This is a genomic window from Planococcus maitriensis (assembly GCF_003289925.1).
Classification (GTDB): Bacteria; Bacillota; Bacilli; order Bacillales_A; family Planococcaceae; genus Planococcus; species Planococcus maitriensis.
The window spans coordinates 111998-169668 of the sequence record NZ_QLZQ01000003.1 but is presented as its reverse complement, the minus strand read 5'-3'; the positions used below and the strand labels follow the sequence as shown (position 1 = coordinate 169668).

Genomic DNA, 57671 nt, shown 5'->3' with positions numbered 1-57671 from the left:
GGCATTCTCTTCAAGATGATCTGGTTCCATTCCCCTCGCTGGCTGTCGACTGCCATCTATATCCTGATGGGCTGGATCATCATCTTCGCAGTGGGCCCGCTCGCCTCCAGCCTGCCTGCTGCCGGCTTATGGCTGCTCGTTGCCGGCGGCCTTCTGTACACGGTCGGCGGTGTCATTTATTGGCTCAAGCCGGACTTCCTGTCTTCGCGCTACCTCGGATTCCATGAAATTTTCCATATTTTCATCTTGCTCGGAAGCACTTGCCATTTCCTTGCTGTTTACTTATATGTGCTATAACTAAAAAAAGAGCCGCTCTCAACGAGAACGGCTCTTTTTTAATGATCGAGTGCGTCGAGCGCCTGCATCAGGTTAGCGTAGACTTTGATATTCTTGAAGTCGATGCCAAGCGTGACCGCGGTCTGCGCAATTTCAGGGCGTATTCCGGATAGAACAGACTCCACGCCGATGATTCTCAGCGAATCCATCAGTTGGAACAATTGATGGGCCACCATCGTATCGACGATCGGCACCGCTGATAGATCGATATAGAGCGTCGTCAATTGCTGCTTGGCACTCTCTTCAAGAGCCGTCTCCAAAATCACTTTGGCGCGGTATGTATCGATCCCCCCGACCAATGGCAGGATGCCCACGCCTTTACGGATCGGAATGACCGGGCTGCTCAATTCGTCGATCACTTCCTGCTGGCTCGCCAGCAATCGTTGATGTGCCTCGTGGTGATGGCGCGCGAAGCTTTCGATGATGAAGTCGAACATATCATTCAACATTTCGCTCCAGCGCAAGGCATCCCGACTGTCCGCTTTTTCGACTTCCTCAAAAAATTTGCGTACATAATTCCAGTAAATCCTGCGCAATTGCCCAAGATACTCCATCACTTCATATAGCGGGACGGATTGCTGGGCACGTTCTTTAGCAATCGTCGAAGACCAATCTTCAACATAGGCAAGCGATTCTTCTTTATCGTGGATAAAAATCGCAGTGACTGCCTCGATAAAGCCAAGCGATTCCTTTCTCAGCTTCTCTACCGTGTCTTCGGAAGCCGTTGCGGAATATACGGTATTCGAATGGCTGCTGCGTGTTTCGAGCCATTCTTCAACCATGGATTCCTTGTTTTTTAGAATGAAATTATGTAGCTCTCTGCTAATTTCTCCCATAATGTATGCCGCTCCTTTTTCTAACTTGTCCCTATCATCTTATAAGATAAGACAATCGAAAAGCAAATTTACCTTCTCCGGATGCAAGCGCCAGGGTTAAAGTGATAAGATGAAACCAAGGAAAGGAGACTGAATAATGGCATCATTCGAATCTGAAAAACAGGACTATGCAGAACGCCTCTACAAGGCATATGAAAACCGGCAAGCTTTCGGGAAAGAGCAAATTCCCGAATCGCTCAATCCCCGCCTGGCCTATGAGATACAGCAGGCGGTGACAGCAAAAAAAGCACAGAACGGGGAACCGCTGGCAGGCTATAAGATCAGTTTGACGAGCCCTGAAACGCAGCAATTGTTCAGCTCCGAAAAACCGCTATACGGGGCATTGACCGCTCCTGCCATTTCCGGCAATACCATTGAACTGTCTTCCATGCTCTCGCCATTGATCGAAATCGAATTGATATTCCTCATCCAGGAAGACATCGATGCCGCCGATTCAACAGCGGCGATTCTTGAAAAGACATTGGTGGCACCGGGCATCGAAGTTCCAGACTCGCGGTTCACAGAATGGTTCCCGAACATCAGCCTCGGGCAGGTCATCGCAGACAGCGCCGTAGCTGGCCGCATCGTTGTCGGGAAACCTGCACAGGGCCGCTCTTACGATCAGCTGGATCAAGTCCGCGGCGAATTGTTCCTCGATGGTGAACCGATTGCTTCGGGAAGCTCATCTGAAGTCCTGGGACACCCTGTGAATGCCATCAAATGGCTGGCTGCCGAACTCGAAGAGCACGGCTCAAAGCTAAAGCGTGGATTAACCGTATCGTCCGGTACATTCATCTTGCCGAAGCCACTCCAAAAAGGGCGTTACGAAGCGAGATATGAAGGAATCGGCACTGTCGAACTGACCGTCCATTAAGAAAATCCCCGCCTGCAAAAGCAGACGGGGATTTTATGTTCCTGCAAAATGGAGACTCTTACAGCAAAAAACCATTCTTTTTCGCATCGAACATCAGCTCTTCGCGGAATTTCGGGTGGGCGATATTGATGAGGCGCTTCGCCCGCTCCGCAAGGGATACGCCGTGTAAGCGCGCCATGCCGTATTCCGTGACGATGTTGTCGACATCGTTTTTGCCTGTCGTCACGACCGATTGCGGCGCCAAGTTCAGTTTGATGCGCGATAAGCTCCCGCCTTTTGCAGTGGACGGCATGCAGATATAGCCTTTTCCGTTTTCTGCAAAGCGAACGCCCCGCGCGAAATCGACTTGGCCGCCGCTTGACGAATAATATTTTCCGCCTACTGTTTCAGAAGCGCATTGGCCGTACAAATCGACTTCTGTCGTCGCATTGATCGAGACGATATTCTTTTCTTTGGCAATTTCCCGCGGATCGTTGACGACACTCACCGGAAGCATCTCCACCGCTGGATTGCCATCGATAAAATCATATAAATTCTTCGAACCGTAGGCAAAAGTCGCGACAATCTTTCCAGGGTTCGTATATTTCCGGGTACCGTCGATTGCGCCTGAGTTGACCAGGTCCGCTACGCCGTCCGGCAGCATTTCCGTGTGGATCCCCAAGTGCCGATGGTCTTTCAGCATGCTGATGACCGCATTCGGCACCGAACCGATGCCGATCTGAAGCGTATCGCCATCTTCAATATCGCCGATGATCGACGAGGCGATCTGCATGTCAATCTCGCTGATTTCACTGACCTTCTCTTCTGCAAGCGGTGCGTGGTGCTCCACATACCCTGCAATTTGGCTGATGTGGATCTGGTTGCGGCCGAAAGTGCGCGGCATATGTTCATTCACTTCCAGAATAAACGGCACTTTGCCGACAAATTCAGCGACATAATCGGCTTGCGTGCCGAAGGTGAAATAACCGTGTTCGTCCATCGGCGAAGCGACTGTCATGATCATCGACATCTTCGTCGCTTTTTGCAATAGGCGCGGCATCTCGTGGAAATTATTCGGCACCAGGTCCATTTTCGCTTGCTGGTACACTTTGCGGGTCGCGCCGCTCAGAAAATAAGAAACATGCTTCAGCTGTTCCAACTCGCCTTTGATATAGCTGCGTTCACGCAAAGCAAGCATCTGATGGATTTTCACACCCTGCAATTGATCCGCCCGTTCTTCCAATATATCCAATAATTTGATCGGTTCACCATTGGCGATCGGCACGATGATATCCGCGCCGGCTTCAATCAAATTCACTACTTCTTCAGAATTCAATCTCTTCGTCATACTCTTCACTCCCGCTCCCTTTATTACTGGTAAATATTTTATCACACATCAGGGCGCGCCCCATATTTGCAAACTTTCCGCGAAATTCACTCTTTTCTGGCAACAATGAAAAGCCTAAGCGCCCGTCTAGTCCCGACAAGCGCTGGAGGGCATGTCCGCAATGGCGCTCTTCGCCATTGCCGGCATGACCGAAGCGACTCAAGGGGCTGGGCGCTGAAGTCTGGACAACAATGAAAAGCGCAAGCGCCCGCTTAGCCCTGACAGGCATAAGACAGACCGGCGAAGCGTACTTGGCCGCGCAGCCTGGGTTGACTTATGACCCGAAGGGCTGGGCGCTGGAGTCTGGGAAAACAAAAAAGACGCAGATTATTTTCCGCGTCTTTCTTTGTTTGTTTTCATTGTGAAAAATAAGCCGCCAACGCCAAACGCTATCATCAGCGCCCACAGAACGAGCAACACGTATGAACCGATTCCCGAGTCGCTGTTCATGACAGAGTATAGCTGCAGAAGAAAAAATCCGAGACTGAAAAAACCAAGCAAGCCGAAATACAGCAATCTGGATTTATAACTGAATTTATTCATCGTTACGGCCCCTTTTCTTTTCGGTTTGCTTTTTCTCCAAATGAATTTTCGTCCATACGAGGGAAGTCAGCAGGATGAGCTCGAAAATATTCGTCACGGCAGCGCTGTCAACCGGAATCGTCACGCTGCTGCCAATGCCCATAATCACTGCACCGATAAACATCCATGCCCAGCTCGCCTTCTTCCAGACAATGGCGCCTGCCGCCAGCAGCGCCGCCGATACCAGCACGATCATCCACGGCGGGCCTGAAGCTTCTTCAGCCGACGTGTATTTCAGAACGCCATATTCCCTGACAGGCTCAAGCTCCGTGCCCCAGGTCACTTGCCAAATCTCAATAATGACGAGAAGGACGAAGAAAGCCCACGCGGCATATAAAGCCCACGATTTATTAGCCCATTTCACGCCCGCCTGCCGCACAGCACCGAGTGAATACAATGCCAAGGCCGGCGTAAAGAAGGCATGTATCCAGAAACGCAGCGCGTTAAGGTTCTCCAATAGCGCACCTTCGCCGATAAATTTCCCAAGCGCGATGATCCCGTTATCGTAAACGAGCCCGAGCACTACGAAATAGGCAAATGCCATCAAGGTCCATTCTTTTTGGCTGGCTGCCGCCCATACGAGCAGCCCGATATAAGCTGCCGTGAGCAGCAGGAACAAAATCAAGTCCATTCAATCACCTTCCGGAATTTACCTGTTAGTTAATAAATTCACCTTCCGTCCGGGTTTTAAACGTTTTACGGAGAAACAGCTTATTTAATGTGGAAGCTCGTTTTGCTGATGCCTTCTTTCATCTTTTCCACTTCCAAAATCGCCGGAATCGCCGCTTTCAATTCCTGCACGTGGGAAATGACGCCGATCATCCGTCCCGACCGCTGCAAATCGACCAACGTCTCGATCGCCTTGTTCAGCGATTCTTCATCCAATGACCCGAACCCTTCATCGATGAACATCGTTTCGATCGATACATTGCCTTCAAAGCTCTGGATGACATCGGCCATGCCGAGCGCGAGGCACAAGGAAGCGTTGAACTTCTCCCCGCCGGACATCGTTTTGACGTCGCGTGTCTGGCCCGTATAGGCGTCATACACATCAAGGCCAAGGCCGCTTTGCTTGCCGCGCGCTTCCTGACGGTCGCTTCTCATCAACTGGAATTGCCCATTCGACAAATGTTTCAGACGTTCATTGGCCGCTTCTAAGATCTGCTCCAAATACTCGATCTGCAAATACCTTTCGAAGGACAGCTTTACATCATTCTGGCCGCGGATCGTATCGTAAAGGTCGACGATGCGCGCTAATTCCGCTTCTGCCTCCGCTTCTTTTGCAGAGGCTTCGGAAACTTCGTCAAAGAATGCCTGGGCTTTTTTCCGGTATTCCTTGGCTGTGTTCAATTCAGAAAGCGCCTGTTCATAATCGGCTTTCAATTCGGCAAGCGCTTGTTCCGCATCCGACACGTCAACACGGTCACGGCCATCAAGTGCACTTTCCAGTTCCGCCGTTTGCCGCTCTGTCGTGTGGCGGTCTTGCTTGTACCGCTCAATTTGCATTTTCAATTCTTCGTAGCGGGATGCTTCCAGTTTGGCCTCATGATAAGCTTCTTTCGAGGCGAAAGCGGATTTCACGAGCGCTTCCTCGAAACGGCTTTCGGCATGGCCGAGCTTTTCTTGCACTTCTTCCACGGACTGCTTGCTATGACGAAGCGACACCGCCGCCTCCGACAGTTGGCGCTCGGTTTTTTGCATGGCGTCCTGCGCTCGTTGCCAAGCCTCTTCTAAGCGGTCTTTCGTTTCCTGCGCTTTTGCGGTCTCTGTTCGAAGCGATCCAAGATCACGGAGCGCTTGCGGAATCGATGTCAGCTTGCTTTCCAATACTGCTTGTGCCGATTCATAGGCGGAACGTTTTTCTTGTGCACTGTGCTGGGCTTCCGCCTGTTGGTTCTTTAAGTTTGATAACTGGTCTTCCATCTCTGCGAATGCCAACTTGCGCTTTCGCAGCTGCTCCTTATCGGATTGCAATTGTTCGAGCTCTCCAGTTAACGAATGCTGCTCAGCCTGTATCGTCTCCAATTGCGCTCCAGCTTGTTCCGCAACTATCGACATTACGTCCAGTTCCCGGCGTTTCACTGCGGCCTGTTCACGGACCGCCGCTTCTTCCGCTTCCGTTTTACGGTATTTTTGCTCGCTTTGTGCCAATACTTGCTTGGCCTGTTCCATCGCTTGCTGGTTTACTGCTGAAGCACTGCCTGGCTGTTTTGCTGGATGGTCGAGGCTCCCGCAAACGGGACATGCTTCCCCGTCGTGCAGATTCGATGCGAGTAGCGCGGCCTGGTTGGCAAACCAATCATGCTCCATCGATTGATAGGCTTTTTGCGCTTGATCAAACTCCGCCTTGTCTTCCGCTGATTGTTCGGCCAAACCTTCAAGCTTTTGCTCCAAGCGCAGATATTCCGCCAAGGTGCGTTGTTGTTCCGCCAACCGGTTCTGGCGGTCCCGCTTATCGTCGAAATGCTCCAGTCTTTCTTCCAGCTGTTGAATCAATGATTTTGTTTGTGCCAGCTGTTGCTCGGCGCTTGATGTTTGTTCATCCGTCCTTTGTAATGACGTTCTGGCGTGAATAGCTGCTTTCTCCAATTGCTGGACAGCTGTACGCTGTTGTTCCAGTTCCTTTACGCCTGCTTCCATATCTTGCAAACGGATCAGCGCTTGCTGTGCGGCTTGACGCTGTCCATGGCGGCTTTCTTCTTCGTCCTTCACTTGCTGCGCCTGCCGCTTCATTTCCTGGGCTTTCTGTTCAGCCGTCTCGCTACGAAGCAATTCTTCGCGTTTTTGGCGTTCATTAGCCACAAGTTCCAGCACCTGCTCTTCCAAGCCGGTGATCATTCCCGCTTGATCGGCTGCTGTGACTTGCTGCTCCCATTCTTTGACGGAAGGAAGTTGTTGTTCAAGTTCCTGCAAACGGCGTTGTTTCGCTTCCAATTCATCGAAGCGCTCGTTCCAGCCTTTCGCTTCATGGAACTCAGCCATTTTTTTATTGTGGAAATCATAGGATCTTTGATAGCGCTCCTGCAGGCCGATGCTTTCCGATTCGTAATGGCGGATTTCCCCTTCAAGCCCTTTAAGTAATTGGTTGCGCTGGAAATCACCTTGCGCGAACACTTCAAAAAGAGCTGATTCACGCTGCGGCAAAGAACCCGCAATCGCCTGCACTTGTTCTTTATAAAGCATCTGCTGTGCTTTGAAGCGGTCCTGCGCCTCGTCTTTTTTCTGTTTGAGCCGCTCAGCAACCAAGCGGTACGGTTCGGTGCGGAAAATCTTCCGCAAAATCGTTTCCTTATTATCGGTTTCGGACGTCAACAGCTTGCGGAATTCCCCTTGCGGCAGCATGACGATCTGGTTGAACTGGGAGAAAGTAAGCCCCAAGATTTCTTCGATGCGGCGATTGAGTTCCGAGACGATTTGCCGCTCGACGCACGGCTTTTCCCCCTTATCGGTCAGCTCGAAAAATTCATAGCGTTCACCGGTCGCGCTTTTATTGCCTTTTTTCACATGGCTCATCTGACGCAGGATGCGGTACGTCTTGCCGTGCACTTCAAAGGTCAATTCAGCCGAAGTGTGGACCGTGTCCTTGGCGAAATCGCTGCGCAGGTTTTTCGGTTCGCTGCGGTCCGATCCGCTTGCCGAACCGTAAAGCGCAAAACAAATGCCGTCGAAAATGCTCGTCTTGCCGGAACCGGTGCTGCCCGAGATGACGAACAGGCGGTTGCCTTCCAAGTCTTCAAAATCGATTTCTTCGCTATCGCGGTACGGGCCGAATGCCGTCAATTTCAATTTGACCGGTTTCATGATTTCACCTCTTCCCGTTCAGAATCCGCCTGCAGGAATTCCTGCAGCACTTCGCCGAACAATTCGGCCGTCTCTGCAGACGGCACATCGCCTTTTACTTCTTCATAAAAAGCGTGGAACAATTGCACCGGGTCCATTTTCCGGCGTGAGCCGAGAGTTGATTCCCCGGCTTCTTTGGCGAAAGTCTTGCGCTGCACATGCATCGCATTCGGATAGACCGAACGCACTTTTTCCATCGGGGACAAAACAGGCGTCTCATCGAGCAAAGTGACGAAAACATAATCCTCGCTTCTCTCATGGCCCATGATTTCTGCGATGGTCCCTTCGACCGAACGCATATCGCGCTCCGCTTCGAACAAACGCTTTTCTACCGAGACTGAACCGTCCGCTGCCAAGTCGACGATATGGAAGCCTTTTCGATGATGCTCTTCCGATATCGAATATTTCAAAGGCGATCCCGAATAACGGATCGTCTCATCCAATACATAATGCGCTTTATGCAAATGGCCGAGCGCTGTGTAATGGAACGGCTGGAAATGCTGCGCGCTGACGTGTTCCGCGCCGCCGATCGCAAGCGGCCGTTCGGAATCGCTCGTATTGTCTTCCTGTTCCCCCCGCGGCGTCACGAATGCATGGCCGACGAATACATGGCGTGCCTCCGGATCCATTTCCGCTGAAATACGGCCGGTGATTGCCCTCATTGCATCGTCATGTGTCTTGACTTCGGGATTTCCGAAAACGTGGCGCACCATCGACGGGTCCGTGTACGGCACCAGATGGAAATGCACTTCGCCCGCTTCGTCCTTTAAAACGACCGGTTCGAATTCAGTACGGATGGGCCCTGCGATATGGAGTCCGTTGCTTTTCAACGCACGGCTGCCGAAATCCAAGCGGCCGGGGCTGTCGTGATTGCCTGCCACGGCAATGACCGGCACTTTCATGTCCAGGACAATTTTCGCGAGCGTATCGTCCAGTAAACGCACCGCTTCTGTCGGCGGCACCGCGCGGTCATATAAATCTCCCGCGATGACTAGCGCATCGGGCTTCTCCTGTTCGATCGCTTTGATCAATTGTTCCAGCACAATCCGCTGGTCTTCTGTCATATGAACGCCCTGCACCAATTTTCCGAGGTGCCAGTCGGCGGTATGGAAAAACTTCATCAAAATAACCCCTTTCCAGCATAAAAAGAATATACGTTCGTTCCATTATACACGATTCGTTTCACTTGTTTCATTCCCCTGTCCGGTATATAATGAGAACAAACGTTCTTATCTGAGGAGGGTTATGATGAAAGCTCAATTATTAAAGGCGTTCAAATACCAGCAATTGGTCGATATGATGTATATCTCAAACGACGGCACCATCAGCAAGCGCCGTGTGAAGATCCTGAAAGTCAGCGGTGATTCGTTCCAGGCTTATTGCTTTTTGCGCCGCGAGAAGCGCCATTTCAAAATCAGCCACGTGCTTTCATGCATGCCTGTCCGCACGAGAGAACGCCAAATTGTCTGAATCCTCCCCCGGCCCCTCTTTCTTTATGCTACACTAAGAGGAAATGGAAAATGGAGGATGAGAATTATGAGACTAACCGTTTACCTTGCAGGCGAAATTCACAGCTCCTGGCGCGAAGAAATCAAAAAGAAAGCATTGGCGCTCAATTTGCCGGTCGATTTCGTGGGGCCGATGGAAGACCATGACCGCTCCGATAATATCGGCGAAGAGATTCTCGGCGAACAGCCGAATGCCATCTTCAAGGACGCCGCGGCATCTAGTTTCAATAATTTGCGCACGAGTGTGTTGATGGAAAAATCGGACCTCGTCATTGCCTTGTTCGGCGAGCAGTACAAGCAGTGGAATACAGCGATGGACGCAAGCTCCGCTTTGGCAAGCCATAAACCACTCATCGTCATTCGCCCTGAAAAATTGCATCACCCGTTAAAAGAACTTTCCCAAAAAGCGAACGCCACCGTCGAAACCTGTGACCAGGCGATCAAAGCTTTGTCCTATATCTTCGAATAACAGAAAGTGCAGCGGCTCAGGCCGTTGCACTTTTTTTGTTGGTGAATTTGAATGGTGGAAAATCAAAGTCGCTTGGCGGTCGCGCTTAGCTGGACTTGATAGCGAAAGTTTTCTTGTAACAAGGTTGCTGAATATTGAATGGAGCTCCATGTTGGTATTCGCCGCCTTGCTTTGGGTTGGCCTCCCGCAATAAGCCAGGAAGAACGCCTGTCTCATTGCGGCGGCTCATCCGTGTCGCTCGGCGGCTTAAAGATTCCGTTATGTGAAGAATGTATAATCAGATCTGCTTCTCTAACCAATTGCCGGCTAACGGGGGGAATCGCTTCCCGAGATGGTGCGTCTGACAAGCCGCTAATTGGGTAAGTTAAATTTATGGGTTTGTTTTGTGGATGAAGACACGTGACCCTCCATTCTTCTACCTGTTTGAAGTTAGCTATATAATAAGATGAATTTCTACATTTCATTTTAAAGGAGCTGAAGAAATGATTTTCCCCTCTAAAGCTAGAGACGGAGTGGAAGGGGGCTGACTCCTGAGGGACCGCGCGGGCTGGCGAGACAAATGTGCCGTGCACTTAGCGGCACATTGGCTCAACACCCGCCCCTCGGAAAGCAGCCCCCTGTAACGCAGTCGAAAAGCGGCAGCTTTTCTACTCACTTTCCTATACTATACTCTTCACGTAGTCCGAGCTATATGGGATGTTCGATTGGAGCGCAATCCCCCATATAAAAATTACTGCTTCCCCTCTCTCGTACTTCACACACTTGATTCCACAAAAAACCCGCCGGAGAAAATTCCCGGCGGGTTTTGTGATGCTGCTTCTATTCCATTATTGATACCATGCCCCGACTACCGGATAATCGTATGGCTCGTTGTTCAAGGCTTTGATGATCGCGATGATCGGCACGATGATACCGATGGCGCCGAACAACAGCAAGAGCGGGAATCCGATCAGGACGACCGTCAACATGCTCGATACAAAGAGCAATGCGCCCATGACCAATTGGAACAACAAAGCTTGAATCGACAGTTTCTTCAATTCATGGTCGTCCGTGACGAACATGGCGACGAAAAAGACGATCACCGGCACAAGGAACGGAGCGAAAAACGCACTGGCGTGGACGAGAATCTTTAGCCCAGTTTTCTCCATTAAAATGACCTCCAGTCAAATTACTTTCTTATCCTTATATACGGCCGATGATCAAAAAAGTTTCATTTTTTATTCGGAAGCACGTAAAATCACTTTGCCGAATTGCTTGCCTTCCGCCAAATAATCAAATGCTTCTTGCGCCTCATCCAACGAGAAGACCCGGTCGACGGCAGGATGGGTACCGTGCTGTTCGATGTGCTGGATCATCTCGCGCAATTCCTCGCGGCTGCCCATCGTCGAACCGAACAATTGATATTGCCCATAGAAGAAGCTGCGCAAATTGAAATCGACATTATCCTCAGTGGTCGCACCGAAAATGACGATGCGTCCGCCTTTTTTCAACACTTCGAGAGAACGGTTGAATGTGGCGCCGCCTACGCTGTCGATGACGAGGTCGATCGTCTGCCCTTCGAGTTCCTTGACCCAATCACTGTCGGTCGGGATCGCGATATCCGCACCGATTTCTTTCGCCCGGGCAAGTTTCTCTTCGCTTCTTGACGTGACGATGACCTTCGCGCCAGCGTTTTTGGCGAATTGGATCAAAAATGTCGCAACGCCGCTTCCTGCGCCCGGGATGAACAAAGTATCGCCTTTTTTCAATTGCCCTTTCGTGAACAACGCGCGGTAGCCGGTCAAAGCAGGCAATGCAAGCCCTCCCGCTTCTTCCCATGATAGATGTGCCGGTTTTTTCTCGAGCTGCTCTGCAGAAATCGCAATTTTCTCCGCGAATGTCCCGTGGTCCGGCATCCCGAGAATATCGAAGGCTTCCGGCGGTGCATCGCTGTTTTCATCCCAGCGAAGCGCCGGATTGATGATCACTTCATCGCCCACCTTAAAAGCAGTCACGCCTTCTCCGAGCGATTCGACCACACCCGCCCCGTCTGATCCGACGATCAAGGCTTCCGGATTGTCACCGTAGCGCTTCAACAGTCCAAGGTCGCGGCGGTTGATGCCCGCATCGCGGATTTTCACAACCACTTCTCCTTGTTGCGCAATTGGTTCTGGCATATCTTTTAATTTATACTGGCCTGCTTCCATCACAAATGCTTTCAAACTGCGTCACCCTCCTGAAAATGTTGGCTGAATTGTTCTAGCTGCTGTTTGCTGATGATGTCCTGTGAAAACAGCGGGATATACAATAATTGCTGTTTCGGGAATGTTTCTTTGATCATGTCCATGTACTTCGTTTCGTGCTTTTTGCGTTCCTGGAAAAACGCGCCTTCCACCGTTTCGGGAAGCACTTTATTGATGATCAGGGTTTTGACGTGGAGATGGTATTTATCCAATAGCTCCAATGCTTTTTTTGTCTCCAAAATCGGCAGGCGCTCCGGGTTCAAGACAAAAACAAAACCGGTTTGCTTGGCATCGAGTAAAATATCACGCGCTTTCGAGAAACGTTCCTGGCGTTCGCGCAAGACGTCGTAGATCGGGTCTTCGCGCGGTTCGCCGTCATTCAATAAAGCCGTATAGTTCTCATTGGTCTTGCGCCGCTTATCAAGTAAGCCTTCGATCCATACACCCATCAATTCCGGCAATGACAACAGCCGTATCGTGTGCCCGGTAGGCGCCGTATCAAATACGAGCTTGTCGAAATGCTGCCGCTCCTCGAGGATGATGTGGATCAGCTTGTCAAAAAGCGCCGCTTCGTCAGCACCCGGTGATGCTTTTGCGGTGTCGAGCTGGCGGTTCACTTCTTCCATCATGCTCGTGTGGACCGTCCCGCGGATATTGTTTTTGACGCCTTTGATGTAATTTTCCGTCTCGATTTCGGGATCGATTTCAAGCGCGTATAAATTATCCGCAATTTCTTTTGTGCGGCCGCCGATCTGTTCATTGAAGATGTCCCCGACGTTATGCGCGGGGTCTGTAGAGACCAGCAAAGTCCTGTACCCCGCTTTTGCGGATTGCCAGGCGATGGCTGCAGCGGATGTCGATTTGCCGACCCCGCCTTTGCCTCCCACAAAGATAATGTTTTTCGATAATACGTCCATGACATTCCCTCGTTTCGTTAAAAGTCAGCAGCAGCGGATTCCGGACAGCGGGGATTTTTCCATTCCCATGCGCAAATGCCAGTCGTGGAATTCCTCGATCATGTACGGATACAGCTCGAGCGTGTAGTAATAGACCGGATTCGGGATACCGAGCATTTCCGAATACAGCATCAGCAGGAACAGGTCGTCTTCACTGCGGAGCTCCCGGGCGATTTCCGTTCGGTGCGGATGTTCCAAGACAGCCTCATACCAGTCGATTAATTTTTTCAGTTTGTCGCTGATCGGCATAACGGCACCTCTTCCTGAAAAAAGTACAAGGGATCACATGAATATGATCCCTTGGCATTTCTTCCTATAGTAATGAACAGCCTTCTGGCAGCAGTTCTATTTTCCGTTCCATTCGTTACCGCTATTATTTCAAATCTTCATCCGAAAAGCCAGGATTTGATTTGCTCATGAGCGCCTGCGCAGCGGTCAGGATAATCCATAGCGTAAAGACGAAAATGATGGCCCCGAAGACGAACAGCAATGTATTCGATCCTTCATTGTACCAAGCCCATTGCAGGAACACTTGCTGGAACATTGCCCATAGCGTCATGAACATCAAGAACACCATCGGGATAATGGTAATCATGTAATTTCTGCCGAGCTTGCGCAGCCAGATCGAAATCAACAGCAAGCTGATCCCGGCAAGCAGCTGGTTGGACGTCCCGAACAGCGGCCATAGCAAGTAACCGCCGGAACCGAAGCCGTTCGGCCCTTCCGGCAAGATGACAAGCGCCATGCTCGAAAGTACCGCAATCGAAGTCGCTACGTGCTTTTTCTCAAGCTGCGGCACTTTGTATTCGACACCGAGTTCAGAGATGATGTAACGCATGAGGCGGACCGATGTATCGAGTGTCGTGGCAGCGAACGAAACGACGATGATCGAAACGATCGTCGAAGCGACCGAGCCCGGAATCATCAACCCTGAAGCAAGGATTGTCGCGCCTTCGATGAAGTTTCCAAGGCCTGCGCCACTTGCTTCAGCAAAGCTGCTGTAAGATGCGCTGAATGCTGCACGGTCAGGGAATAGCGTGATGACAGCGATGATCGAGATCAATGCGAGTACGCCTTCACCGACAGCGCCCAAATAGCCGACAAAGCGGGCATCTGTTTCTTTATCCAGCTGCTTCGATGAAGTACCCGAAGAAACGAGGCCGTGGAAACCGGAAATCGCCCCGCAAGCGATGGTGATGAAGAGCAGCGGGAACCAGGAAACATCCGCTCCCGGGTTGGTTGCCGGAGCCGTGATTTCAGGATTCGTGAACAATAGCCCCAAATACAAAATCGCAAGGCCGACGATCAATTGGTGAGAGTTGATGAAATCACGCGGCTGGAGCAGTTTCCAAACCGGCAGCGTGGATGCGATATAGACATAAACCATCAAGACGACTATCCAGATGAAGAACGCGCTGGAAATCGCGCCAAGCCCGAATAAGCCGGCGCCTTCTTCCCCGCCCATATAGCGGACAAGGTCGATTTGCAAAAAGTCTACTTGGCTGGAAATGACTGCTGTCCCATACATGATTGCAAGCGCTATCAAAGAAGGGATAAGCATTTTCATATTTCGCTTGTAAGCAGCGTAGCCGATCCAAATCGCGAGCGGAATTTGGATGAATACCGGAATGACGCTGGCCGGATACGAGATGAACAAGTTCGCGATGACCCAAGCGAATACCGCATTGACCATGAGAACCAAGATTAAGATGATAAACAAGAACAACACTTTCCCGCGTTGGCCGATCAAGCGGTGGGCGAGCGTCCCGACGGATTGCCCTTTGTTGCGGACCGAAAGCGCGAGTGTGCCGAAGTCATGGACACCTGCTGCAAAAACTGTACCTAAAACGACCCACAGGACCGCCGGCAGCCAGCCCCAATAGACGGCGATAGCCGGGCCGAGAATCGGCGCCGCCCCTGCAACGGAGGTAAAATGGTGTCCCCATAGGACAAACTTATTGGTCGGGACAAAGTCGACACCGTCCTTGTAACGGTGGGCCGGTGTCACGTAATTCGGGTCGAGCTTGAAGATTTTTTCTGCTACGAATTTGGAATAAAAACGGTATCCGAGAACGAATATAAATAATCCCATAGCAGCTAAAGCGATTGCATTCACATTCCCCAACTCCCTTATCTTTTTTGAAATTTCTGCATATCTTGTTTAATCATAGAGGAGTAATTTAATATTGTAAATGTTCTGTTTTTTATTTTTCCATTTTTTTGTTTTCTTCATATAATTTCAGTTTCGTGTAAACGGTCTCAAGTACCGGGACCGGAATACCGGCTTGCTTCGCCTTTTCAATGAGATGCCCTTGCAGATGGTCGGCTTCGATGCCCTGGCCTTTTTCCATATCACGCTGCATCGATGATTTCATGCTATCGTCCATGCTGTTCACTTTATCGAGCTGGGTAGCGGCGATCCCTTTTTTGATTGGCGCGCCGATCGCCGTCATTACCGCTTCAAGTTCGTCGAGCAAGGATCGGATGGCGGATTGGCCGGACGGCAGCTTGCGAATCGGGCCGATTGGCGATTCCATGAGGGAAGTGATGCCCGACATTGCCGTGATGAACATGTATTTATGCCACATGTCCTGGTCGATGTCCTCGCTCAAGATGAATTCCGCTTTCGTTCCATCGAAATGCGATTTCAATTTGTCGATGCGGGCTGTCCGCTCACCGCCCCGCTCCCCGTAAACCAACTGATGGATCGGGCTCGTTTGGACGATCGACCCATCTTCGCCAATGGTCGTTTCGATAAAGCAGAGGCCGCCGATCACCGCGTCTTCCCCGAAAGCGGAGACGAGCTGGGCAACATGCGCTATGCCGTTCAACAGCGGCAAGATTATCGTCTCTTCGCCGACGAACGGGCGGATGTCTTCAATGGCTTGTTCAAGCTGATAGGCTTTTGTCGATAGAAGAATGATATCGAACGGCTCGGCGTTCATCGTTTTCGTCAAAAGAGCCGGCTGGAGATGAAGATCCCCGTGCCGGCTATTGACGCGCAAGCCTTCTTCTTCAATTTTTTTCTTGCGTCCTTCCCTGACCAGAAATGTGACGTCTTCTCCTTTTTCAAGCAAACGCGCACCGAAATAACCCCCGATACCGCCTGCCCCTACCATCAGCATTCTCATCTTTACACATCCTTTTCAAGTTTGTTTATACACCCAGCGCTCTCCTTCCATCGCCCGTTCGCATCTCCCTTCGGAGCGCAGATATTCAAGATGGGCCAATGTTTCGCCGACCGCAAAGCGCATTTCATGGACTGTCAGCGGGCGGTCGAATAGGCGCTCGCGCACTTCGAAGATCGTCAACGGCTGTTTGAGCATCTGCCATGTCGCATCCAAGCGTTCTTCGTGATGGGCAAGCAATTCATCGATTCGTTTGTTTGCGCCTTGAAATGGCTGCCCATGGGATGGGATCACCCATTCCACATCCAATTTGCGGATTTTCTTCAAAGAACGCATATACGTCAGAAGCGGATTCGGGTCGCCATGGAACCAATAGGAAATATTCGGCGTGATGCGCGGCAAGATATGGTCTGCCGCTAACAGGGCATTGTGCTCGCGTTGATAAAAACACACCATGCCATCCGAATGCCCCGGCACGAACAGCACTTCATATTCCAACCGGCCGATGCGGATTTTTTCCCTTTCGCCGAAATAGTGGTCCACTTCCGGGAGCGGGGAAACGAGCGGCTGAAAGGCTCTCGTATTGTCCGCCATTTCCTGTGCCGCTTCCTGTGGGATGCCCGCTGCCTGATAATAACCTGGCAAAGCATCCAAAAATGTATCATCCCAGGACTTCATTCCTGCGTCTGCGTCTATTTTGCTCATCGACAGCCGCGCGCCGGTCTTTTGCTGTAAGCCCCCTGCATAGCCAAAATGATCCGGGTGATAATGGGTCAGAAGGATTTGCTCCACGGTTTTATCACCGATTTCCTGCCCCCACAACTCTCTCGATACGTCATTGTTCAATCCGGTATCGATAATCGTCCAGCCTTCTTCCCCTTCTGCCATGAAGCAATTGACGTGGTTCAGCCTGAACGGCAAAGGATGCCTTATAAGTTTCAATCCAAGTTCGTCCAGCACTCCTTGGGATTTAGCTTGTTGGACATCATTCATGGTTTCAGCACCAGCTTTCCGATGGTTTTGCGGCTTTGCAGCAATTCGTGCACATCAGCCGCTTGTTCGAGCGGATACGTACCGCCGATCGTCAATTTCAATTGCCCGCTATCCATATATCCGAGCAATTCCTGAAAACTTTTTTGGAATAATTCCGGTTTGCGCATGATCTGCGGCAGGAAAAAGCCGATGACCGATTGATTGCGCTTCATCAATTGGCCCGGCGCAAATGTCGCTTGTTCGCCGCTCGCTGCACCGAAAATGACCAATCGCCCAAACGGTGCCAAGGTCTTCAGCGTATCGTTGAAGACGCTGCCCCCGACCATTTCAAGGGCCAGGTCGACGCCTTTTCCCTCGGTGATTTCTTTGATGCGCCCTACCCAGCCATCTTCGCTATAGTTCACCAAATGAGTGGCGCCCATCTTCTCGGCATGGAACAGCTTTTCTTCCGTGCTCGCCGTAGCGATGATTTTCCCGGCACCGAACAGTTTCGCAAGCTGCACGGCGATCGTCCCGACGCCTCCTGCGGCAGCGTGGATCAATACCGTTTCCCCAGGCTCCAGACGGCCCATCGTCTTTAAAATATGGTAAGCACTCAAGCCTTGAAGCGGCAATGCCACTGCTTCTTCAAAACTGACGCCTTCCGGCACCGGCGTGAGCACCTGTTCCGGAATCGCCGCATATTCAGCGTAGCCTGACGATTCGATCAAGGCGACAACGCGGTCGCCGGGTTTGAAGCGTGTAACGCCCGCTCCTGTTTCGGCAACCACTCCCGCCACTTCAGAACCCGGGATATAAGGCAATTCGGTCGGCACGACATATTTCCCTTCCCGTCTTGCCGTATCGGCATAATTGACCCCTGCGGCTTTCACTTCAATCAGCACTTCATGATCTTTCGGTTTCGGCTGCTCCGAATCGATATACTGAAGCACTTCCGGACCGCCGTATTCCACGAATTTCACCACTTTCATCATATTTCCCCCTTAGCTGATATACTGCCCTGCCTGATAAATCGTTTGAGCCAGTTGGCGCTTGGCTGCAGATGTCCCGCCGCGCTGCAGGCGGCTGAGTTCGGCTGTCACCATCGCCGTATAGCGCGCCAGTTCTTCCCCTTCTGTCATGCCTTGGAGTATTTGGCGCGCCGTCATCTCGGTCTCGAGCAAGGCATCATCGATGAACACTTGGGCCATCTCCACTTTATGCTGGGCTTTTTTCTCATCCTCTTCGAGTGCTTGCTGCGCCCGCGCAACGGCCGATTCGGCGGCATACAAGGCAATCGCGATGTCCGCTAGTTTCAAAAGCGCTTCTTGCTGCTCGCCGATTCCAGTTCCGTAGGATTTTGCGGCAAGCCCGAGCGTGCTAAGGAAGACGCGCCGCATTGCCCGTACGGCTTCCGTTTCTCGGGCAAGCGTCCCGATATACGGCACTTCCGGCGCCTGCATTTCCTCAACAGCTTGCGCCGCTGTTGCCTCCAGGTCGAATGCGCCTTTTGCGGCCGCTTTCAATACATTTCCCGGAATGAGCAGCCGGTTCACTTCATTCGTTCCTTCGAAAATGCGGTTGATGCGTGAATCCCTGTACACTTGCTCGATTTTGTATTCCTGGATATAGCCGTAGCCGCCAAACAGCTGCAAGCTCTCATCCGCGACGAAATCCAGGGTTTCAGAGCCGTATACTTTGCAGATGGCGCATTCGGCAGCATATTCCATCATCCGCTTGGCGATCAATCCATGGTCCTGCGATTCATACAATCCGCCAAGCGCTTCTTCAAGATAGCCGGCGGTCCGGTATTGCAACGATTCCAATGCGAATATGCGCGTAGCCATCTTCGCCACTTTCTCTTGTGTCGCCGAAAACTCCGAGATGGCCCGATTAAACTGCTTGCGCTCCTCCGTGTAGTCCAGTGCCAGCGATAAACTGAATTTGGCAGCGCCCATGCAGGCCGACCCTAAATTGAAGCGGCCGAGATTCAAAACGTTCAATGCCACCAGATGGCCTTTTCCCACTTCGCCAAGCACGTTTTCCACCGGCACTTCGCAATCTTCGAAAATGACCGGACGCGTCGACGATCCTTTGATGCCCATTTTTTTCTCTTCGGGCCCGAGCGATAAGCCGGGATGTTTCTTTTCGACGATAAATGCAGTGAACGCTTTGCCGTCCACTTTCGCATAGGTAATGAAGGTATCGGAAAACGCGGCGTTGGTGATGTACAACTTCGAACCATTCAGCAAATAATGCGTCCCTTGTTCATTGAGTACCGCAGTCGTTTGGGCGGCCAAGGCATCCGAACCCGCTCCCGGTTCCGTCAGGCAGTATGCCCCGATAAATTCGCCGCTTGCGAGTTTCGGCAGATAGTATTCTTTCTGTTCCGGTGTTCCGAAATACGTAATCGGCAGCGTTGCGATGCACGTGTGGTTGGAATGCGCCACGCCGTATCCGCCTGCCGGGCCGAGCGATTCCCCGACCAGCCCTTTGCTGATTTTATCGAGCCCGAGCCCGCCATAAGCCTCCGGAATGCTGTGTGCGAGAAGGCCAAGCCCTCCCGCTTTGCGGAAAAGCTGCTGGACAAGTTCGAAATCCTGCCCTTCCAGCCGCTCGTTGTGCGGGCGCACTTCTTTTTCCAGAAACTGCTTCGCTGTTTTCGCAATCATTTTATGTTCGTCGGTAAACTGTTCAGGTGTAAAGATCCGGCCCGCGGCTTTCATCAGGAAATCAGCGCCCCGGTATACATTCGCCTCAGCTTTCATCGTCTCCGTCCCCTTTTTTGTTCAAATATGCACTGCCTTCAATAGCTGCGCATCCCTTACATGGCGTGCATGCCCCCATCGACCATCACGACATCGCCGGTCACATAATCCGAGGCTTTCGCCGCCAGGAATAAAGCTGCACCCTTCAAGTCTTCGTCTGTACCGAAACGGTTTAACGGCGTTCTCGCAAGCAAGCCTTTCTCGCCGTGCTTCATCACGTCTTTCGACATTTTCGTCGGGAAGAACCCGGGCGCGATGGCGTTGACATTGATATTATGGTGCCCCCATTTCGCCGCCAAGTCTTTCGTGAACGTGATGACTGCTCCTTTGCTCGTATTGTAGCCGATCGCATCCATCAGCTGCGGGTCGATTCCCCCGAGCCCGGCGACCGAAGCGATGTTGATGATTTTGCCGCTATTGTGCGAAATCATCACTTCCCCAACAGCCTGGCTCATCAGGAAAGTTCCGGTGACATTGACCGCCATTACTTTGTTCCATGCTTCAAGCGGCATTTCAGATACCGGCGCTCCCCAGGATGCCCCCGAATTATTCACGAGAATATCAATCGTACCGAATGTCTCGACAGTCTTTTCGACGACGTTCTTAACATCTGCCGGATTGGTGACATCGCATGCAAGCGCCAACGTTTTCACACCCTTCGCCTCAAGCTTCCCTGCGACTTCCTGGCACGCTTCCACTTTGCGTGAACACAGCACTACATTGGCTCCGGCTTCCGCGAATCCTTCGGCAATCTGTGCGCCAAGGCCTCGGCCGCCCCCTGTCACAATCGCTGTCTTGCCTGTTAAATCGAATAAATCCATCACTGGCATATCGCTTCCCCCTCCATTATATATACCGACTAGTCGGTATGTTCAGAATACTTAAACATTATGTTACCGTTTTCATCAATAATATGCAATCGCATTCCCGCACCGAAAAGCCGAGCCCCATCATGGTCAATGCTCGGGTCAAAGCAACTCGGCTTATTCCTTTTCAGCAGTGTTCATCAACGAGGCGAAACGCGGAAGATCGACATTGCCGCCTGAAATGACCGCAACGATGGTTTGATCCGGCCCGCCTGCCTTGCCCGACATGACAGCAGCAGCGGCTACTGCGCCGGAAGGTTCCACCAACTGCTTCATGCGCACAGCGATATCGCGCATCGCTTCGATAATTTCCTCTTCCTCCACCAACACCAACCCGTCGAGCAGCTCGCTCACAATCGGGAATGTCAGGTCTCCCGGCTGCGTGGTCCGCAAGCCGTCGGCAATCGTTTCGGTCGGGCCGATTGCTGTAATCTCCCCACGCTCCAAAGACAAGGCCGTGTCATTTGCAAGCGCCGGCTCTGCGCCGATCACCAATACATCGGGCCGCTGTGCCTTCACAGCCGTCAAAATACCCGAAATCAATCCACCGCCCCCGACAGGCACGACAATCACATCCACATCCGTCATTTGCTCGATGATCTCTAAGCCAGCTGTCCCTTGTCCGGCGATGACGTCGCGATGGTCATACGGAGGAATATAGACGCCGCCCTGTTGTTGCGCGAGCGACACGGCATACGGTATCCGCTCCGCTGAAGTGGTGCCGCAATATTCCACCTGCCCGCCATACGCTTTGATCGCTGCGACTTTTGCCGGGCTGGCATCCGTCGGCACGGCGATGACAGAGGCGATGCCAAGCTCGTTGGCCACATAAGCGACCGCTTGGCCGTGATTGCCCGAAGATGCTGCCGTCACGAGTTTCGCCCCATCCGATACAGCGTTGGTCACAGCGTTGGCCGCCCCGCGAATCTTGAACGACCCTGTTTTCTGCAAATGCTCCACCTTAAAGAACACCCGGCGGCCCCATTTTTCCTGGAGCAACCGTGAATGCACGATCGGTGTATTGTGGATGATGTTTTGAATGCGGCTTCTTGCCTGCTCCACCTCTTCAATAGTGGCCACTGGCCTCACTCCTTTTTCCGTTAAGCTTAACATAATAATGAATATTCAGTCATCGGAGGACGTGCACACAAAACATGAAGAGCATTCTCCATTCCCTAAGAAAATGCGTTAAACTTATAACACTGATTTGCATGAAGGAGGAGACGATATGCTTAAACGTTTAGTAATCACCGGCTATAAACCGCATGAGCTCGGCATATTCGACGACAAGCACGAAGGCGTCCGCTTTATTAAGAAAGCGCTCGAAAACCGCCTGCGCACACTGGTCGATGAAGGACTCGAATGGGTGATCCTGAGCGGCCAGCTCGGCGTCGAAACGTGGGCTGCGGAAGCGGTGATCGAGCTGCAAGAGGAATTTCCACAGTTGCATTTTGCCATTCTCACGCCTTTCGAGGACCAGGAAAAAAACTGGAACGAGGCGAAACAGGAAAAATACGAATTCCTGTTATCTCAAGCCGATTTCCACCGCAGCCTAACAAACAAGCCTTATGAGGCACCTTGGCAGTTCGTCGAGAAAAATAAATTCTTCCTCAGAAACTCCGACGGCATCCTGCTGATCTATGACGAGGAGACGGAAGGCTCTCCGAAGTTCATCAAGCAGGAAGCAGAGCGCTACGCCGAGAAGAACGAATACGAAATCCTCATCATCTCCGCTGACGACCTCCGCATCATTGCCGAAGAAGAGCAGCAAAACGAATGGAATGGCTGGTGAACGCCCTGCCCCTTTTGTGCAGGGCTTTTTTTAGCTGTACCCTTTACCCGGAACCCATATTCTCCCATTCAATATGTGACTATAGCATTCCTTTCAATCTACATGAAGCATTTGACTATTTATCTATATTCCTATAACCTTAATAGTTATGTTAAAAAAACATCATAGGAGGATACATGAATAAAGCAACTAAAGTTTTCTATATCGCATTTGCACTCGTCATTTTGACTGTCGGTTTCGGGGTTATCGCACCGGAAGTTTTCGAACAGGCCACTGGCACGATCCGCACTTATATCAATACAGCTTTCGGCTGGTATTATTTGATGATCATGGCGCTTCTGCTGATTTTTGTCGTCGTCATCATCATCAGCCCTTACGGCAAAATCCGCCTCGGCCGGGATTCGGACCGTCCTGAATTTTCCACTTTTACGTGGCTGGCCATGCTGTTCTCGGCCGGCATGGGTATCGGGCTCGTTTTCTACGGCGCTTCTGAACCATTGTCTCATTTCGCCATCCAGCCAGCGACAGCTGAACCCGGAACGGATGAAGCTTTCAAGGAAGCTTTGCAGCGTACTTATTACCATTGGGGCATCCATGTTTGGGCCATGTATGGAATGGTCGCGCTGTCACTGGCATTTTTCCAATTCCGCAAAGGGCAGCCGGCTCTGATTTCCACTACCTTGAAGCCATTATTCGGCGATCGCATGGACGGGCCGCTCGGCACATTGGTCGATGTATTGGCCGTGTTCGCCACCGTCTTCGGCGTTGCCACCTCGCTCGGCTTCGGAGCTGCGCAAATCAATGGCGGGCTTGCCTATCTATTTGGCGCACCGCAGGAATATTGGGTGCAGATGCTCATCATTGGCGTCGTCACTTTATTGTTCATCATCTCGGCTTGGTCAGGACTGAACAAAGGGATCAAGTATTTGTCGAATACCAATATGGTGCTTGCCATTGCTTTACTTGTGTTGGTCCTCGTTCTCGGGCCGACGATTTTGATCCTCAATCTCTTTACGGAAACATTCGGGGCTTATGTCCAGAATTTGATCAGCTTGAGTTTCCAGTCTGCACCGCTTGATGCGGAAAACCGCAGCTGGCTCGATGGCTGGACAATCTTCTACTGGGCATGGTGGATTTCCTGGGCGCCATTCGTCAGCATGTTCATCGCCCGCGTTTCCAAAGGCCGGACGATCCGCGAGTTTTTGATCGGCGTTGTCCTCGCCCCTACCATCTTCGGTTCGTTATGGTTCGGCGCATTCGGGACCACGGCGATCGATATCCAAAAAAGCGGTGTCGACTTGACCGCCTTCCCGACCGAACAAACCTTGTTTGCGACATTCAGCCAACTGCCGCTCGGGATCATCATGTCGATCATCGCGATCTTGCTCGTCAGCACATTCTTCATCACATCCGCAGACTCGGCGACTTTCGTCCTTGGCATGCAATCGACAAAAGGGTCGCTGCTGCCTAGCAACCAGATCAAGATCCTCTGGGGAATCGCCCAATCGCTTGTCGCTGCGATCCTGCTTTCTGTCGGCGGGTTGACGGCAGTGCAAAACACCATCATCATTGCGGCTTTGCCGTTTTCGTTCGTCATGATCCTGATGGTCATCGCTCTGTTCAAAGCTTTGAACACGGAACATCAATCGATGCAGCGCAAAAAATAAATTCCTGGCCGCCGTTGAACTGACGGCGGCATTTTTTAGCTTATCGACGCATCCACAGGGTATAGGGAAGTATGAATATCTTGGAGGTGCTCGCATTGGAAGAAGAAACGAAGAAAATCATTCAGGAGTCACTCGATGCCCTATACGAGAAAAAGGAATTCCTTCCTGACCTGACAAATGGCGAACGGACGCAAGCGTTTAAATCCTTGAGCGCAATCATTTCCACGCCGAACAATATCCATAAGTCGTTCTTGCGCGTCCCGCGCGAAGACGGCACGATCGAACGGATTCCTGCCTACCGTGTCCAGCATAATGACAGCTTAGGGCCCTATAAAGGCGGCATCCGCTTTTATGAAGGGGTCAATGAAGAAGAAGTCGTCAACCTGGCGTTCCTGATGACCTTGAAAAATGCATTGCACCAAGTGCCTTTCGGGGGCGGCAAGGGCGGCATCGTCATCAACCCGCGTGATTACAGCGAAAAGGAATTGAACATCGTCTCACGTAAATATGTCCGCTATTTTGCCGATGTCATCGGCCCGGATAAAGACATCCCGGCACCTGACATGGGGTCTGGCGAACGCGAAATGGACTGGATGATGGCGGAGTATAAAAAGATCCATCATGGCAAGCCCTATCTCGGCAGCTTTACCGGGAAAAGTGTCGTCAATGGCGGTTCGCTCGGCCGTCGGGAAGCGACCGGCAAAGGCGTCTATTTCACTTTCCGCTATTTGATCCATGATTATGCAGTAGCGCACAAAGAGCATCTGGAAAATTCAGGGAATCCATTTGCCAACACCGCTTTGGAGCATGCGGAACGCCCCTTGAAGATGGCGGTGCAAGGCTTTGGGAACGTCGGGTCCGTCGCTGCACTTGAAGCTTATCAATGCCGTGCCTTGAACAACCAAGTGATCGCCGTCAGCGACCGCAACGTTACGCTTTATAACGAAGACGGCCTCGATATTCCAAGCTTGATCGCTTTCACTTCAAGCAATCGCGGGGATTTGCCGAAAGATGCGGCTGAACTTAGTGAGTCGGGCATCAAGGCAGAAATCCGTGGGCGCGACGAATTATTGACTTTGCCTGTCGACGTGCTCTTTTTGGCCGCACTCGAAGACCAAATCCGCAAAGACAATATGGAAAACATCCAAGCCAAGATTATCGTAGAAGGCGCAAACGCCCCGACGACGCGCGATGCCGATGCGTACTTAAGCGATAAAGGGGTTATCATCATCCCAGATATTCTAGCCAATGCCGGTGGCGTCATCGTCTCCTATCTTGAATGGCTGCAAGGCCGCGAAACCCAGTACCATGAAGAATCGGAAGTGTTCCGCCTGCTATTGGAAAAAATGCAGGAAACGATGGACACCATCCTTCCCCAATATTTCGGGGACCCGTATCCACTTCGCGAGAATTGCTTTATCCATGCCGTGCAGCGCCTATCGACCGTGTTGCATAAACAAGGCAAGCTCTACTGAAAAAGACAGCCCGTTTGGATTCCACGCGGGCTGTCTTTTTCCTTTGGCGCCGTTTTCCAGTCGCTTGTTATCTGCTTCTGTGCGGAATGCAAGTCACGGCGGCATGAGCTAGTGTTTCTTGGTTCCTTCATTTTCGGCTATTCGTTTTTCATAGGAATGCCGGTATGCTCCCCGGCGGAACTGAAGGATCGGGTCATCCGAACAGCTGATTCCTGCGGTCATTACGGTCGGGTCGTATAGCGCTTGTTCGGCTTCAGCTTCAGGCGCTTCGATGGTCAATCGACCGAGATAGACACGTTCACGGTCTTTCGGCCAGTCGCGCGTCGGATCATCCGTCGGGTCGCCTGCTTCACCGATAATGGCATACAGTTTAAAAGATGCAGGGCTGCGCGCAATCCGCTCTGCCAATTCCTGTTCGTAGTACCCGAAAGGCAGGTCTTTCATATCCTTCAACGATCGCTTGTCTTCGCCCGCCTCCGGCTCGAATAGATATTTGACCGCTTGCCTTTTTCCTTTCTTTTCAAAGTAGAAAGCATGGATCGAATGATAGATGCCCGTCGCAAAACTTTCGGGCACCGTCATTTTCTTCACGCTTGAAAACATCGCCCGCACCTCAGGAAAGTCCATCAACAGCTCTGCCAGTTCCCCCAATTTCGGGCGGCCTCTTTGGAAAGACCTGGACACTTCAAGCATCTCCATGAAACGCTCCGGCGAATGGGTAAAGAACACCGGTGAAGTCACCGATACGATATTTGTCACTTCTTCAGGCCCGATTTTGAATTGGATCGCCATTCCTTTCACCGGTGACATCGCATCCGCCCAAGTGGGATCCGGCGAGAAATGGGAAAAGCGAACAAGCACTGGCACTTTCGCTTGTCGAAAATGCGCGGCATCGGTCAGTTCCATTGCCTGCCCGCTTCCTTCGAATGTCCCTTTATATCCTGTACCTCTGGCATGGGCACGCCGGTACCCTTCATGCTCACCGAAAATTTCTTCGATTTGGCTGATTGCCCGCCGTTCTTTTTGGTTGCCCTCCATGTCATCCCCTCCTTTTCTTTTCATACCCCTTATGCATATAATTGAACAGAACGGGAATACTTTTAAGTAGAATTGTTTTTTAAAAGGAGGAACACGGAATGGATTTTCAACACCAAGATAATCGAATCGCATTGCTCGACGGCTCGGAAGAAGTCGGTTTTGTCAGTTACGTCGATAACGGTGATGTGCTGACCGTTGACCACACCGAAGTGGCACCGCAGCTCAGCGGTCAAGGCATGGGCAAAGAGCTGGTGGGCAAAATGGTTGAGCACGCAAGAAACGAAGGCAAATCAGTAGACCCCCAATGCCCCTATGCCAAAAAAGTGATCGAACGCACCGAAGAATTTCAGGACGTCCTAGTGAAATAAAGAATTGAAGAATAAAAAAGGCAGCCGCATTGGCTGCCTTTTTTGAGTATTGAGAAACTCTAAATTTTTCAAAACTTTCCGTGAATCGTGAATCGATTGCCCAATGCGAAAGTCCTTATGTTCAACTTTCGCTTTGCTCAAGCCTCACATAAAAGATGTGCTCCCACATCTGCGCGGCAGATGCGTCGCAAATGAATGAACTCAGCGGATGCTTCATTCATTCCCTCCTTTTTTTATTATCGGAAATCGCCGTCCGCTACATTGTAGAGGTAGCTCCAGTTGTCCGCTTTATGCAAATCGTGGAATGTCAGCTTATCGCCGGTGCCAAGGGTCACTTCTTCGCCGATGATGGCGACGACCATGGCCGTTCCTGCGTTATCCAGGTTCAAATAGACATCGCCGATCGACGGGCGGATCGAGCTTCTGTCGCGCAAATCTTCTGCGAGCTGAGCATCATGCCGCTTCTGTTCTTCGGATACTTTCCCTTTGTCGTAATACGCAATGTCGTTGCTGCCTTGCTCTTCTCCTGGGACCATCACGAAGAATTCTCTCGACTTGACCGTATTTTGTCTTGTCGTGATGACATTCTTCCCTTCGACCGACTCGATCTTCTCGAACTCGTTCAAGGAATAATGGTCCATATAATCCGGGTCGGGCTTGGCGATCAGGATGTATCCGCCTTCTTCTGCCGATACGTCTTCGCGCAAGGTGTAGCGCTCCCCGAAGAACAGGAACGAATCCATATGTTTCGGCTTATAGAGCGACACTTCGTCAGCGCGGCTTGCCACTTGCTCCATGTCCTTGACGCGGAACATCAAAACCGATTTCTTAGCGAGCGGCTTGACGGAATAAACTTTGTGCAATTCGTTTTTGTAGTAGACGAATTGGCCTTTTCGTACTTGAAGTAATTTCATTCTTTCCCCTCCGATACTATCAGTGCTATGGACCATTTTAGAGTAAATAATGCAGGAAGTCCATGCAGCCGAACGATTTATCTGCTATTGTGAAAACATCCCAAGATTCTGTAAAAGGAGTGACCGGCATGGACTATGAAAGCCGTGAAGAATTTATCATCAAAAAATACCAGCAAGATGAAGAAACGATGGTCCGCGTCTTTGTGCAATGGTGCGTCAACCATAAAATCGACCCGCTCGCACTGTACACGGCAGCGTATCCGGCACAGGCTGAGAATCAGCTGTTGAAAACCGCGATGGAAGAAACCGAATCGTTCGAATACGACATCGACGGCGACGTCCTGCTCGAAGTGCTCCAGTCATTCGGTAACGATGACTTGGCATTTGAAGTCGCAAGCGCCATGGAGAAATTGCCGCGCGAGGAATAGCTTAGCGGTGTCCTTTGCGCGCCAATTCCTTCGCCTTGTTTTCGATATGGGTCGTGCGCAAGTTTTCCAGGCGGTTCGAGGAGACACGGCTATAGATGCCGTCGAATTTCGATGCCGTTTTTAATTCCTTGCTTTCCACGTCCGCCACGTCTTCCGGTTCCGAAGGCGTCCGCTCTTCCACTTCCTTTGTTTCTTTATCCATCGCGAGTTCACTCCCTTCCGCAAACAAATCCCTTTTTTCAACCGTTCCCTTGAATCGCCGGAGATAAACTTCCAGCCCCCTGTACGAGAAAAAGAACAGCCGGATCTGCATCCGGCTGTTCTTTCTTATGTTTATGTTTATCTTCATCATTTCGTGAAAGTCGCGATGGTTTGCCGCTGATGGTCGAGATACTTCGCCAGTTCCAGCATGCCGTATGTGCCTGCCACGGCTTCTGCATCGGCATTGTAATTTGTGTTGGTGTTGACATCGTAAGTGAACAGCTCACCACCGGCATTTCGGATAAATTCGATGCCCGCCACTTCGATGCCGCTTTCTTGAAGAAAACGTTCGTACTTGGCGATGATCGGATCATCAAAGCCTTCGATGACCTGGAATTTGGGGCGCGTTTCCGATGCGCCGTCTGCCGGGCAAGAAATGTCCTCCAAACGGCAGGCATCGGCTGGGCATAATTCGAAGCCTTCCGATGTATCCACACGCACCGCATAAAGGAATTTGCCGCCGATAAACTCGCAGCGCGTGATATACGGCTCAGGTGATTGAATGTATTGCTGCAATAAAGTGATGCCATCCACGGATTCGTCGAATTCATCTCCGCCCACGTATTCCTCCAGCGCTTCCAATGAATGGAACAACCGGACGCCAAGCCCTTTTCCGGCGCGGTTATGCTTGGTGATAAACGATTCGCCCTTAAAAGCGGACGCCGCTGCAAGAAGCTGTTCCTTCCCGCTCGCCGCAACCGTTTTCGGCGTCTGGATGCCGGCAGCATCAAGTGCCATGTACTGGTTCACCTTGCTCACTTCAAGCCGGAGTGCCCGGCTGCCATTGACGATGCGGCGGTTGTGGCGTTCGAGCCATGCAATTTTCGCTTCGGCCATTTCTGGCGCGAACCGATGCCCTCTCGTATGCGAAGAAGCGCTCATGCGGTTATAGAATATCCCTTGGGGCGGCTCGTCCATCAAATCGACCGTCCCTGCATCAGTAAACCAGTCTACATAAGGCACCCCGAGTTCTTCCAAGCGCCGGAATAAATGGACCGTCCATTCTTCGTTTTCATGAATCACATAAACTTTCTCCGTCATTCGGATTCCTCCTCAGGAATAGAGCTTTGAATATATTGAGCATACAGCATCACGTGAATCCCTACAAGTCCTATAGACTTTAAAGAATAAAGCGCATGAAAAAAGCCGGAGTTCTCCGGCTTCCCTTTCAAGAAGTGAAAGTCGATGGCATCAAGACGGCGACCACTTCACCGTTTGCAACTTTCACATCCCCCGCAAACACTTCCACATTCACTTTGAACTTTTTCGGATGGATCTCCTCGACTTTCCCTACCGCTTTTAAAGTCTTGCCTTGCGGCGTCGGTTTCAGGAAATCGACATGCAATGAACCTGTCACAAAACGCGGCGGCTCTTCCCCGCTGCCAGGCTCATGCCCGTTTTTGCGGTGAAGGGCGAGTGACGCCGAACCCGTACCGTGGCAATCCACAAGCGAGGCCAATAACCCCCCGTAAACAAATCCCGGAATCGCCGTATGTTCTTTCCGCGATTCATAATAAGTCACTGTTTCGTCGCCGTTCCACCCCGTCCGGAGATGAAGCCCGTCTTCGTTCAGGCGCCCGCATCCGTAGCACCAGGCGAAATCTTTTCCATACTCGTCTTGGATTGCATGTTCTACCGTTTCACTCAATCTCGTCCACTCCTTTGGCTAAGTCATCCTATGCTCTATTCCACATCGCATCGAAAGATGCCTGCCAGAACACATAGAAAAAGCATGATCCGATCAACTCGGATCATGCTCTTCCTTACCTTATCCCCCGATTCGTCCGTGGAGGATTTTCGCACGCGGAAAATTTTATTCAATTCTTCTACAAACGTACATGTTGGCGATGTAAAACTCCCGCCTATGCAGTTTAATGGCGCTGGCCGTCTTTGGATTTCTCACATATACCTCTCAGTGATCAATAGACTTTGCAGCCAGGCGTTCAGTTGCACTTACACAAAAAACCTACCTGTTACTGTTGAAACTTCTTAGGCTGAACCATTTTCATCTGGTTCCCGACAAGAGCTATATCGCCAGTAAAGCAAATTTTCCGCCAAGGCTGTGCATATTCTCGCCAGAAGGCGATTCCGGTAAAAACCGCTCGTGTCTTCTGACGGTCATTCCGCCTTGTACTGATTTATACCCGCCTTAATTATCGCTCAAACATCTTTTTCGTAATTTTCTTATTAATTTTAAAACTTTTTTACTTTTCGTGATTTGGACATTATACTTAGCATTAGTTCGACATCCGGAATACAAGGGAGAGAAAATCATTGGTTAAAAGTTTACCGCCACGTTCAGAAATACCTATAGAAGAAACATGGAACTTGGAAAGCTTGATGGCAAGCCCCGAAGCATTCGAAGCCGCTTTGGAAGAGATCGACGAGGAAACAGCAGTCTATGCCGAGAAGTTCCAAGGCCAGATCACCGACGCCCAGTCGGCCCTGGAAGCACTTGAGGACTATCTCACAATTGCTGAAAAGTTGGTCGCTCCAGGCACTTATGCCAGCCTGTCCTACAGCACAGACCAAACCGATACGGAAGCTCAGATGCGCGCCGGAAAATACAGCGCCTTTTCCGCGAAAATCGGCAGCCGGCTCGCTTTTGTGGCGAGTGAGCTATTGGAATTGCCGGAAGACACGCTAAAACAGGCGATGTCAGAGTCCAAGGAATTTGAAGGCTATTTAAAGAAATTGCTGCGCAAAAAACCGCATCAATTGCACCCTGCCGCCGAGAAGGCGTTGGCTTCCTACGCCTCTGTCTTCCAGGCGCCTTACGAACTGTATAATACGACGAAAATGGTCGACATGGATTTCCCCGATTTTGAAGCCGGCGGCAAATCCCACCCGCTCAGCTATGTGTCGTTCGAAGGCGACTGGGAAGCGGAAACCGATACCGGGCTGCGGCGCACTGCCTTCAAGGCATTTTCCGATAAGCTGCGTGATTACCAGCACACGACGGCGAAAACCTACGATATGCAATTGCAGACCGAAAAAACGACTGCCGATTTGCGTGGCTATAAAGATATTTTCGAGTACCTGCTATTCAACCAGGAAGTCGACCGCACGCTTTATGACCGCCAAATCGATTTGATCCAGACGGAGCTCGCGCCGCATATGCGTAAATACGCACGCCTGCTTCAAAAAGCGCACGGCCTGGATAAAATGACCTTTGCCGATTTGAAGATTTCCCTGGATCCGGAATACGATCCCGAAATTACGGTCGAGGAATCGAAACAGTACATCAATGATGCGCTCGGGATTATGGGGACGGATTATCTAAATATGGTGGAGCGGTCCTATGATGAACGCTGGATCGACTTTGCCCAAAACAAAGGCAAGTCGACCGGCGCGTTCTGTGCGAGCCCTTATGGCGACCATCCCTATATCCTGATTTCCTGGACCGGGCGCATGAATGAAGTCTTCGTCCTCGCTCACGAATTGGGCCACGCAGGCCATTTCTACCACGCGAACCGCAAACAGAACCTGTTCAACGCGCGCCCTTCGCTATACTTTATCGAAGCGCCATCGACAATGAATGAAATGCTTGTGGCGAACCATTTGCTGAAGAATTCCGAAGACCCGAAATTCAAGCGCTGGGTCATCTCATCGATTGTCGCGAGAACCTATTACCATAACTTCGTCACCCATTTGCTAGAAGCGGCCTACCAGCGCGAAGTGTATAAAAAGGTCGACGCTGGGGAAAACGTCAATGCGGGTGTGCTTAACGCATTGAAACGCGGCGTGCTCGAACAATTCTGGGGTGACGATGTGGAAGTCACAGAAGGAGCGGAACTGACATGGATGCGCCAGCCGCATTACTATATGGGGCTATACCCGTACACTTACAGTGCCGGCCTGACCATCTCCACGCAAGTATCGAAGCGCATCTTATCGGAAGGCAAGCCCGCTGTCGACGAATGGATCGAGGTATTGAACGCAGGCGGCACGAAAACGCCTGTCGAACTTGCCCAAATGGCCGGCGTCGACATTACGACCGAACAGCCACTGCGCGACACGATCGCCTATATCGGTGAATTGATCGACGAACTCGAACGCTTGACTGAAGAAATCGAACAGCAAAATTGATACAAAACAGGCGGCGTAAAGGATTGCCCTTTACGCCGCCTGTTTTTAGTTTGACCGCACGAAGCGGATCATGATCTGTTCGATAACAATCGCGATGATGGTGCCTGAAATCAAGCCATTGGATAAAATGGCCGCGACAGCTGAAGGTAGCCCGGCCATGCTTTCCGTCGGGATGAACATCAAACCGACTCCTGTCATCAGGCCGAATGCCGCCACTTTATAAGATTGCTTGCGGTTCGGTTCCACTTCCAGCTCATTGAACGCCATTTCCACCATTTTAGAGAAAATCGCGAAGATGACCGCGTATGCGACCGGGGCCGGCAAGGAAGCGAGCACCGCCATCAATTGCGGGAACAAGCTGATTCCCGCGACGATGACGCTGCCCGCGATGAACGGCCGGATTCCCGGGGTTCTGGTCGCGCTGACAAACCCGGCTGCACCGGAAATCGGAACAGGGCCGACAGAAGAAAATAGCCCCGCAAGCAGATGGTTTAAACCGGATGCTACCGATGCCTGCTTCATGCGGTCTTCTGTCTGGATGGAAAAAGCGTTTTTCAACAAGCTTTCCATGACACGGACCGAAGCCATCATATTGGCGATGAGCAGGACGGTCAAAAAAAGCGTTGTGACAAGCATTCCCCCGTCAAAGACGAGCGGGCCAAAGACCAGCATATCGGGGAATGTGATCCACGCCCCCTCAGTTCGGGGAATGCTCGGCGCTTTGCCAATCGCCCAAAACAGCAACCAGCCAAAAGCGATCGACAGCAGCACGGAATAACGGCTGATGAATGCTGAACGGTAGACCATGAAATAGAAAGTGGCCAGGACGACGGCAATTGCTGCCAGCAACACCCGCACATCCAATAAATCCCCTTCCGATGCAATACCGAACAAGCCTTTCATGATCGATTCACTGATCTGCAAAACGAGCAGCAACAAATAGACGAAGGTGACAGTCGGGGTGAAAAACCGTTTCAGCTTATCGACCACTCCCGTCACCGCGAACACGATGAATAAAATACCGCTATAGAACAAGCCGCTTTGCAGCACTTGCAATGATTCCTCGGCAGTTGAATATAAGACGCCGACAAGCCCGGCGTAGACGATGAACACGCCCCACCATAAGCCGGCCGGCCCTTCGTTGATCGGCAAGCGGTGCCCGATGAAGGCCTGGATCAGGCCGGCGATGCCGAGGACGAAGATGGTGCGCTGCAAGAACAGCGCAGTATCGGCGGTGTCCATGCCGAAAATGTTTGCGATGGCTATGGGGGCTGCAATGGAAGAAGCGATGAGGAAAATCGCCCATTGCAAGCCGCCCGCTAAATTTTTTGTCATGATGGCAACTCTTTTCATTTAAAGTATTGTTTCAGTATACACCCTCCGTTAACTAGAAAAAGCCCTGAAGCGTCAGGGCTTTTTCGTGGGCGGGCCGTTTGTGTCCTTCGGCTCTTCCCGTGTATTCGGAGTCGCTTGTCGTTCCGCTTGCGTTTGTTCACTAGAATCTTTCCGCATCTCGCCGCGGTCGTAAATCACCGGATAGCCTTGCTCGTTTAATTTTTTGACTTGCTTCCGTGATGCTTTCATCAAAAGACGGACGATCAGGATCGATAGGATGAAAATGATGACGACCGAGATGATTCCCGGAATATATTCTGATTTATCTTCAGGAAAATAGAGAAAGTCCATAACATTATTACCACCTTTAAACTTCAAGTTTCCCTAGTATTATACATGAAGCCGAGCAGCTGCTACCGCCGGCAAGGTGAACATTTCATGGCAATCTGACAGCATGCGTTACTGCTTGTTTCAGGATTTCGTAAGAACGCACCCGCTTGTCCTGGTCGTAAATATACGATACGGCCATCAATTCATCGATCGGCAACGAACCGGCAAAACGGCCGATCTGCTCTCCCAATTGCTCGGCATTCCCTTTAAATGTATAGCGCGCCATCGATTTGACCATCGCTTCTTCCGCGTAGCTCCAACGGCCATCCATCGTCTCGACAGGCGGCATCAATGGGTTTTTCGTGCCGCGGACGACGTTCAAGTAAAACTGGTCGCTCGACGTTGAAAGCTGCTCCGCTTCTTCTGCGCTCTCGGCACCGACTACATTCACACAAGCAATGACGTACGGTTCGGACAACGTATCGGACGGCTCGAAGCGGCTGCGGTAGATGGCGACTGCCGACTCCAGCTGCTGCGGGGCGAAATGCGCCGCAAACGCATATGGCAAGCCAAGCTTCGCTGCGAGCACAGCACTCGATGTGCTCGATCCGAGGATGAACAGTGGCACTTCCGTTTCCACGCCTGGATAGGCTTTCACGGATTCCTGTGCTTCGAGCGGGCCAAGATAGCGCTGTAATTCTTCGACATCTTCAGGGAATTGGAATGCAGTTTCCTGTGTTGTCCGGCGAAGTGCGCGGGCGGTTTGCATATCCGTTCCCGGCGCTCGGCCGAGGCCGAGATTGACACGTCCCGGATGCATCGTTTCAAGAGTGCCGAATTGTTCGGCGACAACGAGCGGCGTATGGTTCGGCAGCATGATGCCGCCGGAGCCGACTTCGATCGTGTTGGTCGCTTCGAGCACTTTGGAAATGAGAATCGACGTCGCGGAACTCGCGAGCGTCGGCGTGTTGTGGTGCTCCGACAGCCAGAATCGTTTATAGCCGAGCTGCTCGGCATGGCGTGCGAGGTTTTTCATGTCTTCGAACGCTTGCTGCATCGGATAGCCTTGGCGTACTGGGACCAGGTCAAGGATCGAAAGCGCAAGTTCTTTTGTTTGTTGTGTCATGTGTCAACTTCCTTTCATCCAATTCGGATGATATAAGGATAGGAGGAAATTCCTTCAAATTCAAACTATCTGCTTCCCTTATAAATGATAGCTTTTGCCGATTTCAGCGAATGACACATCGCCGCTGTATGTTTTCTTCGCTTCCGCAAGGATTTCGGATAGATCGCCGTACTGGGGTAAATGAGTCAGCAGCAGCTGCTTGGCCGAAGCTTCTGAGGCGAGTGTCCCCGCCTGGCTGCCGCTCATATGCCCTTGGATGATGCCGAGGTATTTCTCGTATAAATTCGATTCCGCCACGAGCAAGTCAGCTGATTCGGCAAATGGCACGAGTTCGTCTTTCCAGGCAGTGTCGGCCGTGAAGACCGCTGACCGCTCCCCGTTCGTAAAACGCATCGCCAGGCAGTAGACAGGATGGTCCGTCTCGCAGAAGGTCACCTGGAACGGCCCAAGTTCGAGCGTGTCGCCTACCTGGATCGCACGCCCTTCCGTCACGCCTTTATAGGACAACGCAGCGAACCCCTCTTGGTCTTTGTCATGCGCATAAATTGGCAAAGGCACATCCCACTCCTTCAATTGCATGCCGACCATCGCCGCATGCTGCAAGACGCCGATATCTGCCACGTGGTCGGGATGGTAATGGCTGATGACGACCGCATCGATGTCTTTCAGTTCCGTATAGTTCTGTACAGCCGCCACGACCCCGCTGCCGCAGTCAAGCAGGCAGCGGTAGCCGTCCTGTTCGATCAAGTAAGCGCATGTCGCTTCGTTTTTATTCGGATAGCCGCCCCAAATACCGATCGGCGTAATCTTCATGGTCACCACTCCTCCAGTTTTCCCCAGTATATCATTTCAGCCCCCGCCGCATAGTTTAAGAGTTTTGGCACGTGGTATATAGGAAGCAAGAAGAAAATATTGGAGGGATTCGTTTTGGTAATTAAACTATCAGTTGAAAACGCAGTGCAAGCAAAAGCAGAAATCGAAAAACTTGAATCGCAAGGGTTCACACATGACGACATCTATATTTTCGCCCATGACCCGAAACGCACGAAAGACATCACGAAAGCGCTCGATACGGAATCGGTCGGCATGAAAGAACAAGGCTTCCTTGACAGCATGAAGAACATGACTTCTTCACGCGGAGATGAATTACGCGCGAAACTGGAAGCTTCCGGGCTGACGAAAGAAGAGGCAGAAGAATACGAGGAAGTGCTCGACACCGGCAAATTGGTGATTGTAGCGAATAAGGACCACTCATAATCAGCTAAACCCCTTGCGGCAGCTTGCCGCAAGGGGTTTTATTATGCCTTGCGTTTATCCCTTTCCATAAAATGTTATATCACAAATATTATTTAGCTACATAGCCCTTACTGAATAACTAGTAAAATACTCTTGTTTTCCGAATTAAGTTTGTGAAAACGTTTTAATTTTGCTATATTTGAAAAAGGTTAATTTTCAAATAAGTACATTTGCACGCTTAACGAGGGGGAGCAAAATGTTTAAGAGTATCAAAATGGGGAGCGCCTTCATCGGGATTATTGTCGGTGCCGGTTTCGCTTCCGGACAGGAAATCCTTCAGTATTTCACCAGTTTTGGAATCATGGGGACCGTGGCAGCCGTGGTCGCTACCGCGCTTTTTGCTTATCTGGGGATGAGTTTGACGCGCCTCGGCAGCCGCATGCGCACCACTTCCCATAAAGAAGCCATTTTCGGCATCAGCGGGCGATTAATCGGCACCATTGTCGACTACATCATCATTTTAACCTTGTTCGGCGTAGGGGTGGTCATGATCGCCGGAGCAGGTTCGATTTTTTCACAACAGTTCGGCTGGTCAGCTGCTCTTGGCAGCACCGTCATGGCGGTTTTGATCATCTTGACGATTATGCTGAACGTTCAAAAAGTCATCAATATCATCGGGAGCATCACGCCGTTCCTGATTCTTTCAGTAATTGCGCTTGCGATATACAGCTTGGTGACCATGGACGGTTCGTTTTCGGGGCTTGAATCCATTGCTAGAGAACAGGAATCGGCTGTCGGAAGCTGGTGGCTTTCTGCCATCAACTATGTTTCCTTCAACATTGCGGTCGGCGCTTCGATGGCCATCGTCATGGGTGGTACAGAAAAAGATCCGAAAATCGCGGCTCGCGGTGGATTGATCGGCGGCCTTGGCCTCGGAATCTTGATCATCCTGAGCCACTTGGCTATTTTCTCGCAAGTCGACGTGGTCGGCACGGCTGAAATGCCGATGCTGCAAATTGCGGATGACTTGTCGCCTGCACTCGGTGTCTTTATGTCGGTCATTTTGTTCGGCATGATCTACAACACGGGTGTCAGCATGCTGTTCTCCTTCTCCGCGCGCTTTATCGAGATGGGGACTGCGAAATTCCGCATCTTCGTGATCATCGTCGGCGTCATCGCTTACGTACTCAGCTTTGTCGGGTTCACGAAACTCGTCAGCATGTTCTATCCGGTGGTCGGATACTTAGGCTTGTTCCTGGTCGGCGCATTGATCTATGCCGACATCAAGAAGCCGAAACGGCAAGAAACACGCGCAGAAAAAATCAGACACCAAAGCACATGATTGTGCCTTGGTGTTTTTTCATGGTATCGTTACTATAGGGTTTTCAAAAAATGAGCCTGGGATGGGCCCATGATTTTTCAGCAAACCGAACGGAGGAATAACTGATGAGCGAAACCATTCAATTGAACGGCCGCCAAATCGAAACGGATCAGCTTGAACTTTGCAGCTTGGCGGATGGCCGCAGGCAGCTTTCGTGCGATTTCAAAGTGACAAGCGATGCCTACCATGACATTGCCGTCCTGTTGTATGAAATGAATTTCCGTGTCGGCTTGCCGGCTGAAGGCTTGGAATTCGACGCTGCCATTTCCAATTACTTCACCGATACGACCAATCTCTATAAAGGCAATGAAGTAGCGGACTATCATCTGGAACTGACCGAACTTGCCTCCACTTAACAATCATCACAAGAAAAGCGTATGGAGAAAACATCTCCATACGCTTTTTCATTTCCGCTTGAATCGGCTGCCTGTGCTTTTGTTGCGTAAACGCGCCATCAGCTCTCCAGCTTTTTCTGTGCGCTCATTCGTCTGCGCAAGATCCGCTTCGATATCCACGACGCGCCCGTCTTCCACGCTCAGCGTAAACCACATGCCGCGCCTGCTGCCCTCCGGCAAATAGCGCAGCGGCACACGGAATTCACGCCCGGCTTGTTCTGCGATGATGACAGCCACGCCGCCATCTTCAAAACGATCCAATACCCCTCTCATCTGCTCACTCCCCTACACAAGCTAATCCCTGTTCTTTCAATCCAGCCAATTTCCCTTCGCCGATGCCGCTGACACGCGTCAAGTCATCGAGCGTTTCAAATGGGCGTTCTGAGATGATCGCTTCGGCCAATGTTTCTCCGATTCCTGCCAGTTCCGTCAGTTCCGCAGTGGAAGCCCCGTTGATGTCCACACAGCGGTTGCTGCCTTCTTTGGCAACCCCTTCCCTGTCGGTTTCAACGCTGTATTCCTGTCCGTCCGTTTCGACGATGATTGTGCCATTGACGTCAGTACCATACACTTCCGCTCCTTCGTTTTCCACTAATGCCAGCACTTCAGCGTAAGGATGGCCATACGGATTGTCGATTCCGGCACTGTAAATCGCCACATCAGGATTGACAGCCTGCAAGAATTCCCGGCTCGTAGATGTATTGGAGCCATGATGGCCCATCAGCAAAATATCCGCTTCGAGCGGCAAGTTGCTGGCGACCATTTCCTTTTCCGCCTGGATATCGGCATCACCTGTAAAGATGAATGCCGTCTCCCCGTAACTGATGCGGAATGACAGCGAATCGCCGTTTGTGTTGCCGCTTAATTCCTCGGGATGCAGCACTTCGATCTTGAGCGAGCCGACGTCATACACATCCCCGCGCCGCGGTTCTTCGTAAGGAATTCCCGCTTCATCAACCGCTTCGAGCGTCCGGATGAACGTGTTGGAGGAACTCGGGTTTCCTGACATCCACACTTCCCCGACTTGGTAAGTTTCGATGACACGCGCCAATTGGCCGATATGATCGGCGTCGGGATGGGTCCCAACCGCGATATCGATTTTTTCGACTTCCAGTTTATCCAAATACATCAACGTGTCACTGGCGTTCCAGTCCCCGGCATCGATCAGCATCGAATAGCCGTCCCATTCCAGGTATGCGGCAGACCCTTGGCCGACGTCGATATAATGGACGGTGAGCCCTCCCTGCTGTTCTTCAGTTGCGTTTTGTTCGGGCTGTTCCGGTGCCGCCGGTTTCGGTTCCGCTGGTTCACCGAGCGGGACGCAGCCCGCTAACCCCAGCAACAAAACGGTGAGCCACATTATCTTTTTCATGTTTTCCACCTCTTACCGGAATTTTACCATAGCATGAGGAAAAGGCAGAAATTCCACGTAAAAAAGCACGGGAGCGCCCGTGCTTTTTTATGTGGACATATAGTCGCCACCGTTCATATGCAAAAACTGCCCAGTCATGTAGGAATTCTGCGGATCCGCCAGGAACACATAGGCTTTCACGAGTTCATACGGCTGGCCAGGGCGCCCGGCCGGCACGTCTTCGCCGAAATCGGCACCGACATCCGGGTTCAGATCCCCGAAAGTCTTGGTGATGAGCGGCGTCCAAATCGGTCCGGGCGCGATGCCATTGACCGCAATTTCCTCGCGGACAAGCCGCCTTGCCAAGGAACGGGTCATGGCGACCATCGCCCCGTTTGCCCCTGAATAGTCGATGAGATCCGAGTGGCCCCGGTAGGCATTGATGGAAGCGGTATTGATGATGCGCGATCCTTTCTTCAAATGGGGCAAAGCCGCACGCACTAAATAAAACATCGCGAACGCCTTGATCTCGAAAGTCTTCAGCATTTGCTCATCGCTGATATCGAGCGGCGAAGTTTGCGGATATTGGAACCCCGCGTTATTGACGACGATATCCACAGCGCCGAATTCATTAAGCGTAAAGTTTATGAGCGCGTCGCAATTCTCTGATTTTCCGAGGTCTCCGCCCAAAGCACGCGCTTCGCCGCCGTAGGATTCGATGATGCGCAAGGTTTTTCGGGCGCCTTCATCGTCATCGAGATAGCCGATGACTACACGTGCGCCTTCTTTTGCATAGGCAATTGCGACCGCCTGCCCAATGCCGCTGCTGGCACCGGTGACGATTGCCACTTTCCCTTCCAAAGCACCGCTTGCTTTGTAGTCAGCCAAATCGGTATTATCGAAATTTTCTTGTGCCATTGCTTATCCTCCTGTCGGTTTCAGTTAGTCGGAACTTTCGACAATCCCCAGACTTCTTCGGAATACTGCTGGATCGTCCGGTCGCTTGAGAAAATGCCGGAAGCGGCGATATTTCTCACGCACATGCTCGCCCATTCGACAGGGCGCCCATACGCATCAAGTACGCGGTCATGTGTCCGGGCGTAGTCCGCCAAGTCTTTCAAGACAAAAAACGGGTCCCCTTCCTCTGTCAATTGACGCACGATAAAGTCGGAATTATGCGGGCCGTCTGACCATTCCCCGCGGGCCAGTTCTTCAATAGCCTCGCGGATGCACGGGTCCTGCTCGATGATGTCTTTCGGGTCATAGTTTCCGTCACGCTCGAAACGCATGACTTGTTCTGAACTCATGCCGAAGACGAAAGCGTTTTGTTCGCCGACCGCATCGAAGATCTCGACATTCGCCCCGTCATACGTCCCGAGGGTCAATGCGCCGTTCATCATGAACTTCATGTTGCCGGTGCCTGATGCTTCTTTGGAAGCTGTAGAGATCTGTTCGCTGATGTCCGCTGCCGGTATCAGAAATTCCGCATGGCTGACATTATAGTCCTCAACGAAAACGATGTGCAGGTGGCGCCTTGCGACCGGATCGCTATTGACGCGATCGGCGACTGTATTGATCAGCTTGATGACTTGTTTGGCGAAATGATAGCTCGGGGCGGATTTGCCGCCGAACAGGAAGGTCCGTGGATACGGCCTGTAATTCGGGTCGCTCTTGATGCGCTTATATAATTGCTGGACATGCAATATGTTCATCAGCTGGCGCTTATAACCGTGGATCCGTTTGATGTGGATATCAAAAATCGAATCGGGGTCAACAATCGTGTCGTGTTCCCGTTCGAGGTGATGGATCAGATGCTCTTTTTTCAGCCTCTTGATGGCTTGGAAAGCCTCCAGGAACGGCCGGCTGTCCGCCAGATAGCCGAGTTCACTCAATTGCTCAGGCCGGCGGATCCACTCCGTTCCGATATGTTCGGTAATGAGTGAAGCCAATTCCGGATTCGCCCCAAGCAGCCAGCGGCGATGGGTGATACCGTTAGTCTTATTATGGAATTTATCCGGGAAATATTCATTCAGTTCTTTCATCTCGCGTTTCTTCAGGATTTCCGTATGGAGCTTTGCCACCCCGTTCACTTTATAGCTGCCGACAACTGCCAAGACAGCCATTTTCACGACGCCTCCGTCGATGATCGACAGCTTGTGTACAGCCTGTTCGTCCAATTCCTTCGATTCCCATTCAGCCCTGAAGCGCCGGTCGATTTCTTCGATGATCTGGTAAATGCGCGGCAATAGCTGGCGCAGCAGACGGCTTTCCCATTTTTCCATCGCTTCTTCCAAAATCGTATGATTCGTATAGGAGATGGTCCGCGTAGTCAACGACCATGCTTTATCCCAATCCAGTCCATAATCATCCATCAATATCCGCATCAACTCCGGAACCGATAAAGCGGGGTGCGTATCGTTGATTTGAATCGCCACTTTTTCAGGCAATTCTTCGATATCGAAATTGCGTGTCGCGAGGATCGTGCGGATGGAGGCACTGCACAAGAAGTATTGTTGTTTCAACCGCAGGAGCTTTCCGCTGTCGAGTGCGTCATCCGGATAAAGCCGGTCGGAGATTTTAGCCGTCTCGAGCTCATTCACCAAATACCCGAGCCCATAAGGCAGCGGCCGGTCGGACGTTTCCGCCTGCCAGAGCCTGAGCGTGTTGATCGTGCCGCCCTGCGCCCCGACAATCGGCATATCGTAGGGCACGGCTTTGACCCACACCGCATTCTCCAGTTCCGTGCGGACGCCTTGTTCTTCGACGGTCATGCCCACCTCCCCGTAAAACGGGATATCGAGCGCGAGGTCTTCCCTGCGCACTTCGAGGCCCTGGCCTTCCTTGATCCAATCGGTCGGCAATTCCACCTGGAAGCCTTTGATGAAATGCTGCGTGAATAACCCCCCGCGGTAGCGGATCCCGCAGCCATGCCCGGGCAAGCCGAGCGAAGCGAGTGAATCCAGGAAACATGCAGCCAAACGGCCGAGCCCCCCGTTTCCAAGTCCCGGTTCCTGTTCGAGCTCTTCGATTTCGGACAATTTATAGCCGATTTCGCCAAGCGCTTCTTCAACCAGTGTATAGGCGCCTAAATTATGCAGGTTCTGCCCCAGCAAGCGGCCGAGCAGGAATTCAATCGACAAGTAATACAATTGCTTATCTCCGCTGTCCCGTTTGGCAGCTTGCTGCTTGTCCCATTCCAACATGACTTCCTCGCAAACCATCTTCCCTAATACCATATAGGCTGTGCTCTCTGTTTTATCCCCGTTTTCCATTGCTAAGCGCCGGTTGAATTCTTCTTTGAATTGCTCCTTGGTGGAAAACATTCTCAACACACCCTTCAGTTTAAGCTCGCATATAATTTCTCATATTCTTTCGCCGAACGCGACCAGGACGAATCTCTCGCCATGCCGTTATGGATCAACGCATTCCAATGGTCCGGCTTGTCATAGAAGGATAAGGCGCGCGATAAGGCTTCATCGAAATGAAGGCCGGCTTTGAAATCGCTTAAGAAGCCCGTTCCTGTCATGTCATCTTCATTATATTCATCTACCGTATCGCGCAAGCCGCCTGTCCGGTTCGCCACCGGGATGGTGCCATAGCGCATGGAAATCAATTGGCTCAATCCGCACGGTTCAAAATGCGAAGGCATCAGGAAAATATCCGCGCCTGCGTATAATTGATGGGCGAACGCTTCATCGAAGCCGAGATGGACGGAAACTTTCCCGGCATAGTCCACTTCAAGGCGCTGGAAAAACTCTTCGTAATGCGCTTCCCCCGAACCGAGCAGCACAAATTGGAGATCACCTTCCAAAAATTCGGGCAAGCTTTGTTCAAGCACATCGATTCCTTTCTGTCCTGAAAGCCGTGACACCATCGTCAATAATGGGGTATCCGGCTGTATCGGCAGGCCGCAGCGTTTTTGGATGGCGCGTTTGTTCGCCTGCTTTCCTTCTATATCTCCTGCGTTGAAAACCTGTGCGATGTGTTCGTCGGCCTTCGGATTGTAGGCTTCCGTATCGATGCCATTCAATATGCCCCGTAAATCCGCTTCCCGTTCGGCGAGCAGGCTCTCTAAACGCTCCCCGTAAGCTTCCGTCAAGATTTCATCCCGGTAGTTCGGGCTGACAGTCGTCAATTTGTCGGCGTATAGAATACCGGTTTTCAGGGAATTGAAGTTTCCTTGCCATTCGACTTGGCCGTTTTCGTAAAATTTTTCATCCATCCGGTACTGTTCCAGAAACACATCTTTCGGAAAAGTGCCCTGGAACTGGAGATTGTGTATCGTCAGGACGGTTTTCACATGAGCGGATAACTGTGCATACTGCGGGTCTTCTTTCAATAGGAATGGCACCACCGCCGTGTGCCAGTCATGGACATGCAAGACATCCGGAGCTGTTTCGGAACGCGCCAGGAAATCCAGCACTGCCCGGCTGAAAAACGCGTATCGCTCGGCATCGTCCGGGCCATAAATGCTGTCCCTTTCAAAATACGAATCATTTTCCAAAAACAGGAATCTTACACCTTGTTTATTGAATTCGTGAATGGCATAATCTTTCTCTTCATCTTTAAAATCGAAGGATTGCCCACCCACTTTGCGGAATTGCTGCCGGTAGCGTTCGTGGATCAAACTGTATTTCGGGATGATGACCTGCACCTCGTGTCCGAGATGGGCCAATTCCTGCGGCAAGGCACCCATTACATCGGCCAGGCCGCCCGCTTTGGCGAAAGGGGCGCATTCCGCAGCGGCCATCACAATCTTCATTGGAAATCCTCCTTCGTGACCCGTTCGCCTTTTCTCAGGACAAACGGCCGGTCAGCTGTGCCGATCAACTTCACGCCTTTTTCGATATAGACATCTTTATCGGCGATGACATAGGCGAGCTCGCAATTTTCTTCGATTGTGCATTTCTGCATGATGATGCAGCTATCCAGATTCGCGTTTATGCCGATGGTGACGGCCCGGCTGATGATGCTGTTTTTGACATTCCCCAAGATTGTACTGCCGTTTGCCATCATCGAGTTCGATACGTTCGATCCGTCCAGGTAACGGGTTGGCGGCTCGTCTTTCACTTTTGTGTAAATAGGTGCTTGCGGCAAAAACAGCAATCGGCGGTTGTTTTCGTCCAATAGCCCGAGCGACTCTTTAAAATATTGCTGGATCGAATCGATGATGGCGAAATACCCTTTATATTCATATACACCGTATGAATAAGGCGCTTTTTTCAAGTTCACTAAGTCTTCGACGCTGAGAATGCGTTTCTCCCTATGGGAGCGGATCAATTCAAGCATCAATCTGCGTGACAGGATATACGACTTCAAGGAACCGCCTGCACCGACAGCTTCAGTAATGTCTTTTCCGGATGCCAGGTGATGGGCAAGCATTTCTTTGTAATCCAATTGCCCGACTACGAAACTGCTTGTGACTACCACATGCGTTTGGCGGCTTTTCTCAAAAAACTGGATATGCTCTTCAAAGTCATGGAATGAGCCGACTGTGGCAATGCCCCCATTTTGATGGGTTGTCGGCAAGAAGAACAGCCCTTCTTTGCGCCGGTCCAAATCCCAGCTTTTCCCGACCCCGATATGGTCGATCAGTGAAGCAAAAGGCGGGGAAGCGAAAATGCCGACCGAGTTGATATCCGCGTTCACTATATTCGATAAAGCGAAATCGATCAGGCGGTATCTTCCTGCGAATGGAATCGAGGAGACCGATCGATGAATGGTCAGGTCTTGGAGCCCTGCTACTTTTACAGAAGCGTCCACTGCAGCCATCAAAGTCATTGCTGTCCACTCTCCTTCCATGAATCGATTAAGTCTTGCGTCAACAACGTGATGCCCTCTACCGGGTCAAGCAGCCGGTAATTTTCCGGCACCGTGATGTCCGGCGGAACGATGACCCGGTTCAAATGGGCCCCACGCCCGATTTTCGTGCCGCTCATGACGACACTGTCTTCCACGACGGCTCCTTGTTCGACCAGGACATTCTGGAAAATGACCGAATGGCTGACCGTCCCGCTGATGACGCAACCTTCGTTGACCATCGAGCCTTGCACACGCCCTGTTTCCGTAATGACCTGTGGCGGCAGCTGGGGGTTCGATGAATAAATCCGCCAGGCCGGATCGTGCAGCACGAGCCCTGCCGATGGGTCAAGCAGGTCCATGTTCGCTTCCCATAGGCTGTCTACCGTCCCGACATCTTTCCAGTATCCTTTGAACGGATACGCCACCATTTTTTGCTGATCCGCGAGCATTTTGGGTAAGATGTCTTTCCCAAAGTCATGGGTAGATTCTTCTATGCTATTGTCTTCTTCTAAATAACGCTCCAGTTTTTCCCAATCGAAAACATAAACACCCATGGACGCCAGGTTGCTTTTCGGCTTTTCGGGTTTTTCATCGAACTCGACGATGTTCATGTCTTCATCGGTGTTGACGATGCCGAAGCGGCTCGCCTCTTCCCATGGCACTTCCAAAACAGAAACGGTGACATCCGCCTGCTTTTCTTTATGGTATTCCACCAGCTTTTCGTAATCCATCTTGTAGATATGGTCGCCGGATAAAATCACGACATAATCAGGTTCGCAGCTGGTCAGGAAATTGATGTTCTGGTAAATCGCACTGGCGGTCCCCGCATACCATTTGATGCCATCGATTTCGGCGTAAGGCGGCAGCATGGTCACCCCGCCTTTATGGCGATCCAGATCCCAAGGCGTGCCAAGCCCGATATAGCGGTGGAGCGCATGCGGCTGATACTGCGTGAGGACACCGACTGTGCTGATGCCCGAATTCGTGCAGTTCGACAGGGGAAAATCGATGATCCGGTATTTCCCGCCGTAAGGAATGGCGGGTTTCGCAATATCGTACGTCAATGATTTCAAGCGGCTTCCTTGCCCGCCTGCGAGAAGCATAGCAACTACTTTTTCATTCACAATTAGTCACTCCCATCTTTTCTTTTTTTCCAGATGCTTATCGTGAACGGCGGCAAATCAAGCTTCAATGAGAAATCCTGATTGTCGCACGGAACATCGAGTGTTTCTGCCGCCTGCCGCAAACCCGCAGACGTGCCGCCGAATTTCGCTGAATCGGTGGAGAAGATTTCTTCATACGAGCCTTTGTGCGGTACTCCGACATGAAAGCTTCCATAATGATGTTCTGAGAAGTTGCACAGCACGATGCACTCGTCTTCCGGTAAAAACCCCCTCCGGATAAAGGTCGCTACACTTTGTTCATGGTTATCGGCATCAAGCCACATGAAGCCGTCGCGTTCATCATCAAGCTCGTAAAACGCTTTTTCGTTCTGGTAGAATGCCAGCAATTCTTTCATGAATTCAGCGATCCCTTTATGCTGGGGATCTTCAAGCGACGCCCAGTCGAGTTCAGGCTGGAATTCCCATTCCTCGAAATGGCCGAACTCCTGGCCCATGAACAATAGTTTCTTGCCGGGATGCGCCATCCAAAACCCGAACAGCAAACGCAATTGAAGGAAACGCTCTTCCCTGGTGCCCGGCAGCTTGTTGAGCAGCGATTTGCGCCCATCCGCTACGGTGTCATGGGAAAAAATCACTTGGTAGCGCTCTTCATATTGATACACCATCGAAAAATTCATTTTCCCATGGGCTTTCGACCGCTCTGCCGGCGGCGTTTTCATATACTCCAACGTGTCATGCATCCAGCCGAAATTCCATTTATAATCAAAGCCGACTCCGCCGGATTCGACCGGATGCGTCACTTTCGGATAATGCCAGGCATCTTCGGCGATCAACAGCTTCTCCGGATAATGGAGCTTCAAGCTAGCCGTCAGCTTCCTGAGAAAATCAGCCCCTTCCGTGTTGTGCGGGCGCTCCTTGATGTTCGGGATGAACAATAAGTTGACAAGCGCATCCATGCGGTAGCCGTCGAACTTGAATTCCTCCAGCCAATAATGGGCGCTCGACAAGATGAAACTTACCACTTCACCTTTGTTGATGTCGAAATTCAAGGTGCCCCAATCCGGGTTCATCCGGCGCTCTTCGCGCTGTTCTTCGTAAAGCAGCTGGCCATTGAAGTTCGCCAACCCATGCTGGTCCACGCAAAAATGCCCCGGGACCCAGTCCAATATCAAACCCAGTCCATGTTCCGTACAAGCCGTGACAAAATACTTTAAGTCATCGGCCGTGCCGTAGCGGCCTGTCGGCGAAAAATAACCGGTCGTCTGATAACCCCACGATTCATCTAGCGGATGCTCGGTGATCGGCAAAATCTCGATATGCGTGAAGCCCATGTCGATGACATACGGAATCAACTCATCCGCGATTTCGCGGTACGTATAAAATTCCCCGTTTTCCTTGCGCCGCCAAGTACCGATATGCACTTCGTAAATGGCCATCGCCCGTTCCAGGTGCTTGTCGTTGATCGTTTGCTTGCGTTTCAGGACCTCCGGCGGCCAAGTGTATTCCCCAGGACCCGAGACGATCGATTTGGTGAACGGCCGTTTCTCGCTTTGCCGCGCATACGGGTCCGATTTCCACAGTACTTCGCCCCTTGGCGTCCGAAGCGCATATTCATAAAGCTGGCCCTCCAGATTTTCCGGGATGCTCACCCCCCAGATGCTCGCATCATGCGGATGCCGCTCTAGCGGGTATGTGGACGTGTCTTCCGTGGCGGGGTCCACACACACCACGTCGATGCCTTCAATTTCCGGAGCCCAAACCGAAAAAGTCGTTTCTTCCCCGAATGCATGTGCACCGAAATACAAATAACCGTCAACCATCCGCCCTTCATGAAAAGCTTGCAGCCGTTCCTCCGTCCATGTACCCAACAAAAATTCCATGCAGCGCCTCCTTTTGGCCAAAACCAAGTTTAGTTTCTATTCTACATTTGAAATGTAAAGTCCTTGTTAAGATCCCGTTCATTGCCAAGAAATTCCACAAAAGATCGGAATGTCGCAATGTCTTCATATTTTTCCACGCCAAACGGCTTGTCGTAAGCCGCGGTTTGGAATAGGCTAAAGAAAGACCAGCTTCAACATAGAAAGGACGCGAAATTTTTGCGAGCCCAAACTTATTTACTGAGCTTCTTGCTGATTGGCACCCTGTTTTTGGCTGCCTGCGGCCAAGGCATCGATGACCCATTGAACTGGGAAACAGAAGAATTCACTTTCACTGACCATAATAATGAAGATTTCGGATCCAGCGACCTCGAGGGAAAAGTCTGGCTGGCTGATTTTGTCTTCACCAACTGCACGACAGTGTGCCTGCCGATGATGGCGAATATGAAAGGCGTCCAGGAAGAGCTGCAAGCGCAAGGGCTTGACGTGGAGATCGTCTCATTCAGCGTAGACCCGACCGTCGACACACCGGAAACCTTGAAATCATACGCCGAAAGCTACGATGCTGATTTGACCAGCTGGCATATGCTGACGGGCTACTCACAGGAAGAAATCGCCGAATTTGCCCTTGAGAACTTCAAGGCGATTGCCCAAAAGCCGCAAGATGATGACCAGGTCATCCATGGCACTTCGTTTTATTTGATCGATCACGAAGGCGTCATCATGAAAGACTACGATGGCCTGAACCCGCCAGTTGAAGACATCGTCCGCGATGCGGAGATCCTCCTCGAGGAGGCGGAAGGATGAAACGCAAACCGTTTTTCATAGCTGCCGCATTGGTGCTCCTGGCTGCAGTGGCTGTTTGGTTTTTCATGCCCCAGGAAAATGAGCCTTCCCCAGAAAGCCGGATCGTTCTTGAACATACGCATCGCACATTCATCGCACCGTCCTGCTTCGAAGAATCCGACCCGACGAATTTCCTGGAAGAATCGACGCTCGGCCATGCACAGGAATTGAATTACCCGCCGCATTCCGAATGTACGGAAAAAGCGTTCGAAAGCAACCAGGACAGCCCGGCTGTCATCCTGTTGAAAGAACTTGGGCTAATGGAAAAAACACAAACCGATTGGTAACAAGGCAGGGCTTCGGCTCTGCCTTGTTCTTTTCCTATTTCAGCAAGCGTACGCAGACAGGAGTGACCGTGCCGACACTATCCGCTGTCTCGCCTGGCAGCCCGTCTTCGCCGATTTTCTTGACAGCGATCGTCCCCGATTCTTCATGTGCGATGACGATCCACGGGCTGCCAGGGACCAGCGTGAAATGGCGCGGGCCCGCCCCTCCGGCATCCGCATGGCCAACCGATTCCAATAAGCCTTCTGTGACCCGGAACACCGCTATGCTGTCATGGCCCCGGTTTGAAGCATAGACAAAGCGCCCGTCTTCCGATACGGTAATTTCAGCAGCAGTATTGTTTCCCGTGAAATGTTCCGGAAGCGTTGAAATGTTCTGTACCTCTTTCAAGCCCTTGCCTTCCAGCGCATAAACGGAAACGGTTGAATCGAGTTCATTCACGCCGTAAGCAAAAGCGTCGGATGGATGAAACGCCAGATGCCTTGGCCCTGCACCCGGTGCCGTCTTGGTCACGGCTTCCTGTTCAAGCATCCCTGAATGCAGGTCGAGGCGGTAGCGGACAATTGCGTCCATTCCGAGATCCGATACGAAAAAGCGATTCGTTCCCGGCAACTGAAAGGCCGAATGCGGATGGGCGGCGTCTTGCCGCTCCGGATCTGCCCCGCTTCCTTTGTGGCGCTTGGAATCGGCCATTTCACCGATTGACCCGTCCGCGGAAAGCGGATGGACCGTCACGTGTGCTCCGGAATACGTGACGGAAATGGCCCATTGCCCAGCTTCATCGATCGTGATATGGGCGGGATGGTCACCCCCTGCATTTTGGCGGTTCAGTTCCTGGATCAGGCCTTTTTTGGGATTAAGCCAATAGGCCACCACTTCCCCATCGCCTGTTTCACTGACAGCCGTAAAGCTGGTGCCATTTGGATGGACCGCCAGGAATGAAGGGCGTTCCACTCCCGAGACCGCTGCTTGTTTCATCAATTTCCCTGTGGCGGGCTCCAATTCCCAAAGCGTGATGCCCGCTTGATCAGCAGCCGCATAAGATCCGCTTAATATGTATGTACTGCTCATCCTATCCCTCCTTTTTTTCTTCACCTTTGCCCTATGCCCATGCCCCCTCAAGCTGTGGTGTAAAGTTTCTCACTATTTTTCACTCCCCCTCTTCCAATTCACTGATGCAGTGCGGTAAAGTGGTGAAGTGTAATCTTATTTAATTAAAATAGAAAGAGAGTGGTTGCGTTGAAATTCCCTTTGTCCATCCGTGAAAAAAGCATCGTCTGCACCGGTTTTATGGGAGCTGGCAAAACAACCGTCGGCAAATTATTGGCACGCCGGCTTTACCGCGATTTTATCGATATCGATGAGGAAATCGAAAAAGCTTTCGGCTTGCCGATTCCCGAGATTTTCAGCGTTCACGGCGAAAAGGCCTTCCGCGACAAAGAGCGGGAATTGATCGAATACCATGGCAGCCAGCCCTTGCTCGTCATCTCAGTTGGCGGGGGCGCTTTTCTCCGGGAAGAAAACCGCAATCATTGCCTGGCCAATTGCACCGTCCTGTATTTCGATATTTCCTGGGATTCGTGGAAAGAACGCATCCATGTGCTGACGGAAACACGGCCGCTCCTGAAAGATAAGACCCTCCAGGAGATGGAACAGCTTTTTCGCGAACGCCAATCGATTTATGCAGCCAACCACTCAGAGTTTCAAGTCGATGATTTTGAAGCGCTGGAAGCTGCCGAGTATCTGGCTGACTCCTTGAAATTATCCTGGGACATCCATGCCCCGCAAGCATAACAGATGTACAAAACCCGCCATTCAGCGTTTGAATGGCGGGTTTCCTAATTATCCATATTGCGCTTTCGCAAGGTCGAATAAGCCCGCTTTTTTCAAATAGCTCTCCGGTGCCAAGAACGTCACCGTGACCACGCCTGGATGGCGGCCGATTTCGATCGATCCCGTCACCGTGGCACGGTTCATGATTTCCGGGACGGTGACGCCGAACAAGTCCGCGGCACGTTGCATGCCGTTTTCCGTCGCATCGTTCAAAGTCGGCCCGGAACCGACAAATGATATCGGCAGCGAAACTTCCAGCTTTTCGACGCCGAAGCGCTCGGCGAGTTTTTGGGCGGACGCTTTCTCGGCTTCCGTAAACGGTTTTGCAGTATAAGGCAAGTCCTCGATATTCGGGAACAGGATCGGCCCCGCGTTTCCGAGCCCTTTCAACACATGCACTTGCAAATGGCTGATCCCGGATACATCCGAAGTATGCCCCGCAATTTCACCGTCGCCTTGCATGGCGTGCATATCCCCCAGGTAGACGCCGCCGCCTTTCACTTTGACCGGGCAAACGAGTACAGCGCCGGCGCGGACGCGGCTGATGTCCATATGCCCGTCTGTCCGGTGCGTTTCAAGCTCCTCCTGTGTGCTCGTGTATTCATGCGGCGCCCCGACAAGGAACGAGCCGAAATCACCCGCATTATGCGAGTCAGGTGTCGGCCGCGACGGCGTCGTGCCGAGTTGTCCGAGAAACGGGCGCATACGCGCGATCGTCCCGACTAAATCATGCGGCGCAAAAGTGACCACAGGGTTCTGCACCGAGTGTTCAGGTGTTTTCATATACTCTTTTCCATCTCGCGCAATGGTTTCCGCTGCTTGTTTCGACACCGTAATCCCAACATCGCCCTTGTCGCTGAATGTCATCGTGTAGCCGTGCGTAAATTCGAACGGGCTGACGTCTTCACCGCAATTGGCGCAGCGGATCGCGCCGCTGCCGACGCCCTTAATAACCGTTTCAGGGTACAGCGTGCCGCAGCCTGGGCATTTCACAGCCACGAACGGATCGCCCAGAAAGCGCCCTTCGATCGGCTTATCGTTGCCGGAAGCCGTAGCAAGCGAAGTCACTTCCACCGACTTGATGCGGATGACGATCGCATCGCCCGGTTCTGCACCTTCGACATAAACCGGCTGCGTCACTTCATGGCCGCCCCGGATACATGGCGTAATCATCGGCCCCCAGCATCCCGGGGCAGTATGTGCAATGATATGCCCGCCATCCTTCACGGGGCCGAGCATTTCCTTGTCAGGATCGAGCACTCCATCGACGTAACGGTTGACCAATAAGGTATCGACAGCATTCTCAGGCATTGGACAGCCTCCCTTTTCTATGTTTTCTAAATTATATGACAAAAAGTCCCCACTTTCAATGAGGACCCAAAAATGCCCGAAGAACCGTTAAGCTCTTCGGGCATTTTTTCAATTCCAGAAATACAATAAAGTTTGGACGAAGACTTGGATCATGATATAGAACGCAATGGCGAATTTCAAATTGAAGCGCAGGCCATTGCGGATGCCGCTCAACCCATTGACGCTGCTTAAGATGATCACCGGCATGACAAACGGCGACAGGATGATGGAGATGACGCTTCCCGAGGTCACCGCAAGCACGATCAACTCAGGCGGAAACGGCAGGACAGCCGATTCCAATACCCCTGTCACAAGAACGATGACCGGCAGCGGCCCAAGCCCGATAAAGCCCAGGAAAATGACGATGAACGGAATGAGGAACAACAAATTCAAAAACGGCACATGGCCGGTCAAATAATTCATCGCCCCGATGACATAATCGCCGACTGCCGATTGATTGAGCGCATAAATGAGCAAGCCTGCAGCAAGCAGGATGCTGAATTGCTGGGCTTGCCTCGACACACCTTCTTTGCAATAAATCGCCGCTTCCCGCGCATAGTTCCCTGTCCTTCTTTTCAGCAGGAAATACAGGAAAGTCCAGACGAGGATGACCAGCGGGATGACAACGAGAAAATCGGCGCCCGTCCATTCGTGGAGGATGAAAATCGTGCCGAACAGCGAGATGAACAGGAAAACGAATTCGGCGACGTCTTTATTCCAACTGCCCGGATTCCGGGAATTCGCCACCGCTTTATCGATTTCGTTCGTCAGCACGGCCGAGAAATCCTTGCCGTAGCGTTTTTCATCCGCTGTCGCAAAGGCCACCGACAGCAAAGTCCCAGCGATGGCTGCGCCGAGGCCGAGCAGCATCGACTTCCATAACACCGCATCCATCGCGCCCACTGCGAAGATAAAGCTCGGGATGCTGATGACCCACATGGTCGACAAGGCGAAGCCGCGTAAAATCGCCGTGCCTTTGTAATTTTCCCACGCTTCGTCTTTATGCTCTTTGAGGAATGAATCGATGAACCTGTACATCATCGGCACGACCCCGAACAGCAGGAAATGCGAGATGACCTGCGTCATCCCCATCAGCCCTGCGTAAAACGTTTGGCTCTTGTTCAGCCATTTATTGCCGAAGCTCATGATTTCGTCTATATAAGGCTCTTCCCTGAGCACCCAGCTGATCATCGGGACAATCAGCAATAAGGCGATCAAGCTTTTCATCTGGACGAGCGCCATCGCGAGATCCTGCCAGAAATCCTGGCTCGTCGCCGCCAGCACGCCGAGGGCGGTAACAGCGAGAAAAGTCTGCAGCTGCAACTTGCGGAGCGGCAAGACGCCGAACGCAAACGCCAAACTGAGAAATCCGGCAACCGGCAGCATCGCCTCGGTCCAAGAATTGGCATAAAAATACTGGATGAAATGAAGAACGGCATATATAAGTACAGATAGAGTGAATCCTTTTTTCGCTAATGCCCTCATCTGCAAGCCCTCCTTCCGTATACGCCAAATAGTTGTAAACACATACCGCCTATTTTACACCTTTTACCTTTCCATTGCGGCTACAAAGGCTTTCTTTTCATTCAAAAGACAGGATTTTCATTTTCCAGAAAAACTTTTTTGAATAATTTGTTTACGAAAATCCAGCAAGTGGAAGGTAGACAATAAGAAATATAATTATTTCATTAGTTATTTTTATTTTCAGACATTTCTATGATATGCTCTAGCCACACGGAGAACGCCCCTTGACCAGGAGCTTGGCTTCCGTTGGCCCTGCTGGGTTGATTTACGTTTAGATCCGCCATTTTCATGGGGCGGATTGCCATTGATATTTTATTCTACTGGAGGGCTAGTAATGGGAATCACAAGGAGTTTTTTCATCGCATTATCCAATAATCGGCTATTGAACAGCGGCGCCAAAAGATGGGGCTTTCAACTCGGGGCGGCAAAAGTCGTTGCCGGAACCGACATTCCGAATATGATGGCGTCCGTCCGCGCATTGAATGAGGATGGCATATCTGCCACCATCGACCGGCTAGGGGAATTCGTCACAAGGCGCGAAGAAGCCTTACAAGCAAAAGATGAAATCATCCAGACGGCTGAAGCCATCACGAAAGCTGGGGTGGATGCGCACCTGTCGGTTAAATTGACACAGATCGGGCTCGATATCGATGAACAATTCTGCTTGGAAAATATCCGGGAAATTGCGGCTGAAGCAGAACGGCGAGGAATTTACGTCAACCTGGACATGGAAAATTACGAGCACCTCCAACCAACTCTCGATATATTGCATTCTGTCAGAAAAGATTTCAAGAGCGTCGGGACCGTCATCCAAGCTTATCTCTTCCGCTCGGAACAAGATCTAGATGCCCTTCAAAATGTCAGGCTGCGCCTTGTGAAAGGAGCCTACCAGGAAAGCGAGCAAGTGGCTTACCAATCCGCGGAGGAAGTGGATGCCAACTTCCTCAAGCTCATCAAGCTGAGGCTTGACCAGCCGGTGTTCACATCGATTGCCACGCATGACCATCACATTATCAATGCGGCGATCGACTATATAAAAGAACAAGGCATTCCAAAAGACCGTTTTGAATTCCAAATGCTCTACGGCTTCCGCACGGATTTACTGAAAGAGCTGTCGGAAGAATACCAGGTGACGTCCTATGTCCCGTTCGGCAAAGACTGGTACGGTTACTTCATGAGACGACTCGCTGAACGGCCACAGAACATCCAATTGGTGTTAAAAGGCGCGCTCTCCAAATCCTCATGAAACCGAAAAAGCAGCCCGGGTTGAAAACCCGGGCTGCTTTTCTATTTGCTATTCAAGCGGGCGCGCATACACTGGGGGCAGTTCCGCCAACAAGCGTTTCCGGTACTGCTCGTATTGCTTCGGCAATTTCAATTCCTCACCGAGCGCGTCCGGGCTTTCATCGATCGTGAAGCCTGGCGGGTCGGTGGCAATTTCAAACAGCAGATCGCCATATTCACGAAAATAAATCGACCTGAAATAATTGCGGTCCTGGACAGGCGTGACGCCTAACCCGTAAGCTTCGACCCGATTTTTCCATTCCAGTTGATCGACATCGTCGTCCGCACGGAATGCGATGTGGTGAACGGTCCCGACACCCATCTGGCCAGTGCCGACACGGGTCTGCTTGACATCCAATATGTTGCCGATCGTGCCATCCGCGACAAAGCGGACATAATCGCCTTGCTCTTCTGTGCGGGCGAAACCGATCACTTCTTCCAATAATTCGGCAGTTTTGGCCGCATTGGCCGTAAACAATACAGCTCCGGCAAAACCTTTGATGGCATTGCCTTGTGTAATGCCGCCTCCGGTCCATCCGCTCGCTTCGCCCATTCCCCGTTCAACCAATTCCAGCTGAAGGCCGTGCGGGTCTTTAAAACGCAAATACGATTCGCCAAAGCGCGTTTGCTCTTCAAACGAAACATTATGGCTTTCCAGGCGGCTGCGCCAAAATGCAAAGGCGCCTTCCGGAACAGCGAAAGCCGTGACGCCGACTTGGCCGTCTCCCACTTTTCCTTGATAGGCTTTACCCCAGGGGAAAAAGGTCATGATGGTGCCGGGCGATCCTTCGTCGTTCCCGAAATACAAATGGTATGTACCCGGATCGTCGAAGTTCACCGTTTTCTTGACCAGGCGCATGCCCAGCACCCCTGCGTAAAAATCAGTGTTTTCCTGCGCTTCACCCACTATGGCTGTAATATGATGAATGCCTTGCGTTTTTTCACCCATGTATATTCTCTCCCTCTTTTTCGACATGACTATCATATCAATCCGATACTCACGCTTTCAAGTTCAATCGGGCATCTGGTCTTTCCGTTCCTTATGTTGCTTAATGGTCAGCCTTTCCGCTTCTTTCAAATCCTCCTTATCCTGCTCCTTGCCGTCTTCGATGTCCGCTTTCTCGCGGCGCTCTTTTTCCTGCTGTTCTGCAGAATAATCTTCGTCATCTTCGACAATATCCTTCTGGTTTTCCTTCATTTCTTCCACTTTCTCCATTTCCTCTTCGTATTGCTCTTCCACTTCTGTCGTCGAAGGCAAGAACGGCTCGTCATTGTAATCCGTGCGTTTCCCGTAACGCAGCATCTCATAGATGATCATGCCGTTGTTCGGCATGCCGTTCGCCGTTTTCATCGGGACAGCGTCAAACAGCACAAAATAGAAACCGTAGAAGACGAAACGGTTCCAGAACGTTTCATATTGATCCAATATTTGGTTTGCGACCAAGGCGTTGATGACAACTGCCACGATCACATTCGCTAAGATTGGGCCGGCGTAAAGCATGATATATGCGAATTTGCTTTGCCTTTTCAAATCATCATAGGCAAACCAACTGTACAAGTGATAATATTTCCTCACGTCAAACATGCCGATCTTGAAGACTCGGGGGCCTGAACCGATTGTCAACCGCGGATTCTTTGCGCCTAACAAAAAGCTGACGATTAAATAACCCGCTTCCCGGATAAAGACAACGACCGGTAAAATGATAAATGCAGATATGACCAGTGCTATCAAATCGCTCAACCCGAACATGAAAACCCTCCTCCAACTCTTAAAATGACCCATCGGCCTCTCCTCTAA

At 51.3% G+C, this 57671-nt stretch carries 55 protein-coding genes (1 of these 55 cut by a window edge); 17 read left to right on the top strand and 38 right to left on the bottom strand.

Features of this window, described 5'->3' with window-relative positions:
• On the top strand, positions 1-297 hold the final stretch of the coding sequence (gene trhA / locus DP119_RS09245; protein ID WP_112232918.1) for a PAQR family membrane homeostasis protein TrhA. 351 nt of this gene lie to the left of the window's left edge; the window shows 297 of its 648 coding nt (coding positions 352-648); the start codon falls outside the window, past its left edge; the stop codon is at positions 295-297.
• A gap of 38 nt (positions 298-335) precedes the next feature.
• Here trhA and DP119_RS09240 read toward each other — a convergent pair whose 3' ends face one another.
• Positions 336-1172, bottom strand: a complete 837-nt coding sequence (locus DP119_RS09240) for an STAS domain-containing protein (RefSeq protein WP_101189371.1) — start codon at positions 1170-1172, stop codon at positions 336-338.
• A 136-nt stretch (positions 1173-1308) separates the two neighbouring features.
• On the opposite strand from DP119_RS09240, the gene DP119_RS09235 reads away from it, so the two are divergent.
• Positions 1309-2085: a 2-keto-4-pentenoate hydratase gene (locus DP119_RS09235; RefSeq protein ID WP_112232917.1), complete on the top strand. Its 777-nt coding sequence runs from the start codon at positions 1309-1311 to the stop codon at positions 2083-2085.
• A 58-nt stretch (positions 2086-2143) separates the two neighbouring features.
• Here the strand turns inward: DP119_RS09235 and DP119_RS09230 are convergent, their stop codons facing one another.
• The 4 genes from DP119_RS09230 to DP119_RS09210 all read right to left on the bottom strand — a co-directional run bounded on the left by DP119_RS09230 (position 2144) and on the right by DP119_RS09210 (position 8994).
• The gene (locus DP119_RS09230) at positions 2144-3412 is read right to left on the bottom strand and encodes an acetyl-CoA hydrolase/transferase family protein (RefSeq protein ID WP_112232916.1); all 1269 of its coding nucleotides are present in this window, start codon (positions 3410-3412) and stop codon (positions 2144-2146) included.
• Between the two features lie 574 nt (positions 3413-3986).
• Positions 3987-4664 (bottom strand): phospholipid phosphatase, encoded by a 678-nt coding sequence (locus DP119_RS09220; RefSeq protein WP_112232915.1) that lies wholly within the window; start codon positions 4662-4664, stop codon positions 3987-3989.
• Positions 4665-4744: 80 nt separating this feature from the next.
• The gene (locus DP119_RS09215; protein ID WP_112232914.1) at positions 4745-7834 is read right to left on the bottom strand and encodes an SbcC/MukB-like Walker B domain-containing protein; all 3090 of its coding nucleotides are present in this window, start codon (positions 7832-7834) and stop codon (positions 4745-4747) included.
• Positions 7831-8994 (bottom strand): exonuclease SbcCD subunit D, encoded by a 1164-nt coding sequence (locus tag DP119_RS09210; protein WP_112232913.1) that lies wholly within the window; start codon positions 8992-8994, stop codon positions 7831-7833. Before DP119_RS09210 ends, DP119_RS09215 begins: the two co-directional genes overlap by 4 nt.
• Before the next feature lie 127 nt (positions 8995-9121).
• Between DP119_RS09210 and DP119_RS09205 the strand changes: the two genes are divergently transcribed.
• Together DP119_RS09205 and DP119_RS09200 are read left to right on the top strand one after the other, a co-directional pair.
• Complete coding sequence (locus DP119_RS09205) at positions 9122-9343, top strand: transcriptional regulator (RefSeq protein WP_112232912.1); 222 nt, start codon at positions 9122-9124, stop codon at positions 9341-9343.
• A gap of 66 nt (positions 9344-9409) precedes the next feature.
• Positions 9410-9850: a YtoQ family protein gene (locus tag DP119_RS09200; RefSeq protein ID WP_112232911.1), complete on the top strand. Its 441-nt coding sequence runs from the start codon at positions 9410-9412 to the stop codon at positions 9848-9850.
• A gap of 827 nt (positions 9851-10677) precedes the next feature.
• Here the strand turns inward: DP119_RS09200 and DP119_RS09195 are convergent.
• The 11 genes from DP119_RS09195 to DP119_RS09145 form a co-directional block, all read right to left on the bottom strand.
• Positions 10678-10998 carry a magnetosome magnetite crystal formation protein family gene (locus DP119_RS09195; RefSeq protein WP_101189364.1) on the bottom strand — a complete coding sequence of 107 codons (321 nt, stop codon included), beginning with the start codon at positions 10996-10998 and terminating at the stop codon, positions 10678-10680.
• A 69-nt stretch (positions 10999-11067) separates the two neighbouring features.
• A complete protein-coding gene (locus DP119_RS09190) occupies positions 11068-12051 on the bottom strand; it encodes a zinc-binding dehydrogenase (RefSeq protein WP_112232910.1) in 984 nt (327 codons plus the stop codon).
• Entirely contained in the window at positions 12048-12989 is a 942-nt protein-coding gene (locus DP119_RS09185; protein WP_112232909.1) for an ArsA family ATPase, read from the bottom strand. Before DP119_RS09185 ends, DP119_RS09190 begins: the two co-directional genes overlap by 4 nt.
• A gap of 24 nt (positions 12990-13013) precedes the next feature.
• Positions 13014-13277, bottom strand: coding sequence for a cory-CC-star protein (locus DP119_RS09180; protein WP_101189361.1), 264 nt, complete (start codon positions 13275-13277; stop codon positions 13014-13016).
• A 124-nt stretch (positions 13278-13401) separates the two neighbouring features.
• Entirely contained in the window at positions 13402-15144 is a 1743-nt protein-coding gene (locus DP119_RS09175; RefSeq protein ID WP_112232908.1) for a carbon starvation CstA family protein, read from the bottom strand.
• Positions 15145-15232: 88 nt separating this feature from the next.
• Positions 15233-16159, bottom strand: coding sequence for a ketopantoate reductase family protein (locus tag DP119_RS09170; protein WP_112232907.1), 927 nt, complete (start codon positions 16157-16159; stop codon positions 15233-15235).
• Positions 16160-16174: 15 nt separating this feature from the next.
• Positions 16175-17149, bottom strand: a complete 975-nt coding sequence (locus DP119_RS09165) for an MBL fold metallo-hydrolase (protein ID WP_112232906.1) — start codon at positions 17147-17149, stop codon at positions 16175-16177.
• Positions 17146-18120 (bottom strand): quinone oxidoreductase family protein, encoded by a 975-nt coding sequence (locus DP119_RS09160; protein ID WP_112232905.1) that lies wholly within the window; start codon positions 18118-18120, stop codon positions 17146-17148. Before DP119_RS09160 ends, DP119_RS09165 begins: the two co-directional genes overlap by 4 nt.
• A gap of 12 nt (positions 18121-18132) precedes the next feature.
• On the bottom strand, positions 18133-19896 hold the full coding sequence (locus DP119_RS09155) for an acyl-CoA dehydrogenase family protein (protein ID WP_112232904.1): 1764 nt from the start codon (positions 19894-19896) through the stop codon (positions 18133-18135).
• Between the two features lie 56 nt (positions 19897-19952).
• Positions 19953-20726, bottom strand: a complete 774-nt coding sequence (locus DP119_RS09150; RefSeq protein ID WP_112232903.1) for an SDR family oxidoreductase — start codon at positions 20724-20726, stop codon at positions 19953-19955.
• 153 nt (positions 20727-20879) lie between these two features.
• Positions 20880-21842 carry a threonine ammonia-lyase gene (locus DP119_RS09145; protein ID WP_112232902.1) on the bottom strand — a complete coding sequence of 321 codons (963 nt, stop codon included), beginning with the start codon at positions 21840-21842 and terminating at the stop codon, positions 20880-20882.
• Between the two features lie 148 nt (positions 21843-21990).
• On the opposite strand from DP119_RS09145, the gene DP119_RS09140 reads away from it, so the two are divergent.
• From DP119_RS09140 to DP119_RS09130, 3 genes are all read left to right on the top strand, one after another.
• The gene (locus tag DP119_RS09140) at positions 21991-22554 is read left to right on the top strand and encodes an SLOG family protein (RefSeq protein ID WP_112232901.1); all 564 of its coding nucleotides are present in this window, start codon (positions 21991-21993) and stop codon (positions 22552-22554) included.
• Positions 22555-22730: 176 nt separating this feature from the next.
• Positions 22731-24221 carry a glycine betaine uptake BCCT transporter gene (locus DP119_RS09135; protein WP_112232900.1) on the top strand — a complete coding sequence of 497 codons (1491 nt, stop codon included), beginning with the start codon at positions 22731-22733 and terminating at the stop codon, positions 24219-24221.
• 71 nt (positions 24222-24292) lie between these two features.
• Entirely contained in the window at positions 24293-25696 is a 1404-nt protein-coding gene (locus DP119_RS09130; protein ID WP_240616404.1) for a Glu/Leu/Phe/Val family dehydrogenase, read from the top strand.
• A 108-nt stretch (positions 25697-25804) separates the two neighbouring features.
• Here DP119_RS09130 and DP119_RS09125 read toward each other — a convergent pair whose 3' ends face one another.
• The gene (locus tag DP119_RS09125) at positions 25805-26734 is read right to left on the bottom strand and encodes a catalase family peroxidase (RefSeq protein WP_112232899.1); all 930 of its coding nucleotides are present in this window, start codon (positions 26732-26734) and stop codon (positions 25805-25807) included.
• A gap of 98 nt (positions 26735-26832) precedes the next feature.
• Here DP119_RS09125 and DP119_RS09120 point away from each other — a divergent pair, with 98 nt between their 5' ends.
• Entirely contained in the window at positions 26833-27102 is a 270-nt protein-coding gene (locus tag DP119_RS09120) for a GNAT family N-acetyltransferase (RefSeq protein WP_112232898.1), read from the top strand.
• Between the two features lie 236 nt (positions 27103-27338).
• On the opposite strand, the gene DP119_RS09115 is transcribed toward DP119_RS09120, so the two are convergent.
• A complete protein-coding gene (locus DP119_RS09115; protein ID WP_112232897.1) occupies positions 27339-28016 on the bottom strand; it encodes a hypothetical protein in 678 nt (225 codons plus the stop codon).
• A 128-nt stretch (positions 28017-28144) separates the two neighbouring features.
• Between DP119_RS09115 and DP119_RS09110 the strand changes: the two genes are divergently transcribed.
• Entirely contained in the window at positions 28145-28444 is a 300-nt protein-coding gene (locus DP119_RS09110; protein ID WP_101192117.1) for a hypothetical protein, read from the top strand.
• 1 nt (position 28445) lies between these two features.
• Here the strand turns inward: DP119_RS09110 and DP119_RS09105 are convergent, their stop codons facing one another.
• From DP119_RS09105 to DP119_RS09095, 3 genes are all read right to left on the bottom strand, one after another.
• On the bottom strand, positions 28446-28646 hold the full coding sequence (locus DP119_RS09105) for a hypothetical protein (RefSeq protein WP_101192116.1): 201 nt from the start codon (positions 28644-28646) through the stop codon (positions 28446-28448).
• Positions 28647-28792: 146 nt separating this feature from the next.
• Positions 28793-29746 (bottom strand): ATP-grasp domain-containing protein, encoded by a 954-nt coding sequence (locus DP119_RS09100; RefSeq protein ID WP_112232896.1) that lies wholly within the window; start codon positions 29744-29746, stop codon positions 28793-28795.
• A gap of 127 nt (positions 29747-29873) precedes the next feature.
• Positions 29874-30353, bottom strand: a complete 480-nt coding sequence (locus DP119_RS09095) for a PaaI family thioesterase (protein ID WP_112232895.1) — start codon at positions 30351-30353, stop codon at positions 29874-29876.
• A gap of 626 nt (positions 30354-30979) precedes the next feature.
• On the opposite strand from DP119_RS09095, the gene pepF reads away from it, so the two are divergent.
• Positions 30980-32794 carry an oligoendopeptidase F gene (pepF, locus tag DP119_RS09090; protein WP_112232894.1) on the top strand — a complete coding sequence of 605 codons (1815 nt, stop codon included), beginning with the start codon at positions 30980-30982 and terminating at the stop codon, positions 32792-32794.
• 45 nt (positions 32795-32839) lie between these two features.
• Here the strand turns inward: pepF and DP119_RS09085 are convergent, their stop codons facing one another.
• From DP119_RS09085 to DP119_RS09070, 4 genes are all read right to left on the bottom strand, one after another.
• Positions 32840-34129, bottom strand: a complete 1290-nt coding sequence (locus DP119_RS09085) for a purine/pyrimidine permease (RefSeq protein WP_112232893.1) — start codon at positions 34127-34129, stop codon at positions 32840-32842.
• 72 nt (positions 34130-34201) lie between these two features.
• The gene (locus tag DP119_RS09080) at positions 34202-34480 is read right to left on the bottom strand and encodes a hypothetical protein (RefSeq protein WP_112232892.1); all 279 of its coding nucleotides are present in this window, start codon (positions 34478-34480) and stop codon (positions 34202-34204) included.
• 85 nt (positions 34481-34565) lie between these two features.
• A complete protein-coding gene (locus DP119_RS09075) occupies positions 34566-35585 on the bottom strand; it encodes an LLM class flavin-dependent oxidoreductase (protein WP_112232891.1) in 1020 nt (339 codons plus the stop codon).
• Between the two features lie 78 nt (positions 35586-35663).
• A complete protein-coding gene (locus DP119_RS09070; RefSeq protein WP_112232890.1) occupies positions 35664-36398 on the bottom strand; it encodes an MBL fold metallo-hydrolase in 735 nt (244 codons plus the stop codon).
• 114 nt (positions 36399-36512) lie between these two features.
• On the opposite strand from DP119_RS09070, the gene DP119_RS09065 reads away from it, so the two are divergent.
• The 3 genes from DP119_RS09065 to DP119_RS09055 all read left to right on the top strand — a co-directional run bounded on the left by DP119_RS09065 (position 36513) and on the right by DP119_RS09055 (position 38558).
• Positions 36513-36842: a YflT domain-containing protein gene (locus DP119_RS09065; RefSeq protein ID WP_112232889.1), complete on the top strand. Its 330-nt coding sequence runs from the start codon at positions 36513-36515 to the stop codon at positions 36840-36842.
• Positions 36843-37077: 235 nt separating this feature from the next.
• Positions 37078-38163 carry a YkvI family membrane protein gene (locus DP119_RS09060; protein WP_112232888.1) on the top strand — a complete coding sequence of 362 codons (1086 nt, stop codon included), beginning with the start codon at positions 37078-37080 and terminating at the stop codon, positions 38161-38163.
• A gap of 104 nt (positions 38164-38267) precedes the next feature.
• A complete protein-coding gene (locus tag DP119_RS09055; protein ID WP_112232887.1) occupies positions 38268-38558 on the top strand; it encodes a DUF3219 family protein in 291 nt (96 codons plus the stop codon).
• Between the two features lie 48 nt (positions 38559-38606).
• Here the strand turns inward: DP119_RS09055 and DP119_RS09050 are convergent, their stop codons facing one another.
• The 8 genes from DP119_RS09050 to glgB all read right to left on the bottom strand — a co-directional run bounded on the left by DP119_RS09050 (position 38607) and on the right by glgB (position 48754).
• Positions 38607-38870 carry a DUF3006 domain-containing protein gene (locus DP119_RS09050; protein ID WP_112232886.1) on the bottom strand — a complete coding sequence of 88 codons (264 nt, stop codon included), beginning with the start codon at positions 38868-38870 and terminating at the stop codon, positions 38607-38609.
• Positions 38871-38874: 4 nt separating this feature from the next.
• Positions 38875-39969: an MBL fold metallo-hydrolase gene (locus DP119_RS09045; RefSeq protein WP_112232885.1), complete on the bottom strand. Its 1095-nt coding sequence runs from the start codon at positions 39967-39969 to the stop codon at positions 38875-38877.
• Positions 39970-40056: 87 nt separating this feature from the next.
• Positions 40057-40866 carry an SDR family oxidoreductase gene (locus DP119_RS09040; protein ID WP_112232884.1) on the bottom strand — a complete coding sequence of 270 codons (810 nt, stop codon included), beginning with the start codon at positions 40864-40866 and terminating at the stop codon, positions 40057-40059.
• Between the two features lie 20 nt (positions 40867-40886).
• A complete protein-coding gene (gene glgP, locus DP119_RS09035) occupies positions 40887-43271 on the bottom strand; it encodes a glycogen/starch/alpha-glucan family phosphorylase (RefSeq protein WP_112232883.1) in 2385 nt (794 codons plus the stop codon).
• 14 nt (positions 43272-43285) lie between these two features.
• Positions 43286-44710, bottom strand: coding sequence for a glycogen synthase GlgA (gene glgA, locus DP119_RS09030; protein WP_112232882.1), 1425 nt, complete (start codon positions 44708-44710; stop codon positions 43286-43288).
• Entirely contained in the window at positions 44707-45729 is a 1023-nt protein-coding gene (locus DP119_RS09025; RefSeq protein ID WP_112232881.1) for a GlgC family sugar phosphate nucleotidyltransferase, read from the bottom strand. Before DP119_RS09025 ends, glgA begins: the two co-directional genes overlap by 4 nt.
• A complete protein-coding gene (locus tag DP119_RS09020) occupies positions 45726-46877 on the bottom strand; it encodes a glucose-1-phosphate adenylyltransferase (RefSeq protein WP_476704074.1) in 1152 nt (383 codons plus the stop codon). The genes DP119_RS09025 and DP119_RS09020 overlap by 4 nt, the downstream gene beginning before the upstream one ends.
• Positions 46877-48754 carry a 1,4-alpha-glucan branching protein GlgB gene (glgB, locus tag DP119_RS09015; protein WP_112232879.1) on the bottom strand — a complete coding sequence of 626 codons (1878 nt, stop codon included), beginning with the start codon at positions 48752-48754 and terminating at the stop codon, positions 46877-46879. The genes DP119_RS09020 and glgB overlap by 1 nt, the downstream gene beginning before the upstream one ends.
• A gap of 216 nt (positions 48755-48970) precedes the next feature.
• Between glgB and DP119_RS09010 the strand changes: the two genes are divergently transcribed.
• Positions 48971-49558: an SCO family protein gene (locus tag DP119_RS09010; RefSeq protein WP_112232878.1), complete on the top strand. Its 588-nt coding sequence runs from the start codon at positions 48971-48973 to the stop codon at positions 49556-49558.
• Positions 49555-49884, top strand: coding sequence for a hypothetical protein (locus DP119_RS09005; protein ID WP_112232877.1), 330 nt, complete (start codon positions 49555-49557; stop codon positions 49882-49884). Before DP119_RS09010 ends, DP119_RS09005 begins: the two co-directional genes overlap by 4 nt.
• A 34-nt stretch (positions 49885-49918) precedes the next feature.
• On the opposite strand, the gene DP119_RS09000 is transcribed toward DP119_RS09005, so the two are convergent.
• Positions 49919-50953 carry a lactonase family protein gene (locus DP119_RS09000; protein ID WP_112232876.1) on the bottom strand — a complete coding sequence of 345 codons (1035 nt, stop codon included), beginning with the start codon at positions 50951-50953 and terminating at the stop codon, positions 49919-49921.
• 219 nt (positions 50954-51172) lie between these two features.
• Here DP119_RS09000 and DP119_RS08995 point away from each other — a divergent pair, with 219 nt between their 5' ends.
• Positions 51173-51676, top strand: coding sequence for a shikimate kinase (locus tag DP119_RS08995; RefSeq protein ID WP_112233079.1), 504 nt, complete (start codon positions 51173-51175; stop codon positions 51674-51676).
• Between the two features lie 48 nt (positions 51677-51724).
• Here the strand turns inward: DP119_RS08995 and DP119_RS08990 are convergent, their stop codons facing one another.
• Positions 51725-53026, bottom strand: a complete 1302-nt coding sequence (locus tag DP119_RS08990) for an acetamidase/formamidase family protein (RefSeq protein ID WP_112232875.1) — start codon at positions 53024-53026, stop codon at positions 51725-51727.
• A gap of 108 nt (positions 53027-53134) precedes the next feature.
• Positions 53135-54550: a hypothetical protein gene (locus DP119_RS08985; RefSeq protein WP_112232874.1), complete on the bottom strand. Its 1416-nt coding sequence runs from the start codon at positions 54548-54550 to the stop codon at positions 53135-53137.
• A 373-nt stretch (positions 54551-54923) separates the two neighbouring features.
• On the opposite strand from DP119_RS08985, the gene DP119_RS08980 reads away from it, so the two are divergent.
• Positions 54924-55835 carry a proline dehydrogenase family protein gene (locus tag DP119_RS08980; RefSeq protein WP_112232873.1) on the top strand — a complete coding sequence of 304 codons (912 nt, stop codon included), beginning with the start codon at positions 54924-54926 and terminating at the stop codon, positions 55833-55835.
• A gap of 48 nt (positions 55836-55883) precedes the next feature.
• On the opposite strand, the gene DP119_RS08975 is transcribed toward DP119_RS08980, so the two are convergent.
• A complete protein-coding gene (locus DP119_RS08975) occupies positions 55884-56822 on the bottom strand; it encodes a ring-cleaving dioxygenase (protein WP_112232872.1) in 939 nt (312 codons plus the stop codon).
• A gap of 63 nt (positions 56823-56885) precedes the next feature.
• Positions 56886-57623 carry a hypothetical protein gene (locus DP119_RS08970; protein WP_112232871.1) on the bottom strand — a complete coding sequence of 246 codons (738 nt, stop codon included), beginning with the start codon at positions 57621-57623 and terminating at the stop codon, positions 56886-56888.
• Positions 57624-57671 lie beyond the last annotated feature (48 nt).

Bases quoted from the DNA above. Each gene is read 5' to 3' on its own strand.
- DP119_RS09110 (WP_101192117.1), top strand. From the start codon at position 28,145: ATGGACTATGAAAGCCGTGAAGAATTTATCATCAAAAAATACCAGCAA.
- DP119_RS09125 (WP_112232899.1), bottom strand. From the start codon at position 26,734: ATGGAGGGCAACCAAAAAGAACGGCGGGCAATCAGCCAAATCGAAGAA.
- DP119_RS09005 (WP_112232877.1), top strand. From the start codon at position 49,555: ATGAAACGCAAACCGTTTTTCATAGCTGCCGCATTGGTGCTCCTGGCT.
- DP119_RS09180 (WP_101189361.1), bottom strand. From the start codon at position 13,277: ATGCCGATCAGCGACAAACTGAAAAAATTAATCGACTGGTATGAGGCT.
- DP119_RS09185 (WP_112232909.1), bottom strand. From the start codon at position 12,989: ATGGACGTATTATCGAAAAACATTATCTTTGTGGGAGGCAAAGGCGGG.
- DP119_RS09170 (WP_112232907.1), bottom strand. From the start codon at position 16,159: ATGAGAATGCTGATGGTAGGGGCAGGCGGTATCGGGGGTTATTTCGGT.
- DP119_RS09230 (WP_112232916.1), bottom strand. From the start codon at position 3,412: ATGACGAAGAGATTGAATTCTGAAGAAGTAGTGAATTTGATTGAAGCC.
- DP119_RS09160 (WP_112232905.1), bottom strand. From the start codon at position 18,120: ATGAAAGTGGTGAAATTCGTGGAATACGGCGGTCCGGAAGTGCTTCAG.
- DP119_RS09060 (WP_112232888.1), top strand. From the start codon at position 37,078: ATGTTTAAGAGTATCAAAATGGGGAGCGCCTTCATCGGGATTATTGTC.
- DP119_RS08995 (WP_112233079.1), top strand. From the start codon at position 51,173: ATGGGAGCTGGCAAAACAACCGTCGGCAAATTATTGGCACGCCGGCTT.
- DP119_RS08985 (WP_112232874.1), bottom strand. From the start codon at position 54,550: ATGAGGGCATTAGCGAAAAAAGGATTCACTCTATCTGTACTTATATAT.
- DP119_RS08970 (WP_112232871.1), bottom strand. From the start codon at position 57,623: ATGTTCGGGTTGAGCGATTTGATAGCACTGGTCATATCTGCATTTATC.
- DP119_RS08990 (WP_112232875.1), bottom strand. From the start codon at position 53,026: ATGCCTGAGAATGCTGTCGATACCTTATTGGTCAACCGTTACGTCGAT.
- DP119_RS09000 (WP_112232876.1), bottom strand. From the start codon at position 50,953: ATGAGCAGTACATACATATTAAGCGGATCTTATGCGGCTGCTGATCAA.
- DP119_RS09080 (WP_112232892.1), bottom strand. From the start codon at position 34,480: ATGGACTTTCTCTATTTTCCTGAAGATAAATCAGAATATATTCCGGGA.
- glgA (WP_112232882.1), bottom strand. From the start codon at position 44,710: ATGAAGATTGTGATGGCCGCTGCGGAATGCGCCCCTTTCGCCAAAGCG.
- DP119_RS09105 (WP_101192116.1), bottom strand. From the start codon at position 28,646: ATGGATAAAGAAACAAAGGAAGTGGAAGAGCGGACGCCTTCGGAACCG.
- DP119_RS09115 (WP_112232897.1), bottom strand. From the start codon at position 28,016: ATGAAATTACTTCAAGTACGAAAAGGCCAATTCGTCTACTACAAAAAC.
- DP119_RS09130 (WP_240616404.1), top strand. From the start codon at position 24,293: ATGAATATCTTGGAGGTGCTCGCATTGGAAGAAGAAACGAAGAAAATC.
- DP119_RS09055 (WP_112232887.1), top strand. From the start codon at position 38,268: ATGAGCGAAACCATTCAATTGAACGGCCGCCAAATCGAAACGGATCAG.
- DP119_RS09215 (WP_112232914.1), bottom strand. From the start codon at position 7,834: ATGAAACCGGTCAAATTGAAATTGACGGCATTCGGCCCGTACCGCGAT.
- DP119_RS09085 (WP_112232893.1), bottom strand. From the start codon at position 34,129: ATGACAAAAAATTTAGCGGGCGGCTTGCAATGGGCGATTTTCCTCATC.
- DP119_RS09155 (WP_112232904.1), bottom strand. From the start codon at position 19,896: ATGAAAGCTGAGGCGAATGTATACCGGGGCGCTGATTTCCTGATGAAA.
- DP119_RS09075 (WP_112232891.1), bottom strand. From the start codon at position 35,585: ATGACACAACAAACAAAAGAACTTGCGCTTTCGATCCTTGACCTGGTC.
- DP119_RS09235 (WP_112232917.1), top strand. From the start codon at position 1,309: ATGGCATCATTCGAATCTGAAAAACAGGACTATGCAGAACGCCTCTAC.
- DP119_RS09150 (WP_112232903.1), bottom strand. From the start codon at position 20,726: ATGCCAGTGATGGATTTATTCGATTTAACAGGCAAGACAGCGATTGTG.
- DP119_RS09050 (WP_112232886.1), bottom strand. From the start codon at position 38,870: ATGAGAGGGGTATTGGATCGTTTTGAAGATGGCGGCGTGGCTGTCATC.
- DP119_RS09100 (WP_112232896.1), bottom strand. From the start codon at position 29,746: ATGACGGAGAAAGTTTATGTGATTCATGAAAACGAAGAATGGACGGTC.
- DP119_RS09240 (WP_101189371.1), bottom strand. From the start codon at position 1,172: ATGGGAGAAATTAGCAGAGAGCTACATAATTTCATTCTAAAAAACAAG.
- DP119_RS09025 (WP_112232881.1), bottom strand. From the start codon at position 45,729: ATGACTTTGATGGCTGCAGTGGACGCTTCTGTAAAAGTAGCAGGGCTC.
- DP119_RS09135 (WP_112232900.1), top strand. From the start codon at position 22,731: ATGAATAAAGCAACTAAAGTTTTCTATATCGCATTTGCACTCGTCATT.
- DP119_RS09220 (WP_112232915.1), bottom strand. From the start codon at position 4,664: ATGGACTTGATTTTGTTCCTGCTGCTCACGGCAGCTTATATCGGGCTG.
- DP119_RS09040 (WP_112232884.1), bottom strand. From the start codon at position 40,866: ATGGCACAAGAAAATTTCGATAATACCGATTTGGCTGACTACAAAGCA.
- DP119_RS09120 (WP_112232898.1), top strand. From the start codon at position 26,833: ATGGATTTTCAACACCAAGATAATCGAATCGCATTGCTCGACGGCTCG.
- DP119_RS08975 (WP_112232872.1), bottom strand. From the start codon at position 56,822: ATGGGTGAAAAAACGCAAGGCATTCATCATATTACAGCCATAGTGGGT.
- DP119_RS09045 (WP_112232885.1), bottom strand. From the start codon at position 39,969: ATGAAAAAGATAATGTGGCTCACCGTTTTGTTGCTGGGGTTAGCGGGC.
- DP119_RS09195 (WP_101189364.1), bottom strand. From the start codon at position 10,998: ATGGAGAAAACTGGGCTAAAGATTCTCGTCCACGCCAGTGCGTTTTTC.
- DP119_RS09140 (WP_112232901.1), top strand. From the start codon at position 21,991: ATGCTTAAACGTTTAGTAATCACCGGCTATAAACCGCATGAGCTCGGC.
- DP119_RS08980 (WP_112232873.1), top strand. From the start codon at position 54,924: ATGGGAATCACAAGGAGTTTTTTCATCGCATTATCCAATAATCGGCTA.
- DP119_RS09205 (WP_112232912.1), top strand. From the start codon at position 9,122: ATGAAAGCTCAATTATTAAAGGCGTTCAAATACCAGCAATTGGTCGAT.
- DP119_RS09210 (WP_112232913.1), bottom strand. From the start codon at position 8,994: ATGAAGTTTTTCCATACCGCCGACTGGCACCTCGGAAAATTGGTGCAG.
- DP119_RS09200 (WP_112232911.1), top strand. From the start codon at position 9,410: ATGAGACTAACCGTTTACCTTGCAGGCGAAATTCACAGCTCCTGGCGC.
- glgB (WP_112232879.1), bottom strand. From the start codon at position 48,754: ATGGAATTTTTGTTGGGTACATGGACGGAGGAACGGCTGCAAGCTTTT.
- DP119_RS09165 (WP_112232906.1), bottom strand. From the start codon at position 17,149: ATGAATGATGTCCAACAAGCTAAATCCCAAGGAGTGCTGGACGAACTT.
- glgP (WP_112232883.1), bottom strand. From the start codon at position 43,271: ATGTTTTCCACCAAGGAGCAATTCAAAGAAGAATTCAACCGGCGCTTA.
- DP119_RS09070 (WP_112232890.1), bottom strand. From the start codon at position 36,398: ATGAAGATTACGCCGATCGGTATTTGGGGCGGCTATCCGAATAAAAAC.